Source organism: Grimontia marina (assembly GCF_900060185.1).
GTDB classification, from domain to species: Bacteria; Pseudomonadota; Gammaproteobacteria; order Enterobacterales; family Vibrionaceae; genus Enterovibrio; species Enterovibrio marinus.
The window spans coordinates 1-54,942 of the sequence record NZ_FIZY01000021.1 but is presented as its reverse complement, the minus strand read 5'-3'; the positions used below and the strand labels follow the sequence as shown (position 1 = coordinate 54,942).

The following is a 54,942-nucleotide window of genomic DNA, read 5'->3' as shown; positions in this document are numbered from 1 at the left end:
TTGACGCGGGCCGCGTGCAGTGGGATGCCGAACACAAAGACATTGCCATGGCCTTTATGGCTATCAAACGTGTGGCGAGTAACAGCGGCAACATGATGACCTTCAAAGCCGAACGCAGTGACACCACCGGGCATGCTGATGCGTTCTGGGCGATAGCGCATGCCCTGATTAATGAGCCGCTGAATACGGCGGACGCTGAACGAACTTCCACTTATGCATTTGGGCGATAACGATGACTGCACCTTTCCCAGTAACCAAAGAACACGCCGCCCCGGCCAGTGTGTACAGCCTGGATACCGGTTTTGAAACCGTGGACGCCAGCAGCTGGCTGACCGATTACAGTGAACTCTTTTACAACGACACCGAAGATTACTGGGAGCCCCCCATCAACCCCGAAGGGCTGGCACAACTGGCCCACGCCAACGCCTATCACGGCAGCTTGTTGATCGCCCGCTCGAATTACGTGGCGAGCCGATTTACAGGCGGTGGGAATGTCCGCCGTCATCTGTTCCAGCGGTTCACGCGGGACTACACCCAATTCGGCCACGGTGCTTTGCTGAAACTTCGTGATTTCTTTGGGCGTGTTAACGGTCTTTTCCCGTTGCCATCCATGTATGTGCGAAAACGCCGCAATGGTGATGTGTGGGTATTGGAGCGTGACGACAATAAACGCCTGTACAAAGCCAAGGACGTGATTTGGCTGGCGCAGTATGACCCGAAACAGCAAGTGTATGGGGTGCCGGATTACGTGGGCGGTTTGCAATCTTCCCTTTTAAACAAAGACGCGACCCTGTTCCGCCGCCGCTACTACAAAAACGGCGCCCATATGGGGTTTATCTTCTACTCCACCGACCCCCGTCTCAGCAGTAAAGACGAGGAGATGCTCAAAGAGAAAATTGCCAGCTCAAAAGGCGTGGGCAACTTTCGGTCGATGTTTATCAATATCCCGAACGGGCATGAAAAAGGCATACAACTTATCCCGGTTGGGGATATCGCCACCCGCGATGAATTCGACCGGATTAAGAACATCACCGCACAGGACATCCTGGTAAGTCACCGCTTCCCACCGGGAAAAGGGGGCATTGTGCCGGTGAATACCGCAGGCTTTGGTGACCCCGAAAAAGTCGGCCGTGAATACCTGCGTGATGAAATCATTCCGGTCTGTGAACTGATGATGGATGAAATCAACCATGACCCGGAAATCCTGAACCGCCCTGATTTGCAGGTGCGGTTTGACTTGGTCCTTCCCACTCTCAGCTAAAGGAGATGATCAGTGTCTGTTGTACTGATGCATGGCGATTGCCTGGAGAAAATGAAAAACCTTCCTGATGGCGCTATCGATTTAATTCTTACCGATCCCCCCTATGGCACGATAAAGGGGATGACAGGTATTCGCGCTGATTGGGATACCCCCATCGACTTTAACAAGATGTTTGCTGAGTGCTTTCGTGTACTCAGGCCAAACGGCGTGCTTATTTTGTTTGGTCAGGAGCCGTTTACCAGCAAGCTGATTCTAGGGGCTCACGGCTCCTTACCTTTTTCACATCGTTTGAACTGGGTTAAAGAGCACTTTGCCACTGCGTTCAATGTCAGCAAGGTGCCCGCCAATTACACCGAAGACATTGTCGTGTATTACAAGAGGTGTGATGACTTTCGGGATCATCCGTTGAAACCGTGGTTTGATGCCGAACTCGTAAAATCCGGTTTTACCCGTTCACAAATGGTGAAAAAGTTGGGCTCTTCAGCGGGGCATTATTTCACCGATGGCCGTCAATTTTCGATCCCTTCTGAGAGCAAGCTGCAGCTTTTGCAATACGAGACCGGGTATTTCAAACGCAGCTATGCCGATTTAAAAGCGGTGGACATGGATTATCGAAACCGGCTTCGTCAACGTTGGCCGCGCGTCTTTAATCTGGCGCCAGGTAAAAAATTCAAAAGCAACATCTTGTATTACAAGCGTGATTTAACGGGGTTACACCCCACACAAAAGCCATTGGCCTTGATCAAAGATTTGCTTTTTACCTACAGCGCCCCCAACAGCAAGGTGCTGGACTTCACAATGGGGAGTGGCACCACTGGCGTGGGGTGCGTTGAAATGGGGCGGGACTTCTATGGCATAGAAAAAGATGACATGTTTTTCACTACGGCGGAAAACCGAATCAACACTGCCATGAGCGCATCGCGATAGAGCGTATTGACACTGTACAAATAACCAGCACTTAACTACCATCGAAGGGTCGGTCAGTCAGTTAGGGCAAGGTTTCATGCGTGTGGATTGTTCATGCGGTGCAGGTGCGGTAGTGAGCCGCACAGAAAGAGACAAGCAAAACCCCAATGCAGCAGATTTATACTGCTCATGCACAAAACCCGAGTGTGGCCACTCGTTTGTGGCTTCACTTGGGTTTAAACATTCCTTGAACCTTCCTGCCAGCTTTCCAGCAGGTGTGACGTTGGACGCCTCCGTACAAGGCACCCGTATTTTTTGTGGGTGTGGTGAAAGGGCGACCATCCAGAAAACTAACCGCCTTTCGATCAATGTGAGCGACATATACTGCCACTGCTCTGGTTGCGGCCACCGCTTTGTGATGTACCGGGCTTACGCATACACGCTTTCACCTTCCGCACTCACCACCAACGAATTGGCGGTGGCGCTTATCCGGTCAATCCCGCCGTCCGCGAGACGTGAGCTAAAACAGCAACTTTCGCTTTTCTAGCTTCACGTTGAGGCGCTAGACGTTTGTTTCCTCTGGCCCGTCAAAATCTTCACTGTTGATATTGAGAAAGTCGCTTTCTTTCTCATCAAAATCAATCAATAAAATCAAAAACGCCAACACAAGAACATCCTCATAGATAGGCACACCATCTGTGTGTTCAGAAAACCTTTCTTTAACCCACTGCTTTGCAAGTTCATGTACTAACGCCATAGTCAGTCACCTTCCATCTGATTCGTTGATTACTGTTTTTTATTTTTTAACCTATCGAAATGCACTTTGGTGCAGTTGTAATATTCTTCATTTTTTATGTCTCATTAATGGGATTTGGTGACTATATTGAGAATGAGAAGTTGAGCTGTCATATATGACCGATTAGCAGTATTTGTGAGTCAGATTAGTCTCTTTTTCTACATGAAAAATATAAATATTCTTAGGTATGAGATGGACCCAATTGTTGTATATTTGAAAGCAGTAAGACGTCAAATGGGGTATACGCAACAACAGGTGGCCGCGCTCTGTCCTGAATTGTCTTTGAAGACATTGGGCCGGATTGAATCGGGTGAAACCTCGATGACGATAAAGCATTTAAGACAGTTGATGGACTGTTACAAGTTGACGCTGGCGGATGTGGCGGACGGCGAACGACAACAACGGCGTTTGGTCACTGAAGATGTGCGGGCCGCTATCTGCAAATTGCCAGAAAGATATTATTCGACATTTATTTCCCTGATTGAACTGATCGCCAAAGAGAAAGCAGAGCGATAGAGACGGCTACCAGTTCCCTTAAATTTTAATATCTGACAATGTGCATTCGAGGACAAACTTAGTCGCGTTTTCAGTATCTTTACCTGGGTTCTTCGAATCATTATCCGCTCTGTCTCACCGACTGTTCGCCAATCTCTTCTTCATCAGCAGCTCTCGCTTTTTTAGCGTTCTCCCTGACCAAATGTAATAGAAAATACACTTCCGGCGGCCACTCAGGGTTGGCCGTATCTTCGTATGCGCGCGATTCAATCCACTGAACAGCGGCATGGCTTTTTTTATCCATTTTATTCTTCTCCCTACATGCGCGAAGATGCGGACACCCACACGAAATACTGTATAGATATACAGTATATTTTCAATCAAATGTCTGTCGAGGTTAAATATGTCGTTTTGCGTGCATAGCACGTGAGCGAAGATTAAATATTTTTTAATACAAATAGTTAAATGGCGGATATTTTTTTAGACCAACCACTGGACCCAAACTTCAATGGATATACCTATTTTCTATATCAACGGCCAATCTTCGTCATCCCAGTAAGTTGGCGGGATACGTGAGAGGTCAGGTTGGGTCGTTTTCGGCGTCTCTGGTGGTACTTTTTTCGGTTTTCCGTAGTTGAGGAAGTCGGCCACCGCGTTGTCGAACGCTTGCATGTCTTGTTGATGGCATCGGTCGTCAATTTCAATGAGCTGTGGGGGGCGCTCTATGGTGATGTAGTGACCTGTGTCATCTAACACCACTTCGGTACACTGGCGTATTTTGATACTGCTCCCCCCACCAACGCTGACGCGAGAGCCTTTAAGTAATGCGCTTAACGCATCTTCACCAATATCAAATGGCTTAGTAATACCTTCGCAGACGGAGTGCGTACAGTTATTGACAGAACTCGAACACCTATGTAATCAGCCCCTGACATTGTCGTATTTGGGCAACTTGGCGCTAGCTAGCTCTTCCAAACTTTTTGCCTTTTTTACTTCAGGAGCAGCTTGTCCTTTTGCTCGATTTGCCCGATATTCCCGTTCTAATGCTTCCACTCTGCGCTTTGTGGCTACTTCGACTTCTGTCATGAATGCTTCGCACCCCACTTCATGGTCTTGGTTAGCTCGGTATTCGCCATATCGTTGCTCTCTACTTTTTGGCATGTTTACGCCCTCATTCTCAGGTCTTCGGAGTGCATATCTGTGAGTAGCTGGTTCATACAAGATTGTTCTGGTGGTTCGTATCTGTTTAAGAAGCTAGCCCACCACTCAGTGCTGGTTCGCTGCTCAGTTTTGGTCATAGTATGTTTGCGCCAGTATGCACGTTGCTGGCGCAAGTTGTTGGCGAGCTGGATTCTTAATCGGCGTTGGTAGTCGATTTCTTGCTGCACGCTTTCAAGCTTTTTGTACAGATATTCTAGTTTTTGAATTTCGCTATCGCTGGGGTTTTTGGCGCTTTCTATAGCGCTGTATTCAAGCCGCATATTAATAATAGCTTCTTCTTTAGCCTGCTCTAATTCTTGTTTGATGTAGTCATTTCTGGCGTTGGCTTGCCAATGGCGATTGTTTACGGCCCAACCTAGGAAGTTATCTAGGTTGTGGGTCGCATTTGACCCGGTGAAGGTGATTTGCCAATGACCTGAGGCAAAAACCCCCCGCTCTCGCTTTGCTTGTTGAGCAGCGAGGATTTCCTCATCCAGCGTTGCCATTTTCACTTTAATTTCTGAGAGGCGCTTTTCGCGTTCTTCTTCTGTGAATTTTTTGCTCTTTTTGGTGATTTGATGGATTTTTTTCTGTTTCTTTAACTTCATTTGGGCGCGGCTAGCTGCGCCATCATGATGTGCATTAGTGCGTGCTAACTTTTCTTCACATTCAGCGATGATGGCGGCCATATTGTCTGCCTGCCAGCTCATGATGTCTTCGAACCCTTCTGCTCTCGCAGATTGGCTAATGCTGTAGCGGTTACCTCGAATGAGCCCTTGGTTTTCCTTACCACCTTTAGCTGTGTAACCGACGGCTTTGACGATGTAGTTTGCGCCTGCTTTAGCGTGTTTAATTCTTTCTAGCTTGGCGAATCCATTTCCCCACATTTTTTCTAACCTCCCAGCCCATGCATGGAAGTGGGTTCCAGGTACCTCCCAACGCATGAGCAAGTGAACGTGCGGGTTGGGCTCACCGTCTTCATTGGCAGGCATTTCGGCTACCCAGATGTAATCGAGAGGTACGGCGGTTTGCTTCCATTTGCCGTTGCTGTTTTTCCAGCGTGGGTTCTGTTTTATTTTGTCTTTTTGATCGCCTTTTCTAATGGGGGTGAAAGGGCCAGCCGCAATGTGTCGGCCGCACTTTTCTCCTGCTTGTTTTTCTTTGGCTTGGTGAGGTTTGGTGCGCCTTGGCATGTAGTTAGGTATCCAACCACGTTGATATGCTTTTTGGGCTAGGTCGATGAAGTGGCTGACTTCTTTACCTACAGTAGAATCCGGCGTGAATGCACGTACTTTGCTGTAAGGGCCGCAAGCTCTGATGCTCGGGGCGCCTATGTCAAATAATGGGGAGCCGCTGTCATCTTCTCCAACTTGTTTAATTTCTTCTGGGTTCACGGCAGCGAGATCCCCTTCCTTTCCCATGTCATCAAGCCAGGTAAATGCACCTTCTGCTTTAAGGCGCAAGGGCTCCCTACCTTGTGGTTTCATGACAACGATGGCGCCAAATATTCCCGGCTTGGTGCGGTTTTTTGATTGTGGTTTGGGTGTAAGCACACGCTCTCTTTGTTCCTGGCTGAATGTAAGTGTTGTGAAGGTGGTAAAACCTCCACGGAGCACTTGCACGTAAGCGCCGGAAGTAATGATTTTGGACACAGAACTTTGGGTAAGGTGTTTTGTCAACCTATCGCCAGCTTGTGTTGGCGGTGCTTCTGAGGGTCTTGATTGAGCAGTAACTCGTATTCGCCATTCGTTTGACCATTCCCGGTGCTGTAATTTTGCTATTACCGGCGCATTGACGACAAAACCATGTGCTTGCAGGCATTTAACCGGGTTCTTTTGCCAGTCAAGCGTAATGGGAGCGCAGGCTGCGACAGCGAATGGGGGAATGAGTTTTGCGTTTTCTCCCAACTTTGGCGTTCGTGCCAAAGCTGCCCATTTACGGATGCGTTCTCGCTTTGCTCTGATGCGATCTTTTTCTGGTTTGGCGGCCAGATCTGCCTTTTCAGCATGTAATAGCTGGTTTCTGGCATAGATTTGTTCCCTTGTCGGACTTTTGCGCCACTGGACAAGGCTATTACCCCCAGCCGCTTCGCGACTGCCCTGCGGGGCAAGCTCGGGTGGCATGTAAGGTTCTCTATAACCGATCGCTCGCTTTAATGCTTCATCGTTTGAGTGGTCATCAAGAAAGAATTCCGCCGAGCCGATTTTCTCAGGTCCGGCGTTGGTGAATTGTCGGATTTCTTGCGGGGTGAAAAAGCGGGATGTCATACTGTAGTGAACTCCTGCGCATCAACAATCAGATATCCGCCCTGTCCATCTCCTTTGGTTAGTACACCGTTGTGGTAATGGGTGCATTCAAGCTGGCTACACGCCTGCTTGATGGCGAGTTCTTTGGTTTCGAACTCGCCCAGCTGTAAGTTCATAACTTCGGAAGTATCTTCATTGCGGAGAATGCTGCCGTCGCCACACAAGTAAACAGCAAGGAAATTCATCATGCTGTCACCTCTTCGTTTAACCCGTTGGCCAGGGCTTCTTTCTTCACTGCGCTGTACTTGTCCACATGGCCGCAAGGGTTTGACCAACCATCACAATACAAACGGCAACTGCCATCGTATGAAGTAGTGCCGACCAACTCTCCACGTTCATCGCCACACTGTGGACAAACCCAATACAAGCGAACGTGAATAAGGTTAAAAGGGCTGCCAGCATGGGCAGCAATACGGGGAATCGATACGACTTTGATCATGCTGCTTGCTCCTCTTGTGCTTTCAGGTCGCCAAGTTTTTCAATCAAGCGGTCTTCCATTGCGTTAATGGTTTCAGTGTCAAAAGCGTTTCCATAGCTGGAGTCCATAAAGATGGGGGTGGCACCTTGGAGCAAGTCAACGATTTCCACTTTGATTTCTTGTCGGCTAGCCCATAGAGAGACATCGACAAAGAAGCGTGTACCTAAGGATTCGGCACTGAGCCAAAGCAAACCATCAAAGGCATTTTTTAGGTTTCTGGTTTGGTTTTTCATGTTGTTAACCTATTTCACTGACAAAAAAGCACCTCGAAAGTGACAAGCGTGCTGCTTATTGTTATCTGAAGTCGGTAGGTAGAGTTCTTTCGATATGGCCCACGGCGTTGTTAAAGCGGCGAATGACGATTGAAAACTCATTCAATCCACGGCGCACTTTTTCTCGCGTCAGACCGTCGAGGTCTTTGAAGTTCATATCTCGTAGGTTGTGGTCTGCACCACCTGCAGAGAGGAGTAGCGCCCGTTGTTTCGCTTGAAGGCCGTTATAAATCAGTGCAATCAAACTTTGTTTATGACCAATGGTAAAAAGGGCTTTTGCTGCTGCGATGCTGTCTTCTGCCGGGCGAACTGGTGCATTAGCCGCTTCTTCTAACATCGCATCAAACTGTTTCAGGCTCTGCGGGATACTTTTCAGGGATTGTGCGTTGCTCATGTAGTTATCTCCTTACGTTAGCCCTGGCATTGGCATACCGTTGCCGATCACTTCCATGGACATGGAAAGGAACGGCGCAACGCCAGCTGTGCGGTTTTCTAAATCGGCGATCAGCAAGACCATATTTCTGATGTTGCGTTGTGCTGCATCGCGAAGGGTTTCGCGCTCTGTGCGGGGTAGATGCTTTGCACCGGCGTTTTCAATTGCTACGGCAGATATTTCACCGGCGTGTTTTGACGAAAGCAGGGCACGCATTGCAAGCGTGGCTTCTTGGTTTTCTTTTGGAAGTTTTGCGCCAACCATGTCGCACGCAAGCAAAAGACCACTTATCAGGGTTTCATTACCTGTGTTGGTGATGTCGATAAGTTCACGCACCTTTAGTTCGTGCGGTTGGTCGGGGTTCATTTTGTTACGCATCATTTGCGGCGTAATGCCAATGAGTTTGGCCATCTTTGTCATATCAGTGCTATTTGCAAATGCATAACAAGAATCGTCCCAAGTCTTTTGTTTGCATTCACATGAAACGCACATTGAGTTATTGCTGGTCATATTGAAAACTCAATTGAAACGTAAGGAATGAGAAAAACTGCAATTGAAAAGCAGTGATACCAAAAAGGTAGCTTTTCAAATTGCAGGTTCGCTTTAGTGATTGGGTCGCTCATGAAGCATGCCCCAGTATTTCATTTGTTTCGCGGCTCGCCTTTTCTATCATTGCGATGACATTGACCAGCGGCTTCTCACCAGCGAGTACCTTAGGTGCAATGATTACTTTACCTAGGGCTGCCCAGTCTTCGACCAGACGCTTACTCATGCCCGTAAAGCGGGCATATTCTGCATAGGTCATGTATGGCGCAGGTATTGCTACTGTAAATGACAACATGGTGCTATCCTTTTGAGTTGGTTTTTGGTTGGTAGTGCTCGATATCGTCATAAACGGTCAAATATCGGCACCATTGGTTCATTTGAATAGATTTGATCTCAAATGACCCCATGTCAAGTTCATTAGAATAGATTTACAGTCTTAATGGACCAATTCCGGCTTTTTTCTCACTTTTGATACGAAATGGTTGGTTTTATGGCTCGATTAACAGCGAAGGTTCCTCCGTTTGAATATGTAGGAGGCAAGGAACTCGTCGATAAGCTCAAGGAGATATACGATGTTCATACAGATCAACAATTGGCAGATTGGACAGGAGTACCCGCCCCAACAATAGGGACGTGGAAGAAAAGAAATCTCACTCCGTGGGAGTTGATAATAAGAACTTGCATTGCAAAAAGTGTGAATCTCGAATATTTGGCGCTAGGTAAAGGCGAAGTTTTTCAAAATGACTCAGATAAATCTCTGAATGAGGTTCTCACGGCAAAAAGATTAGAAGGTGGGAAAATTGTTGATTTAGTGGCTCTTTCCATTGATAAGTCATTGCTTTCTGGCAATTTAGACAGATCTAACTGCATGGTTGTAGTTGAAAACGCATCCACTTATTTCGTCAAAACTTCAGACACAAATCCAACATCAGGTAGGTACTTGATTGATGTCGATGGCAGTTACTCAATAAACCAAGTCCAACGTTTACCAGGTAAAAAGCTGGCTGTTGATTTTAACGGTTCAACACTTAGTGTTAATGAAGAAGATATAAAAGTGGTAGGCCGCGTAGAGATCAGTATGGTCAGGGAGTAATACACCATCGGCGAGGAGGTAAACATATTCACAGGGTGTATCCCACACCAAGGCTAATTATGAGTATGGCATGAAGATTTGGGGCGAATTGGAGCTAGTTTTAAAACGTACTGATTGGACCATTTTCATTCTAGCTCAAAATATTTCTGCAACACTTACGTGGTATGTAAATGCTAGAATTTTCAAAGTTTATTTTATTAGTCGCCGGAAGTTCTGCGCTCACTGGCGGTCTAGCTTTTGTATTCAAAAACACTATATCCAAGTTGCTGACGTCATCTTTGAAGCATAGCTTCGATAAAAAACTGGAAGTTCTCAAAGATAGGCTAAGCGATGAATCCCAGCAACGTGAAGCGCTTAGAGATATTGTCATTTCAGGCTACTCCAACCGAAAATCAGTTTTGTTTAATAAGAAAGTTGAGTCTGCTGAAAAAATACTCAAGAAGCTCGAAGGTCTTACCCCTGCTCTCACAACTGTTGGGGCTATCGGATTGCTCCCCAAAAGCTACTTGATTGACCCAATGCAGAATAGTGAAGCTTTTGAATACATAAAAAGTTTCACTGATAAAGTGACAATGGAGAGTTTCTCTTTAAACGATATTCAAAGTGTGCGCTTATATCTTCCAGAAATATGCTGGACATACTTTTCTGCATATCAACAAGTGCTTGTTGGCTTTCATGCCATAGCACTCCAATTGAACTCCCCCAATACCGGCCTTCCTCAAACTATGTGGGCGGTGAACTCGAAAGTGTTAAAAACGGCAATGCCAGACTACAAAGTAAACGATGTTGAGATAGAAGGTGAGTTGCTCGTAAAGATGGTCAATGGTCTTAAAGAAATGGTCATCATCAGTCTCCAAAGCGCGCTGAACGGGGATCTAGATGATGCTGAAGCAATTTCAAAAGTGCAGGCATTGAACGAAGCTATCGTTCAAGCTAATCAGGAAACTATGACTAATCAGGGATCTATGAAGAACTTCACTTAATGACTGTTAGAAATCTAAAAGACGGCAGCAAAAAACCATGGCTTTGTGAGTGCTACCCAAGCGGGCGCGAGGGCAAACGTATTCGCAAACGTTTCACCACCAAAGCCGAAGCGAACCAATTCGAACATTTCACTATGCAGCAGGTGAAGGACTCACCTTGGCTGGGTGAAAAGGTCGATAATCGCCGCCTTTTAGATATGGTGGATATTTGGCACCGCGCCCACGGTTTCTCATTGGCGCAAGGCAAGTACACACTGAACCGCTTGAACTTTATTGCAGAATCATTGGGCAACCCTTTGGCCGCCCAATTTTCCGCAAAGATGTGGACAACCTACCGTGAACAACGCATCGCGGGGTTGGTGAAAAACGCAAAAGGGAAATTCGTTGCGGTGAAAACCTCCACGGTTAACCATGACCAGGCGGTTTTCAATGCGATGATTGAGGAATTGATTCGAACAGGTGAATGGCGCTGGGATAACCCACTGGGCAAGGTGCGTTCATTCAAGCAACACGAAACGGAAATGGCGTTCCTAACAGATGAACAGATCACCGCTGTGTTGGCGGCGGCCAAAGTTCACACTAATACCTCGCTTTATCCGATCATCAAAGTGTGTTTGGCAACCGGCGCACGCTTTAAAGAAGCGGAACAGCTTCGCGGTTCTCAGTTGAGCCAGTACAAAATCACCTTCTCGAAAACCAAGGGCAAGAAAAACCGGACGGTTCCCATCAGCCCTGCCCTTTATGATGAAATCTACCAACCCACATCAGGCCGTTTATTCAAGAACTGCTACACCAGTATGTGGCAGATGATTGATGATTTAATTCCTGATTTACCCGAAGGCCAAGCCACCCACGTTTTTCGTCACACCTTCGCCAGCCACTTTATGATGAAGGGCGGCAACATCGTTGTGCTGCAAAGAATCTTGGGCCACACTGACATTAAGCACACCATGCGCTACGCCCATTTCGCACCCGATCACCTTGAGGATGCGATCACAAAAAACCCAATATCCCACCTTTTCTAGTGCCGCCAAAAGTGGCGGCAAAGTGGCGGCACTGTCTGTTTTCTACCGTGTTCTAACGTATCACGCCGGAATAAGATTCTAGTAATAGCGCGGTTTTCAACGGTTTATATGCATTTGGCGACAATAAGATATAACTAACGATTACTTTGCTTTCAGCCAAATCAGGATATTCTAAAACTCGTATATCCCCTGCAAACCGAAGGAACGAAGAAGATGGGTAAAATTTACGAAGATAATTCAACTACTATCGGCAACACGCCGCTTGTACGTCTTAACCGTGTATCAAACGGCAAAGTGCTGGTAAAAATTGAAGCTCGCAACCCTAGCTTTAGCGTTAAATGCCGTATCGGTGCAAACATGATTTGGGATGCTGAGAAAAGCGGCAAACTAAAGCCTGGTGTCGAGCTGGTTGAACCAACCAGTGGTAATACAGGTATCGCGCTGGCTTATGTTGCTGCAGCCCGTGGTTACAAACTGACTCTGACCATGCCTGAGTCAATGAGCCTTGAGCGCCGTAAGCTTCTGAAAGCACTGGGTGCAAACTTGGTTCTGACTGAAGCAGCGAAAGGCATGAAAGGTGCGATCGCTAAAGCAGAAGAAATTGTTGCTGCTGACCCAGCAAAGTTCCTGATGCTGCAACAGTTCAACAACCCTGCTAACCCAGAGATCCATGAGAAGACCACAGGTCCTGAAATTTGGGAAGATACTGATGGCGAAATCGACGTATTTGTATCTGGTGTAGGTACGGGTGGTACGTTGACTGGTGTTAGCCGTTACATAAAAAACACCAAGGGCAAGGCTATCACCACTGTTGCAGTAGAGCCTGCTGAGTCTCCTGTTATCACTCAAACTGTGAATGGCGACGACGTACAACCAGCACCTCACAAAATCCAAGGTATCGGTGCTGGCTTCGTACCTGGCAACCTGGATTTGTCTCTTGTCGACAAAACTGTACTGGTTACCTCTGACGAAGCGATTGCCATGGCACGCCGTCTAATGGAAGAAGAGGGTATTCTTGCGGGTATCTCTTCAGGTGCTGCTGTTGTTGCTGCCAACAAAATTGCAGAATTGCCTGAGTTTGCGGGCAAAAACATCGTGACGATTCTGCCTAGTTCTGGTGAACGCTACCTAAGTTCTGCGCTGTTCGCTGGTATCTTTACAGAGCTTGAGAACCAGCAATAACAGGTATTGAGCTCCCAAATCCAATCGCATGATTGGCAACAAAAAAGCCCCGACGGGGCTTTTTTGTTTGATTTTTTCAGTCTGCTCTAGTAAAAATTCCCCGCCATTTATTTTCCACTTCGAAATTAATCAGCGCCTCGACTGTGAGTCAGGTGTTGTTTTGAGCGAAAATGTCACAAAAGTTTGACTTGGATTAAGCTAGGGCACTCAAATCTTGGTTAGTTTACCGTGCATCGATAGCCAAAACTGGTCAATCAGTTTAAGCTAACCGAAGATTTAATACATAAACCTAAATAAATAATGTATCGGGGTAAAACATGTATCAAAAGCAAGTAGAAATCACTGCTGAAAATGGTCTGCACACTCGTCCAGCGGCTCAGTTCGTAAAAGAAGCAAAAGGCTTCGATGCAAAAATTACTGTAGAATCTGGCGGTAAAGAAGCAAGCGCAACTAGCCTGTTCAAGCTGCAAACTCTGGGTCTGACCAAAGGTACTGTTGTAACTATCAAAGCTGACGGTGCACAAGCTCAAGAAGCAGTTGATCACCTGGTTAAGCTGATGGACGAGCTGGAATAATCCAGCTCTTTTTCTGTCCATTAGTATTTCAATTTGATCAATGTAGGGTAAAGCTATGATTTCAGGTATCCTGGCATCTCCTGGTATTGCTTTTGGTAAAGCGCTGCTACTCCAAGAAGACGACATCGTCATCAACAAAAATCCAGTTCCAGCTGACCAGCTAGACGCAGAAATCGCTCGTCTTTACGACGCACGCGAAAAATCTAAACAGCAACTTGAAGTGATTAAAGACAAGGCTCGCGTAACTTTCGGTGAAGAGAAAGAAGCGATCTTTGAAGGTCACATCATGCTGCTTGAAGATGAAGAGCTAGAAGAAGAAATCATAGCTTTCATTAAGGACAACAATGCTTCAGCTGAATACGCGATTTACAGCGTTATCGAAGAGCAAGCAGTCACCCTCGAATCTCTGGATGACGAGTACCTGAAAGAGCGTGCAACTGACATTCGTGACATCGGCTCACGTTTTGTTAAGAACGCACTGGGTATCAACATCGTGTCCCTTAGCGCAATCAATGAAGAAGTGATCCTGGTAGCTAACGACCTGACTCCTTCTGAAACTGCGCAAATCAACCTAGACTACGTGCTGGGTTTCATCACCGACATCGGTGGCCGTACGTCTCACACCTCTATCATGGCGCGTTCTCTGGAATTGCCTGCGATCGTTGGTACCAACGACATCACCAAGCGTGTGAACAACGGCGATATGCTGGTTCTTGATGCAATCAACAATATGATTGTTATCAACCCAAGCGAAGAAGAACTAACCAAATTCAAAGCGATCCGTGATGAGTTCATCGCAGAGAAAGAAGAGCTGGCAAAACTGAAAGACCTGCCTGCTGTCACTCTGGATGGCCACCAAGTGGAAGTGTGCGGCAACATCGGTACAGTGAAAGACTGTGACGGCGTTAACCGCAATGGCGGTGAAGGTGTTGGCCTTTACCGCACCGAATTCCTGTTCATGGACCGCGATGCGCTGCCAACTGAAGAAGTTCAGTACAAAGCGTACAAAGAAGTTGCAGAAGCGATGCACGGCCACCCAGTGATCATCCGTACTATGGATATCGGTGGTGACAAAGATCTGCCCTACATGGATCTGCCAAAAGAAATGAACCCTTTCCTGGGTTGGCGTGCAGTTCGTATCAGTCTGGACCGTCGTGAAATCCTTCGTGACCAGCTGCGTGCTATCCTGCGTGCCTCTGCACACGGTAAACTTCGCGTGATGTTCCCAATGATCATCTCTGTTGAAGAAATCCGTGAGCTGAAAAAAGCAATTGAAGAATACAAAGCGGAACTCCGTGCTGAAGGTCTGGCATTCGACGAGAACATCGAGATCGGTGTTATGGTTGAAACCCCTGCTGCAGCTGCAATCGCTCACCATCTTGCAAAAGAAGTTGAGTTCTTTAGCATTGGTACAAACGACTTAACCCAGTATACTCTTGCGGTTGACCGTGGTAACGAGCTGATCTCTCACCTGTACAACCCACTGTCTCCAGCAGTACTGACCGTCATCAAGCAGGTTATCGATGCTTCTCATAAAGAAGGTAAGTGGACCGGCATGTGTGGTGAGTTAGCGGGTGACGAGCGTGCAACGTTGCTTCTGATGGGTATGGGTCTGGACGAGTTCAGCATGAGTGGTATCTCTATCCCACGCATCAAGAAGATCATCCGTAATGCTAACTTTGCTGATGTTAAGGCAATGGCGGAAGAAGCACTGGCAATGCCTACTGCTGCAGAAATTACTGCACACGTAGATAAATTCATTGCAGAGAAAACTGTCTGCTAAGATACGGCAGCAAAGTATTGATAACGCTTAGGAGCAAACACTATGGGTCTGTTTGACAAACTGAAGAAGCTGGTTTCTGACGACAGCAACGACGCTGGCGCGATCGAAATCATCGCACCACTGTCTGGTGAAATCGTAAATATCGAAGACGTGCCAGACGTTGTTTTCGCTGAGAAAATCGTGGGCGACGGCATCGCGATCAAACCAGCTGGCGACAAAATGGTTGCACCAGTAAACGGTACCATTGGTAAGATTTTCGAAACTAACCACGCGTTCTCTATCGAATCTGAAGACGGCATCGAGCTGTTCGTTCACTTCGGTATTGATACCGTTGAACTGAAAGGTGAAGGCTTCAAGCGTATCGCTGAAGAAGGTCAGACTGTTAAAGTTGGCGACCCAATCATCGAATTCGATCTGGCTATGCTGGAAGAGAAAGCGAAGTCTACCTTGACTCCTGTTGTTATCTCTAACATGGACGAAATCAAAGAGCTGAACAAGCTGTCTGGTGCCGTTTCTGTTGGTGAAACGCCAGTACTGCGCATCAAGAAGTAATTCTGGAATCGCAAGAAAAAGCGCAGCTTAGGCTGCGCTTTTTTGTGTCTGTTAAAAAGTGAAAGAGAGGCAATCACCTCCCTTTTTGTTTAAAACGTCTCTGACAGTTGGTAAACACAAAGCCCTGCTTTCATTGCCTCCGCATCAGCAGAGCCTTCGAAGTTTACTGTAACCGGAGAACATGGCATTAGCGTGAAACTGCTGTCACTGAAGCGTCCCTCGCCTTCAAACTCAAGATGAACAAAGAATGCTGGCAGATCTGACGTCAATACCAGCCGCAAGCCATCCCCTCCTTCTATGATTTCAACATCCACAGAAGCCTTAGGTAGTGGTAGGCGTTTATAAACATCATCAAACCAGGTATTGGTGATCTCCCTGCCTTCACATTCCATGACGACATGGAAGAAGCCCTTATGCTTACGCTCATCAATCACTTGTCTGTCGCATTGCCAAACTGTTTGATTGTCATCTTCGCCCAACTTGGTTTCAAACGGCCAGGTATCAATCACTTCGCCTTGCCAATCGTACCAAGTTACCCGTCCTTTCACATCCACATTACGGTGTTCATCATTGATCAGACGAAGTGCCAACGCATCTTGCTCTTCCACAAATACCGCCGCCTGAGCGTCAAAGAAGCGCTTGGCATGATAGTGGAGTTGCTTCCAGCGCCCCGTATACTCAATACTTGACCACGAGCTCACCGGCCAACAGTCGTTAAGTTGCCAATAGAGAATCCCGCGGCACTGTGGTTTGTTGGCGCGCCAGTATTCACTCGCCGTTTTAATCGCAAGTGCCTGCTGAACTTGGCTGAGATATAACATCTGTGCGAAATCTTTTGGGAAGCGGAAGTAGCGGGTGAACATCTCTGTCATGATGCTGTTGCCACGCCCGTTCTTCTGGTGTTGCTCGAAGGTCGGTGATGTGACGTTCCAGTCATCTTCCGATGCGAAAGTTTTCACTGTCGGCAGAGACGGCCAGGACTGATAACCGAACTCACTACAAAAACGTGGTTTCACTGTGTGGTAGGCATCAAATGACTTTCCCGAGTGCCACACTTCCCAGAAGTGCATGTCACCCTTGTTGTCATCATGCCAGGCATCGCCAAAGTCCAACTCACCATTACAAGGTGAACTCGCCCAGAAGCGGCGATAAGGGTCCTCACGCTCAACCACTTCCTGCAGCACCCGGTTAAGACGGTCATAATTCACCACGTACTTTTCGCGGTTGGTTCGCGACTCTGGATACCAGCCGATCGCCCCAATGACTTCGTTGTCGCCACACCACAAAGCGATGGATGAGTGATCGCTAAGACGGCGAACCTGATATGCCACTTCCAACTCTACATCTTTCAGAAATTCTGGCGTTGAAGGATATAGCGCGCAGGCGAACATGAGATCTTGCCACACCATCAGACCTAGCTTATCGCACAATTCGTAGAAGCAGTCACGCTCATACATGCCGCCGCCCCAGACACGAATCATATTCATGTTCGCCGCTTTCGCATCTTCTAAAAGTTGGTGGTAGCGGTCTGGTGTTTGCAATCCTGGCATGGCATCCAACGGAATCCAATTGGCCCCTTTAGACATGATCGCTTTGCCATTGACGACAAAAGTCATTGCCGACCCAGCTTCGTCTGGCGTGGTATCCAAATCGAGTTCTCGCAAACCAATGCGTTTGGTGACCTGTTGACCATCAACCGATACGGTCAGTGAGTAGAGTGGTTGACTGCCGTACCCTGCTGGCCACCAACGCTCTGGGTGAGTTATCGTGAATCCACAAACCAAAGACTCAGCATCCGCTGAAATGGCAGTGCTTTGCGACTCACCACATGGAGATGTCAGCACGCATTCAATCGACACAGACTCAGTACCAACGATTTCTGCATCGATAGAAACTGTCAGGTCGCATTGACCATTACTTTGCCACTGCTGGGCAGTACGAACACCTTTGAGCGCCACACTGTGGATTGGCTGCAGCTTCACGCTGTCATAGATACCGCTAGCGAGCAGACAAATCCCCCAGTCCCAGCCAGCGTGGCACTGGGTTTTACGAAGGGTATTCATGTGAGGGATTTGATTATTACCCACCGCCCAAGGCACGGGAAATGGCAAACGTTCAGCACGTGCTTTCGCTTCAATATCGGCACGCTTCAAGGTGACAGTCAGAATGTTCTCACCTTGCTTGAGGTAAGGACGCACATCAACTCGATATTCTCGGAACATATTGGCGCACAGCAAGACTACCTCGCCATTCACTGCCACATATGCCACGGTATCGACCATGCTAAGCATTAGGTCAACACGAGGTGCTTCCAGCGTTGATGAATCTACCTCGAACGATTTCGTCAGGAGCCAATCATGTTCACTGACCCATTGAACGTCAGTTTCGTTGCAGCCGTAATAAGGGTCAGGGATTTTATCAGCGACCAATAAGGCACTGTGAACATCACCAGGGATTTGGATCGGTGCGACAATGCTGTCATCAGTTAAGGATGCCAGTGTCCATTCACCGTCGAGTATTAATTGGGTCACGCCATTTCTCCAAATAGAACGAGATGCCGCGAACCGCTAGTTCCTTGATTCTGCAAAGCGTCCCTGTTACCACGCCCATTCAACGACTCTCAAAACATAAAAACTGGGCTGAGAACACCACAGATAATAAATGTCGTCGAGAAGAATAAAGGTGCACACGCCCGCCAATTGTCATTTCCAAAATCTGGCTCAAAAAACCAGAAATGCCCTTTTAACCGCGCTCACAAATTGACATAAAAAAAGCACCGGGCGAAGGTGCTTTTAATGTTATCAATAGAATTCAAAGTATTGATAAGTCAGATTCTTTTAAGTACATCCATTGAAGGTGCGTAGAAGTAAGCACCTGTGACTGGCGTGGTAAAGCGAAGCAGCATGTCGGTTTTACCATCTCGCTCACCGAACATACTTTCCAACATGGTTTTGTGAACATGCTGAGTATGGCAATAAGCCAAGAACAGCAGGCCGTGATCACCTGACACAGAGCCATATGGCAGGCTGTGGCGAACCATTTTCAGGCCTTTACCGTCTTCTTTGATATCTACTCGACCAACGTGAGAAGTTGGGGGCACATCTTCAAGCTCAATCGAGTCAGGCTTGGTACGGCCAATCACTTTCTCTTGCTGCTTGATGGTCAGTGGTTCCCATGCTGCCAGTTTGTGTACGTAACGCTGCATCATAACGACACTGCCACCAGCACATTCACCATCAGCGATAATCGCCACATCGCGACGCGCTTCTTCGCCTTCCGGGTTTTCAGTGCCGTCGATAAACTCTGTCATGTCTCGGGAGTCGAGGTAACGATAACCGTAGGTTTCATCAACGACTTCAACTTCTGAAGCAATAGGTGACAAGAACTTGCGTAGCAGGAAGAAGTTCAGATCATGACGGGTTGAGTGAGCGTGAAGGAAAATATCACACTTCGTTGCGGGCGCATGGGCATCACCTTCGCCCAGAGGGCGGAAAGCAGAGAACTCAGTCGGTGTCGCAATACCGTTTTCCGCGCAGAAAGCTGAGGAAAAAGACACAGCTGCTTTCAGATCAGCATCGGGTTGCAGGGCATTAATATCATCAACAAGAGAGTGAAGTGCGCGACACTGAGCAAGAACGTCTGAAGCAGAACCATTGACTTTCAGAACTGTGTACAGTGCGAAAGGACCTGCATCTGCAACGATTGCCGGTTGAGAAACCGCCATGTATTACCTCCAAGTAAAACTGCTAGTTTTCATTTTAGTTTTAAGAAAACTAGCATATTACCTGTGAAGCGCCGAGACTTTGTCTCAGATCTGTAAAGTGGGCTTTCTGGCACTTATACCGACGTAATTTCCACTTTTAAAGATGCAAATTCATCCAGTTGCTCGTTGCTCTGCTTAACAGAAGCCGGAGCATTCAGTCCCGCACTGACAACGGGTGACATGATGGTTCGCCAGCCGCCATCGTCGCACTGTTCTTGAACCAGAAGAGAAATTTTCACCTCATCAGCCGTCACTTCCAAAAGCTCAGCTTTGCCAATGAGTGCACCTGTCGCTTCACCGTTATCAAACAGAACAGTTTCTTCTCCGGGCACCAATGATACGGAGGTTTGTGCGCGGTGTTGCTTGCCGGCACGATCCATTTCGAAATTCACATCAACCTGCCAGTCAGCCATGGCCAAGGGGCTTAACATTGCGCTGAACAGAACAAGCCCTTTTTTCCACTCATTCATTTTTTTCTTCTCTTGTAATGGGGGCTTCAAATAAAAACTGAATGCGGCGGCTTCTTAACAGGTATAACACTAGCCAAATCGCCATCAGTAACATTAATGCCCCACTCCAGTGGAACTCCCAACGCTGAGCCATCAGGTGTTTGACTTGCAGTATCAAATCACCACTCAACGCCGCTAGGAGGGTGTACTTACCAAACCGCCAAACACGCTGAAAAAATGCTGGGAAACGATGAAGACTGCCAGCCATCAGCATCAAAGCCACAGCGGGCAATCCCAACGCCAGTCCAATATAAAGCGCATCATGACTCGGGTAAAACAGCGAGAGCAGGTCTTTGCCTTGCTCCCGGCTGACGCCTGCAACCACAAACACTATCCAGGAACGCGCCAGAAAGAGGCCTGTCAGCCAGAACATCAGGTTTGGCTTCGCGTTTCCGTGTTTGTCGTAATAGTCAGGAGATTGGTACAAAAGCGAATTCATCTATCTTGTTTCTTCAGGATTATGCGCAGCCACCAGCAAAGGGAAGCATGCAAAAAAACATTGTTCATAACCCTCCTTAGCACTTTGTCAGTATTGATGGTGAGCACAAAGCACGGGCGCATCATTTTGCGGTGTAGCGCAGTAAATTTCAGCCCAAGCTTTTAGCTCGCTCACATTTATCCGACAGTGACTGCTGTTCCGCTAACACTCACCATCAACATTCCACCATTGGGGCCGACCACTTCATAATCAAGGTCGATACCCACTACTGCGTTTCCGCCTGCAGCGCGTGCACGCTCTCTGAGCTCCTCGAATGCAATTTCACGCGCTTTAGCGAGTTCTTGCTCGTAAGCGGCAGAACGCCCACCAACAATATCGCGAATACTCGCAAAGATATCTTTAAAAATATTCGCACCTAAGATTGCCTCTCCTACTACTACACCGTGGTAATGCGTGATTTCGCGCCCTTGAATAGTTGGGGTTGTAGTTAAGATCATTTGTCTTTTCTCCCTTTTTTGTCATTAGAGGTCTGACACGATTCTCAGAATTTGGTTTCGTGACATCCAGTTATCATCGTTATAATCGCTCACTAGATTAGACCGTTAAAGATGAAAAAAGATGAGCCACACCACGCCCTCGCCTGAAACCCAGCAAGAAGCCATGAAAATTGCCAAGGCGACCCAAAAGCCAGGGCAAACCAAAGAGCAGACAAAACTTATTGCTCAAGGCATCGAGAAAGGCATTGCGCTGTATAAGAAGCAGCAGAAATCAAAAGCGCGGGATCGCGATAAAGAACGGAAAAAGCAACTCAAGCAAAAACAAGTCGATACCGTATCAGCAAACGATGTGACAGAAACCGTTGAATCAGTGTCTACGTCTAGCAATCTTCTACCTTGGGGACTCCTTGTCGCGAGTTGGGTGGGGTTTGCAGCCTATATACTGAGCAACCAATAACAGGGAACATACAATGAAAAAGACGCTCTCTTTCGCCGCTGCAGGCGTAGCTATGATAGTCACACTCGGATGCGCACAAGGAGAAGACACCGTGACAGATAAATCTCTTACCCCATGTGGCGATAAACCCAACTGTGTCTCTACACAGGACTCGCGTGAAGATTTCAACGTTGCCCCCTTCGAGTTGGCAGAAGGTGTTTCTATGGCGCCTATTCTGGAAGTCGCGCTCAGCATGCCGGGCACCCGCCTTGGCGATCAGGAGCCTGGCTATGTGCGTGTAGAGAACGTCAGTAAAATCATGCGATTTGTGGATGACCTGGAACTTCGTGTCGATGGTGACCAGCTGATAGTCCGTTCTGAATCGCGCGTTGGGTACTCAGACTTTGGCGTAAACCGTAAACGCGTTGAAGCATTAAGAGCAGCACTTCAGGAGAAAGGGCTCATCAAGTAAATGGACATCCCGGCACTCAAGGCACACTGCGCGTCACTAGTGGGTATCCGTCATGATGTAAAGTGGGGCGGCGTTAATGTATACAGCGTGCATCAGACCAAGATGGTCTGTATTTTCTACGATGGCGAGAAAATGGCCTGCAAAGTGCCGGAAGATTTGTTCGTTATGATGGCGGAGATCCCGGATTGCCGTCCGGCACCGCACCTGGCTAGGGCTGGGTGGATAGAATTTGGCAAAAACTGCCCTCTGCCAACGGCGGAAATAGAGAATATCATTTCCCATTCCTGGCACCTGGTGGTAGATAAACTGCCCAAATACGTTCAGAAATCGCTAAGGCCAGTTCACGCCGAAGCTTGAAAACAAAAAACGCAGACTCTTTAGCTGCGTTTTTTGTTTTATACCGTAAGCGTTCCCATAATGTCCTGTTTACGGTCTTCAACCCACTCACGTTTGAACGGGCCCCAGTCAGTCAGGCGATAATATCCGTCATTATGGCGGCGTCCATCCTGAATGAATGCCAATTCAATACCAAGACCTGCCAGTGATTTGATCACGTCCTGAATCGTGCGACGTGGCCAGCCCGTGGCTTCAATTAAACGTGGAACATTCGGACGTTCCATTTCTTCAACCAAAAAAGCGAGATACAGTCTTCTTGCAAAAACCGGATTCAGTTCCATTGAGACCTCCTAATATGACTGCTTTCCATTATTCAATGAATTGCAAAGGAGGTATTGCGCTTGATCAAATTGAACGCCTATTCACCAGCATGTCGTTTGCTCTTTAGCGCTCTCCACACCATGCGCCTTGAATTGCATTGATCAGGTTTTCCACTTTGCCACCTGCAATTCGGTAAAACACTGACTGCGACTCCTTGCGTGTCTCGACTAATCCCGCTTGTCGCAACACAGTGAGGTGTTGGGAAAAAGCAGACTGACTCAAGGCACTGTTCTCAAGAAGGCTCGAGACATTTTTCTCCCCTTCTCGTAACTGACAGAGCACCATTAACCTTTCCGGGTGCGCGAGAATTCTCAGCACTTTGGCCGCCTCATTGGCTTGTTGTTGTAGTTCTTTACCCATTGCTGGCAAACACCCTTTAAATTAGATTCATCTAATTAATTTACATCAGAATTCACTAATGTAGAAATTTTGAATGAAATTGATTTATGAAGCTATTCGAATAGAAGTTAACTCAATGATAGGTGAAGTCGCTTCACGCCTTGCTTTCAGCACTTTGCGATGTCAATCTAGCACCCTCGACGTAGCACTATGAGGAAACAGTGAATGACCACAATGGTTTACGGGATTAAGAATTGCGACACCATCAAGAAAGCGCTGAAGTGGCTTGATGCGGAAGGCAAACCGTACACGTTTCATGATTACCGTAAAGACGGTATCGATCAGGAAATGTTAAAGCAATTTGTGGAAAAGCTGGGCTGGGAAGCTCTGGTTAACAAGCGCGGTACCACCTTCCGAGGACTTTCCGAAGAACAAAAGAACAACCTAGATGAATCCAATGCCGTCTCTTTGATGCTGGTTCACCCTGCTATGATTAAGCGCCCTCTTTTGATTCACAACGACACGTATCACCTCGGCTTTAAAGCTGCAGAGTACGAAACAATTTTTAGCGAATAACACCGTTTTAAGAACAAGGACACACAACCCCATGACAGACAGTGCGGTATTGTCTCTGGCCAAGGAATTAATAGGCCGTCCATCCGTGACTCCAGAAGATGAAGGATGTCAGGAATTGATGATCGAGCGCCTCGAAGCGCTGGGATTCAACATTGAACGTATGGTGTTTGAAGACACCACTAACCTATGGGCTCGTCGCGGTACCGAAGGCCCACTGTTTGCCTTTGCTGGTCACACCGATGTGGTACCAGCAGGCCCTTTAGAGAAGTGGAAAACTCCTCCTTTTGAACCGACGATCGTAGACGGTTACCTGCTTGGCCGTGGCGCGGCAGACATGAAAGGCTCACTGGCGGCGATGGTCGTAGCAACTGAACGCTTTATCGCAGAAAACCCAGATCACAACGGTTCACTGGCATTCCTTATCACCTCAGATGAAGAAGGCCCATTTATCAACGGAACGACCCGTGTTGTCGATACCCTGATGGCACGTGATGAAATCATCGACATGTGCATTGTGGGTGAACCAAGCAGCACCGACGCGGTGGGTGATGTGGTCAAGAACGGTCGTCGCGGCTCACTGACTGGTGATGTCACCTTCAAAGGTATTCAGGGCCACGTTGCCTACCCACACCTTGCGAAAAACCCGGTTCATCTGGCGCTGCCAGCACTCGCAGAACTGACCAGCGTGCAGTGGGATGAAGGTAACGCCTACTTCCCGCCAACCAGCCTGCAAATTCCAAATGTCGCCGCAGGTACAGGCGCAAGCAATGTGGTTCCAGGTGAGTTCCATGTCCAGTTCAACTTGCGCTACAGCACCGAATTGACCGCGCAGGACATAGAAACCCGCACTCACGCCATCTTCGATGCGCATGGCCTGGACTACGATATCAAATGGACCTACAACGGCTTGCCGTTCCTGACAGATGCAGGTTCTTTACTTGATGCTGTCGTTGAAGCCGTGGACGAAGTGAACAGCGAGAAGCCTCAACTTCTTACTACGGGCGGAACTTCCGACGGTCGCTTTATCGCGCAAATGGGTGGTCAGGTGATTGAACTGGGTCCAGTCAACGCCACCATCCACAAAGTGAATGAGTGTGTGAAGATTGATGATCTCGAGAAACTGACTGACATGTACCAGAAGGTGCTGGAGAAAGTGCTGGCAAAATGAGTTGGACCCTTTCATCACTGACAGGACAATCACAAGACCATCTGTGTACTCTCGCAGAGGGTCTGATGCTGCATAAAGAAGTTCAGGCGGATTTCTTGGCCCTGCAAAGTTCGGCAGAAAAAGCCGGCTTTGAACTCACCATTGCCAGCAGCTTTCGTGATTTCAGCCGTCAGCAGATGATATGGGACAACAAGTTCAATGGCCTACGCCCCATGCTTGATGGCAACGGAACCCCTTTGGATGCCAGCCAGCTCAGTGATGACGACAAAGTCCGGGCTATTTTGCGCTGGTCGGCCTTGCCGGGGGCAAGCCGTCATCACTGGGGCACCGATATCGACATCTATGCCAGAAACCTCCTGCCTGAAGGTATCTCCATCCAGCTTGAACCTTGGGAATACCTTACCGGACACCAAAAGCCTTTCTTTGATTGGCTTTTGGCCAACATGAAAACGCACGGCTTTTACCTTCCTTATCGTGAAGATAGAGGCGGTGTGGCATTTGAGCCCTGGCATATCAGCCACATCCCAACCACGCAAGGGGCGCTGGATATCCTCACGCCTGATGCACTCCGCACCGCGATCGCATCTTCTAACATCGCTGGACGGGAAACTGTGCTAAACCAGCTGGATTGGATATATTCTCAATACGTCTCGAACGTTTGTGAGGTCTGAGCATGGATATACTCACCAACCCCTACGTGATCATTTTCATTGTGGTCGCCGTTGTGGTCAGCAACATCATGGCACTGAAATACACGGCCAATGCCAAATTCGGTATGAAGCAAAAGCCCAAGCCAAAAGATGAAGACCAAAGCAACGAGCAAAAGAAAGAGCGAAAACCTTACGATGATGAGGATGACAACGACAAATCGTCTTTCTGGTGATCGATAGCGGCGACCATAGGGTCGCCTTTTTTCTGTCTGAAACTTTTTGCGCAAACGTTTGCGTTTTCAGTAACAGCCCCTGTTCAGTTCTGGTATCATGCAAGGCGTTTGGAGGGTGAGAGTCAGGAAGTCGCCGCTCTCACCGCATAGAATGTTGTCTTGCCAGTGACGAAGCCTCGTCCGGCCACTTTTAGATAGGAATGTCTCAATGAGCCTTGCGGATCAAGTTCTCGCCGTTAACGACGATCTTCCCATTCGTACCCACCAACCTGTTCACAGCGGTAAAGTCCGCTCTGTCTACTGGCTGACAGAAGAAGACAGCAAACGTCTTATTCAGGAAAAAGGCTATGACGTTGCCCCTGATGCGCCACTGGCCATCATGGTGATCAGTGACCGTATCTCCGCGTTCGATTGCATCTGGCATGCCGAAGGCGGCCTGAAAGGCGTACCGGGCAAAGGTGCTGCATTGAATGCCATTTCCAACCACTGGTTTCGCCTGTTCAAGGAAAATGGCCTGGCTGACAGCCATATTCTTGATATTCCCCACCCGTTCGTCTGGATTGTTCAAAAAGCCAAACCCGTGATGATTGAAGCGATTTGCCGCAAATACATCACTGGCTCCATGTGGCGTGCCTATGCAAAAGGCGAACGTGAGTTCTGCGGCATTGAATTGCCTGAAGGGCTGGAGAAAGATAAAGCCTTGCCAGAACTCCTTATCACGCCGTCAACCAAAGGTATTTTGCGCGGCATTCCAGGTGTGCCTGAAGCGGATGACGTCAACATTACCCGCAAAAATATCGAAGACAACTTTGCTGCATTTAATTTCTCATCGGCTGCTGACATTGCGCGATACGAAACCCTGCTCAAAGAAGGTTTCGGTGTGATCAGCAATGCATTGGAAGCAATTGACCAAACCTTTGTCGACACCAAGTTTGAGTTTGGTTATGTCACTGATGCGGCAGGTAAAGAAAAGCTCATCTACATGGATGAAGTGGGTACCCCAGATTCTTCACGTATTTGGGATACTAAGGAATACGAGGCTGGCAATATCGTGGAAAACTCCAAAGAAGGCTTCCGCCAGTTTCTGCTGAACTACTTCCCAGATCCAGACATTCTGCTCAACAAAGAACGTATGCCAGAGCGTGAAGCTTTAGCTCGCGATAACGACCTGCCCGTTGAAGCGCTGATGGACATTTCACGTACCTACATTGGTATTGCCGAGAAAATCACTGGCGCACCGATTCATCTGAGTGACAACCCGAAACAGGAACTCATTGATATCCTGAAAGAAGAGTACGATTTGATCGACTGATTCATAACAAAGCGATAGACAAAAAAAGAGGACGCCTAGGCGTCCTCTTTCTCGTTCTGTACAGACTTATTGGTTGTTCAAACGCTCTACGGCGGCAGTGAATGCCGGCGCGATACCTGCCAGCACATCTTCGCCTACAGGCTTGCCTGAACTGTCCGTCACGTTGATTGACGTACGGTTACCCAAATCACCCAACAGGATGTTGTAGTTCTTCTTGCTAAGTTGCAGTGGCAATACACCAATTTCTTCCCAGAACTCGTCGTCCGGAGACTTGTATTCCACACTCAGCGTACCTTGTGAACGGTTTCGGTCTTCGATAGTGAAGCCAAGCTCACTCAGCATGTTCGGGAAGCGCTCCCAGAACACTTCGTAAGGCGCACGGGCAATAATCACCGGTGAACCACCACGGTCTTTACCCAGACTGATTGGGATGTTCTTCACCAACTCCAATGCACGCAGGCGCGCTTCTTCACGCAGGTCAGCATCATAGCGGGCAGTGATCATGTTGGTCATCTGCGCGTTGTAGCGGTCACGTGATGCCTGAGTCAGGTTATCTGGCGAGCCGTTACGTTTCCATTCCACCATTTCGATGTGGAAACCTTTACGGCCACGATCTTGAGCAGGCGTCACTACGTAACGGCTTTCGATAACTTCTTCGTCTTCATCAATGGTCCAGACTAACCAGTCAGTTTCAATGCCATCTGGCGAGGAGGTACGAACCGGGATCTGAGAGTTAGCGACCATATCTTCGATGGTTGACCAAAGACGCAGGGCTTGATCTTCACGAGGCATCCATACGGTGACGCCTTGTCGGTTACGCTCATAGCGCGCACCAGGGATCAATTCGAGAATTTGCTGAGGGGGACGGATATCAATATCACGACCCACCGGGCCTTGGAAATCATTAGCTGGAATGCGGTAGGCACCGGAAAACTCAGGCTGCTGATCGGGAAGGTTTTTCCAATCTGACAGCGGTGGTGTTTCAAGGTATTTAAAATCATCCGACGCCTGACGACGCGAATCAGCGCTTGAGCAGGCCGCCAGCATAGCGACCATCACAGCACTCAAGCCGAACTTAAAAACAGGTTTCATTAAAACTCCAAAGAAGCGTTACAGCACGCCTGCATCTACAAGAGCCTGCTTCACTTTAGGCTGCAGCTTTGCATCCAAAGTGGTCAGCGGCAGACGCAGTGTTCCGTCCGCAATCAAGCCCATTTCATGCAATGCCCACTTCACTGGAATAGGGTTCGCTTCAACGAAAAGATCTTTGTGCAGAGGCATTATCTTCTCATTGATTGAACGGGCTTCGTCCATTTCTCCTGCCAGCGCCAGTTTGATCATTTTTGCCATTTGCGCAGCAGCAATGTTGTTGGTTACTGAAATCACGCCATGGCCACCAGCGGCAACAAAGTCCAGACCAGTGAAATCATCACCACTCAGTAAGATAAAATCTTCGCCACAAAGTTCACGGTGGATGCGAACACGGTCCAAATCGCCGGTCGCATCTTTGATGCCAACAATGTTTTCAAACTCAGAAAGACGCGCAACAGTCTCAGGCAACATGTCAGCGACAGTACGACCTGGTACGTTGTACAGAATCTGTGGAAGTTCGCTCGACTCAGAGATAGCTTTGAAATGCTGGTACAGACCTTCCTGAGATGGTTTGTTGTAGTAAGGCACCACGCTCAGACAGCCTGCGATACCAGAACCTGCAAACATTTTACTGAAGGTAATGGCTTCATGAGTTGCATTTGCACCAGTACCTGCGATGACAGGAATGCGTCCATCGGCGAATTCGAGTGTCTTCAGAACAATCTTGATATGCTCTTCTACGGTGACAGTGGCAGATTCACCTGTCGTCCCGACAGAGACGATGGCGTCAGCGCCTGCATCAACATGAAAATCAACGAGATTTTTCAAACTGGCGTAATCGACTTCACCAGAGCTATCCATAGGCGTGACAAGTGCCACGATACTTCCTGAAAACATTTCCATCTCCAAAAACGCGTTTTGACCCATGGTACTTTTGGCGACAGGCAAAAACAAGCACGCAGAGGTGCCTTATACCCTGTGTTTGCGCGGTTGATCACCGAGAAAATGAACGATATTGTGCGCTTGGACGTATTGCCACTCGCGACAATGATTTATCCGCGTATTTTAACGAGACGTGTGCTCACTCGTTGCGACATGAAAATTAAGAAGGAAGAAACATGCAAACGCTCGAAGCCGGTGCAGCAGCACCAGAATTCTCGCTGCAAGACCAAAACGGAAACACTGTCTCTTTGAGTCAGTTCAAAGGCAAAAACAAGGTGTTGGTTTACTTCTACCCGAAGGCAATGACACCGGGTTGCACAACTCAAGCCTGCTCACTGCGTGACAGCAAAGCAGAACTGGATGCACTGAACACCGTCGTTCTCGGCCTAAGCCCAGATCCAGTGAAAAAGCTGAAAGGCTTTGAAGAAAAGAAAGAGCTGAACTTCACCCTGCTGAGTGATGAAGACCACGCTGTTGCCGACGCTTTCGGTGTCTGGGGCCCGAAAAAGTTCATGGGCAAAGAGTACGATGGTATTCACCGTCTAAGCTTCTTGGTCGATGAAAACGGCGTTATCGAACGTGTGTTCAACAAGTTCAAAACCAAAGACCACCACGATGTGGTGATCAATTACCTGAAAGGCGAGTAATCGCCACAAGAACGCGAAAGGCCGTCATGTGACGGCCTTTGATGTTTAGGCATTTGAAATAAGCAGGTTATTTTTCTGGAAATGGAATTGCCAATGCTTCCGGGTAACCTCTGAGTGCCGTTAACGCTTTCGCTTTCTCTACTACCTGTGCTTCAGTGAATGACTCAGTCAGCGGCAGTGGTGGAGTATTCCAACCAGCAGGCAATTTCACACCGTGATGACATTCCAACTGCTCAAGGATGCGATCAGCTGCTTGCAGTGCGGATGAGGCTTTTACCAGTTCGACACGTGCGTAGCGTTCACTTTCAAAGGACGCGTCAGCCGCGCGCAAACTCGGGTCGTCTCCTGGAATTTGCTGAGCGCCACAAAGCGGCTTTCCACCCACCTCAGCTTGCTCGAATGCTGGTAGCCAATTGGCGAAGTGGGAAATGGCACGGGAAGTACGCTCGCGGATTTCAGACCATTCCCAGCCACCATCAGCTTTCACCACCATGCTTTCAGGCAGCGGCGGATAAGCGGTTTCTCCATCACTTTTCACCAAACCACCTTCAAACAAAGTGATTTCCTGCGTCATACCATGAAGCTGAATGAAGCCTTGAGGATATGGTGTAAGTTGCGCCATCCCCTGAGGCGTGCCGCGTTCTCCGTGAATAATCACTTCCGGCCATTGGCCGGGTTTTGATGGCCAATGAGCCACATATGCCGCCTTGTACTCGACCCAGCGCTTTCTTGGGGCGGAAACCATATCGTCCAGTTTACCTGTCCGGAAACCGGCAGCATTGATGAGGTAATCGACACGTTGCGATATCACTTCGCCATCCACGTTCTGCGCGTGAATGGTCCAGCCTTCATGCTCTTTGACCAAATCAATGACCTTATGGCCAAGTTTCATCTCGCAATGAGATGACTTTTCTAGCCCTAGGGCAGCAGTGGCCGCTAAACGGAAAACACTCAGTCCATATTCCTGAACCACAACTATCGGGTATTTGAAACTGTCATGCGGCATGTGGTGCGCCACAGGAATCATCCATTCCTGTGGCGTTTTAGGTGATTCAGGCAGTGGGAGCTGAGCCAATGCGGCCATGTCTTCACGGGAAAACAGCGTGTAGTAATCCTCAGGGGGGCCTAATACGGCATTATTCCGGTCTTGATCAACCAGTGCTTTGTAATGCGCAGTAAGTGCGTCGAGACGATTCAAAATCGCTTCAGGTTCTCCCGGGTCTGATGTCGGAATAGCAATAACCGTCGGACGCCGGTTAACAGAGTGCGGATAGGCTCGAACGGTAGCAATAGATTGCTCCAGCAGTGTTACACACTGCTGTTCAGAAATCTCGCGGTACAGGTTTCCCCCTGCGTGCAGGTGACAAATCGGTGGCCCACTGACGAGGCTTTCCCCTGCTTCAAACAGCACGGTATTGATGCCCAAACCCGACAGTTTCAACGCTGCAGTCGAACCGGCAACACCGCCCCCCACTATGCCAACAATAAACGGTTTGTTTAACGTCAACGCACTACCCTCAACACACAATTCGGTCTTTTATTTCATTCTAATCGCAGCCAGCCCTTGAGCCTGGCAAAAATAAAGAGAGACCCAAATTCAGGTCCCTACTTTTTGATTACTCACTTTATCACGGTGAAGATCATTTTAGTTGTTAGTTTCTGCTATTGCTTCTTCCGGTTCATTGGAAGGCAGCGCGTTCCATACCGCTTTCACCAGAGTTGCCAGTGGGATAGCAAAGAAAACGCCCCAGAACCCCCAAAGCCCTCCGAACACCAGCACGGCAACGATAATCGCCACAGGGTGCAGATTCACGGCTTCGGAGAACAAAACCGGCACCAACACATTACCGTCAAGCGCCTGAATAATGCCGTATGCCAGCATCAGGTAACCCAACTCTGGACTGATTCCCCATTGGAACAGTGCGACCATAAAGATTGGCAGGGTAACCGCTGCCGCACCGATATAAGGGATCAGCACCGACAAGCCGGTAGCTACACTCAAAAGCGCAGCATAACGAAGATCTAACACAGCAAAGGTAATGTAGCTGGTGACTCCCACGATGATAATTTCCGTCACTTTGCCACGGATATAGTTTGAGATTTGCTCGTTCATCTCCATCCCAACTTTGTTGGTCAACTTACGATTGCGCGGCAACAAGGAAGTGAACGAACGCATCATCTCTTCTTTGTCTTTTAGGAGGAAGAAGACCAGCAGCGGCACCAGTATCAGGTAAACAGCCAATGCGGCCAAACTCACTAGTGACGACAGTGAACTTTTCACCACAGTTTCCCCCATACCAAGCACTCGGCTTTGCAGAGTATCGATAAACGCATTCACCATATGTGGCTGAATAAGATCAGGATATTCATCGGGCAAGTGAGACAGGTAACTTTGGAAGTCGTTGAACATTTTCGGAATGTCAGCGATGAGGTTGATGATCTGGTTCCAGATCGTTGGCATCAACCCAAAAAAAGCGAGGATCATAAAGCCCACAAAAAGCAAGAGGACCAGAATAACCGACAAGGTACGGTTCAGACCCAATTTCACCATTTTGGCAACAGGCCATTCCAACAGATAGGCCAATACGATAGCGACAAGAAGTGGGGCAATCAGGTTGCCGAAAAAGTAAATGACCACAAAGCCCATGATGAGCAACGCAATCAAGCTGACTGCGTGCGGGTCTGAGAACCGTCGCTGATACCAACGGTTAAGCATTTCTAGCATGTAGTTTCCTGTTTATAGTTTGGTGACGTTAACCACCGTCGCTCCCTGAACAGGTTGGCACTCAAATTCAAAACCACTCTTTTCCAAGTAGCGGGGAATATCCTTCAAGGCGCCACTGTCCGTAATGTATAGCGCTATTTGCTGTCCTTGCCTCAGTGATGCACAGGCTCTTTTCGCCAAAAGCAGCGCCATAGGGCAACGCTGCTCACGCAAATCAAGGGATTGAATTTCCATTCTTTCTCGCTGACCGCTATTATCGTCGGCATTGTATACTCAAACAACGCGGATAAGTAGTTTGGGTATTCTGACAACCTCGCCGCGAAAGCCAGAACCTCTCGCCCGCCTCGTTGTCTATCTATATCAACACCCAAAAGATTTCGCGTGCTGGAGGCACCAACGTCAGTCATGCAGCTTTTCAAAAAAGCCACAACGAGCCTTCTAATTGCTTCTCTTGTCCTCACATCGCCAGTGATGGCTACATCGTACAGCGATCTCCCTGAAATCGGTACAGCCGCAGCAGGCACGCTGACCGTAGAGAAAGAAATCGAATATGGCGACGCTTACATGCGCATGCTTCGTGGCAGCCAGCCTATTGTTAATGACCCAGTATTGTCGGAGTATATTTCCTCTCTGGGTGCATCTCTGGTTGCCAACGCCAATGATGTTAAAACACCTTTTGAGTTTTTTCTGATACGGAATCGTGACATTAATGCCTTTGCTTTCTTTGGTGGTCACGTTGCCTTACACACAGGTCTGTTTCTCCATGCACAGAGTGAAAGTGAGCTCGCTTCTGTGGTCGCCCACGAAATTGCACACTTAACGCAACGCCACCTAGCCAGAGCAATGGAAGATCAGGCGCGTAAAACGCCGCTGACTATGGCTGCATTAGTGGGTTCCCTGATGCTGGCAATTGCAGCTCCCCAAGCAGGGATTGCCGCAGCGCAGGCAACGACGGCGGCTTCTATCCAAAGCCAAATCAACTACACACGAAGTAACGAGAAAGAAGCCGACCGCATTGGGCTGGAAACCCTTTCACGCTCTGGGTTTGACGTAAATGCGATGCCCGTGTTCTTCACGCGCATGGCAGACCAATACCGCTTTGCATCGAAACCGCCACAGTTCTTGTTGACTCACCCATTGCCAGACTCGCGTATCACCGATTCACGCTCCCGCGCGCAGCAATATCCGCAACACACTGTTCCTTTGTCACCGGAGTACCATCTTGCCCGTGCCCGTGTGGTTGCTCGTTTTACCGGCATCGACAGTACTGCCGCCTTAGACTGGTTTAACCGACAACTTAATAAAGCTTCCCCTGCTCGCGCCCAATCACTGAATTACGGAAAAGCGCTGGTGTATATCGACAGCAGACAATTCGATAAAGCCGGGGAGTTGCTCACACCACTTTACAAGGCCCAGCCAAATAACCGCTTCTATCTTGATGCGATGACAGATCTAGACGTTGCTCAAAAACAGTATGATGCAGCTCTGAAACGCCTTGATAAAGCGCTAGCAAGTCAACCGAACAATGCCGTATTGCTGTTAAACCGTGATTACGTTTTGGTAAAAGCAGGACGTTATGAAGAGGCGATTAAAGGTCTAGTAAAAGTAACACACCGTTTTCCAACCAACACTAACGGTTGGTCGTTACTTCAGGAGGCTTACGACAGCAAGGGGGTCCGCCACGGCGCGCTTGCAGCGCAAGCAGAGCTATATGCCCTTCAGGGGCGCTGGCACAAGGCCATTAATAATTACACACAAGCCAGCCAGCTTGTGGAACTTGGCAGCCTTGATCAGGCTCGCTACGATGCACGTATAGATCAGCTCAGGGCGCAGGAAGCGCGCTTCGCGGAAATGCAGCGCTGAGCGACAAGCTAAAACGAAAAAGGAACTGTCATGTCAGTCACTATCTATCACAACTCTCGTTGCTCTAAGAGCCGTCAAACCCTAGCGCTGCTCGAAGAAAAGGGCATCCAGCCAGACGTCGTAGCCTATCTGGAAACACCGCCATCTGCAGACACTTTAAAAAACCTACTGGAGCAATTGGGCTTCGACTCACCACGCCAAATGATGCGCACTAAAGAAGCGCTCTACAAAGAGCTACAACTGGCTGATGCGACGGATGAGCAACTCATTCATGCCATGGTTGAAAATCCAAAGCTGATTGAACGCCCGATCGTTGTCGCGAATGGTAAGGCTGCAATGGGTCGTCCGCCAGAAAACGTACTGGCCATTTTGTAATGACTGAGATTCTGGTTCTCTATTACAGTCGACATGGTGGGACAAGAAATATTGCCCGCATGATTGCCCGTGGTATTGAAGCATCAGGCGCAGTGGCAAGATTGCGCACCGTGCCTGACGTTTCCTTTATTGGAGAAACACCATCAACAGAGGTTCCGGAAGACCCATATGTGTCGATTGAGGATTTGAAAGCGTGCCATGGTTTAGCACTTGGTAGCCCAGTTCGCTTTGGCAACATGGCGGCACCGCTCAAACATTTTATCGACAGCACAGCCAAGGACTGGCTGGCTGGCACCCTGATTGGAAAGCCTGCGGTGGTATTTACATCAGGCTCCATGTTGCATGGTGGTCAGGAAACGACCCTCAACACCATGATGCTGCCGCTACTTCATCATGGCATGGTGATTGTTGGTTTACCTCACTCAGAGCCCGCCCTTCACACCACCCAAGGTGGCGGATCACCCTATGGCCCATCACACATTACAGGTGAAGGTCGACGCCAACCAGATGCCGAAGAGAAAAGTCTCGCCATTGCTGGCGGTAAGCGGCTGGCAGAGATAGCCGCACGCCTCAAAGATTGATAAAAAGGAGTTATCCCGTTGTTTTCTTCCAGTTCAGCACTGAGGCCTCTGGCTCTCAGTGCATATTTAGCACTCATTAGCTGGGTCGCTTTGTGGCATGGTGTGATTTCACCGCACCCACATGTTAACCCTATCGGTGTAGCTATCGCTTGGATGCTTCCTCTGCTCTTGCCACTTATTGGTATTTTGAAGGGTAAAGCCTATACCCACGCTTGGGCCAATTTCATTTTGATGTTCTATTTCCTTCATGCGTTGACCATTCTATGGGTCGATGTAGGAGAGCGTCGGCTGGCTTCCATTGAGTTAGTGCTGACTTCCTTATCTTTTGTCTGCAACGTTTATTATGCCAAGCGCAAGGGACAGGAAGAAGGGCTGGGACTGAAGAAACTTTCCCAAGTTGAGAAAGAAGAAAAAGCACGTTTCGAGCAATAAGCATCAAATCGTTACCAATAAAAAAGCAGGTTTATCAACCTGCTTTTTTGGATTCCAGCGAATGATACTTAGATGCTGCTTAGCCAATCCACTCATACTGAATCGCCGCTTCTACTGGCTCTGCAACAGGTGTCGGTTCAACTGGCACAATCACACCATCAACGCTTTCTGTCACCAACGGGGATGTAGTCTCTTCAATGACGGGTTCAGGCAGGGCTTCAACGCGACGTAGGCGACGGTCTACCATCATTTCATTGTGGAAGATGTCTTCAGAAGCCAACAGGCTAACCCGAAACGTTGCAGTGCCCTCAATAATCGATTCAAGACGCAAGGACGCTACTGAATTCAAGCCTTTCAATGTACGTTCAATGACAAAGAAATCTTCGGCATCATCAAGACCCGATACCTCCAGCACTTTTGCATCACTGTCTGCCACACCAAGGTTCACCGCCAAGCGGGCAGAATAGAAGTCAGCCATCTCATCAATCATGGTAGCGAATGCTTGTTCTGGCACACCGGACGCACGACCTTCTACAGGTGCATCTTTACCGATACTTGCTGCATTGGGGAACAACTGCCAACTGATACCGTTATTGCGCACCTTTACCACGGCAACACCTGCGGGGTTGTATCTCGCACTTGCCTGAGCGATAGGTCCTGCGAATCCTCCCCAAAGATCGGGAATAGACACAGCAACCACATCGTCAAAGTCACCCACAGGCATCAAAACAGGTAAACCACGGCGTTCACCTTCCGCTTTCAGCTCATTGATGAGTGGAGATACAGATTGCTCCCACACCACATTGCGCTGAGAAGCATTATCTTCCACCAACCAGAATAGGATTTCCGGGCGCGGAGTACCCCAATAAGTCGCTTGGGACTGGGTAAGAAGTGTACGTATCTTGCGGTCGTCAAAACCAAGTACCAGTGAACGTTGACCGTCAACATCACCGTAACCAAGCTGGGTGATGTATTGATTCACCGTTGGCAGGGTTTTCTGAATAACCGGATTGTTACCCACTTCAGACTGGCCAGACGCTCGGATAAGCACATCAACAAATGCCGCCTCTTTTGCAGCCTGTTCCGTTGCTGCATCACTGTCATCCAATACCACTTCTGCACTGAACAGTGAGGTCGCCATTGCACTGGTTTGTCCTAGTACGAGTGCCAAAACGAAAATGAAGATTCGTAACATATATTTGCCAGATAACTCGATTTTTAAACGTTGATCATAAAGTGAAGCCCTATTGTCAGCAATGGCTAAACACCGAAATTGAGTGTTATACCAACCGTGTACCATTCAATAGGCACGCTTGCTGTTAACTCATTGACAATTTTTCTGACAGAAAGTTTGTCTCTGGCCGCTTAGTATTTCGACAGTATGCAATAGCTCACTTAAATGCCACATAAATCATGGTAGTATCCCACGATTTTTTAAATTTCAGGAAGGTGCGTCATGATGCAAGTTTTACAAGGGGCACAAATGCTATTTGTTGCCTTTGGCGCTTTGGTGCTGGTTCCACTCCTTACGGGACTTGACCCTAACGTCGCTCTTTTCGGTGCCGGTATTGGTACCCTTCTATTCCAAATCATCACCAAACGTTCTGTCCCCATTTTCCTCGCCTCCTCTTTTGCCTTTATTGCACCGATCTTATTCGGCGTCCAGACTTGGGGCATCCCTGCAACCATGGGTGGCCTGATGGCGGCAGGCTTGGTGTACGTCTGTATGGGCGGGTTTATCAAAGTGCGTGGTGTTGGCTTCATCCACAAACTGCTGCCGCCTGTGGTGGTTGGTCCAGTGATCATGGTGATTGGTCTGGGTCTGGCACCTGCAGCCGTTAACATGGCGGTGGGTAAATCTGGCGACGGCGCCATTCAGCTGGTTGATGGCTCAGTAGCGCTTTGGGTTTCAGCAGTTTCACTCATCACGACCATCGCAGTGTCAGTGTTTGCCAAAGGCTTTTTTAAGTTGGTACCGATTCTCGCTGGTATCGTCTCAGGCTATGTGGTTGCCCTTTTCTTTGGCGTGGTTGATTTTTCCCCGGTTCAAAACGCTGCTTGGCTGGCTATGCCAAACTTCACTGCACCGGAATTCAACATCAACGCAATTCTGTTCATGATCCCAGTCGCCATTGCGCCTGCCGTTGAGCACGTGGGTGACATGCTGGCGATTTCAAATGTGACCAACAAAGACTACCTGAAAAAGCCAGGTCTTCACCGCACTATGGCAGGCGATGGCGTTGCGACCATGGCTGCTTCGATGTTTGGTGCACCACCAAACACCACTTACAGTGAAGTGACAGGCGCCGTGATGCTGACACGAGCATTCAACCCAGCCATCATGACCTGGGGTGCCATCACGGCGATTGTTCTGGCATTTGTTGGTAAACTGGGAGCAATTTTGCAGACCATTCCCGTTCCTGTGATGGGCGGCATCATGATCCTGCTGTTCGGTTCTATCGCAACCGTTGGTCTGAATACCTTGATCAAAAATCAGGTCGACCTACACAAAGCGCGCAATTTGGCGATTGTAGCGGTCACTCTGGTATTCGGTATCGGCGGTATGGCCTTTGGTATTGGCGAGTTCAGCCTGCAAGGTATCAGCCTTTGCGGTATCGTTGCGATTTTGCTGAACCTCATCCTGCCGCACGACATGGGTGAAACCCACGTTGTTGACAACGCGCAGATGGAAGATTAATTCTCCGGACCAAACGAAAAGAGGCTTCCAAATGGAAGCCTCTTTCATATTTCGGTTTCGTGCTATTTATTTGGTGCCGAAAATCTTATCGCCTGCATCGCCCAGACCTGGCACGATGTATCCTTTGTCGTTCAGTTTCTGGTCGATTGCTGCAGTGTAAAGCTCTACATCCGGGTGCGCTTTTTCCAGTGCATCAATACCTTCAGGTGCGGCTACCAAAACCAGCACTTTGATGTTGTCACAACCGTGCTCTTTCAGCAGGTCGATGGTTGCGATCATAGAACCACCAGTTGCCAGCATTGGGTCAACCACCAGCGCCATACGCTCGTTGATATTGCTCGCAAGCTTGTGGAAATAAGGAACCGGCTCCAGCGTTTCTTCATCACGGTAAATACCGACCACACTGATACGTGCGCTTGGAATGTGCTCCAATACACCGTCCATCATGCCCAAGCCTGCACGCAGAATTGGAACAACAGTCACTTTCTTACCCTTGATGCGGTCGATTTCAACCGGGCCATTCCAGCCTTCAATGGTCACTTTTTCAGTTTCGAAATCTGAAGTCGCTTCATAGGTCAGCAGGCTGCCTACTTCTGTCGCCAACTCACGGAAACGCTTGGTGCTGATATCACCCTCACGCATAAGACCGATTTTGTGTTTTACCAGCGGGTGCTTAACTTCGACGACTTTCATGACAGACTCCTGCAAAAAACAAATTCCACGAATTATACACAAGAAAATTCGGTGGAATAGTTACATACAACTGGTTGCGCTTTTTTAAGCCAAATTCGCTGCATTGAACCTGACGCAAACGTTTTCCTTTTTGAAATACCGCTGTTAAAATGGCGCCGCTTTTTAGTCCATAACTCGGTAAGGATCCCCAGTGAGCGATAATAAGTCTTCTCTAAGCTACAAAGATGCAGGTGTAGATATCGATGCAGGTAACGCCCTGGTCGACAGAATTAAAGGCGTTGTTAAGCGCACTCGCCGTCCTGAAGTCATGGGTGGCATCGGTGGTTTCGGTGCACTTTGTGAACTGCCTACAAGATACAAACAGCCAGTCCTGGTTTCAGGTACTGACGGTGTAGGTACCAAACTTCGCCTGGCGATGGATCTGAAAAAACACGACACTATTGGTATCGACCTGGTGGCAATGTGCGTGAATGACCTGATTGTTCAGGGCGCTGAGCCACTGTTCTTCCTTGATTACTATGCAACAGGTAAGCTGGACGTTGATACAGCTGCTGACGTGGTAACCGGTATTGGTGAAGGCTGTTTGCAAGCTGGCTGTGCACTTATCGGCGGTGAAACCGCTGAAATGCCAGGCATGTACCACGGTGAAGATTATGACGTAGCAGGCTTCTGCGTTGGTGTAGTTGAGAAAGAAGAAGTTATCGATGGCACTAAAGTCGCGCAGGGCGACGCGATCATTGCTATCGCCTCATCAGGCCCTCACTCTAACGGCTACAGCCTTGTACGTAAAATCATTGAAGTTTCAGGTGCAGACGTTAACGCGGAGCTTGACGGAAAAACACTGGCTGACCACCTGCTGGAACCTACACGCATTTATGTAAAACCTGCCCTTAAGATGCTGGAAAGCTGTGATGTTCACGCTATCTCACACATCACAGGTGGTGGTTTCTGGGAAAACATCCCACGCGTTCTACCAGAAGGCACCAAAGCCGTTATCGATGGCAACAGCTGGGAATGGCCAGCAATCTTCAACTGGCTTCAGGAAAACGGTAACGTGACCGAGCACGAAATGTACCGTACCTTCAACTGTGGCGTAGGCCTCGTAGTTGCTCTGCCTGCTGAGCAAGCTCAGAAAGCGATCGACATCCTGAATCAGGAAGGCGAAACCGCATGGCTGCTGGGCACCATCGAGAACGCTGCGGCTGGCGAAGAGCAGGTTGAGATCGAGGGGTAACCATGAAAAAGCTGGTTGTTCTGGTTTCTGGAAACGGCTCAAATCTTCAGGCGATCATCGATCGCTGCCATGGCAATAACGGTATTGAAATTTCGGCTGTCATTGCAAACAAAGAAGACGCATACGGCCTCACCCGTGCAAAAGGCGCCGGGATTGAAGCGATTGTGGTTGCCAGCAAAGGGATTTCAGACCGAAGCCAATATGACAGTCAGCTCATGGCTACCATCGATGAATACTCGCCTGATCTGATTGTGTTGGCGGGTTTCATGCGTATCCTGACGCCAGAGTTTGTCCGTCACTATCAGGGCAAAATGCTGAACATTCATCCTTCCCTATTGCCGAAATACACTGGCCTCAACACCCACCAGCGTGCGATTGACGCAGGAGATGATGAGCATGGCACTTCTGTACATTTCGTGACGGAAGAACTCGACGGTGGCCCCGTCATCCTTCAGGCTAGAGTGCCAATTTTTGAAGATGACGACGCAGACAGTGTCTTCGCCCGTGTTCAGGAGCAAGAGCACCGTATCTACCCATTAGTGGTGGAATGGTTCTGTCAGGGCAGACTTAACATGGCAGATGAGAACGCCGTCATGGATGGTGAAGTGCTGGGGCTGTCTGGCTACGCTGCCGACTAATTCCTTTTACCAGATACAAAAACGCGCCATCGTGGCGCGTTTTTTCATTGTCTGAAAGTCAGCGTTACGAGCCAGATTCGTTTGCTTCCTCCACTGACTTCGCTGCAATCTCGGCGCGGTTACAGGTAATCACCTCACCCAAATGGAACACACAATACTCACCCGGCTGCATCTTGTGCCATGTCTCGTTGTTCGTCAGAGGCTGAGTTGCAATGACTGTCACCACGTCGTTCGGTGTGGTTTCTTCATGGAAGTCGACCGTCACTTCTTCATCTATGAGGCTAGCCTTGCCAAATGGTGCACGACGGGTAATCCAGTGAAGATTATTGGTGCAATACGCCATCACATAGTCACCATCACTGAACAGCATGTTAAACACGCCCAGTTCACGAAGCTTGTCGCAGCGGCTGGCGATAAAGCGGAACACTTCCGTCATATCGTCCGGCTTGTCTGGGTAATGCTTTTCAATTTCGTGCAGCAAATAGCAGAAGGCTTTTTCACTATCTGTTTCACCCACAGGTTTAAAGTGTCCTGTCGGTAAATTTTCATAGTCTGACAATTGCCCATTGTGGGCATAGGTCCAGTACCGTCCCCAGTTCTCACGGGTAAACGGATGGGTATTCACAAGACTCACTTCACCGCGATTAGCCTGACGAATATGACTGATCACGGCGCAGCTTTTGATCGGATAACTCTGAACAAGCTCAGCAATTTTAGAGTCGCAGCTTGGGTTCGGGTCTTTAAAAGTTCTAAACCCTTTGCCTTCATAAAAGACGATACCCCAGCCATCACGGTGAGGCCCAGTATTGCCCCCACGCTGGATTAAGCCAGTAAAGCTAAAACAAATGTCCGTTGGTACATTGGCACTCATGCCAAGCAGTTCACACATTCCTTTACGTTATCCTTATTTTTCCATTTCTTTTTCAACAAGCTGGATCAGAATGTGAATAATCTTGATATGCACTTCCTGGATGCGATCCGCATAACCAAAGTGTGGAACACGAATTTCGATGTCCGCCAGACCTGCCATCTTGCCACCGTCTTTACCGGTTAGCATGATGCTTTTCATGCCTTTCTCTTTTGCTGCATCGATTGCTTTCAACACGTTACCAGAATTGCCAGAGGTCGATAGACCAAACAGCACATCACCTTTTACGCCCACCGCCTGAACATAGCGAGAGAAAACGTACTCGTAGCCAAAGTCGTTCGACACACAAGAAAGGTGGCTTGGGTCAGAAATTGCAATTGCGGGATAGCCTGGGCGGTTTTCACGGTAACGACCGGTCAGCTCTTCAGCAAAGTGCATCGCATCACAGTGCGAACCACCATTGCCGCAAGACAGCACTTTACCACCGGCTTTAAACGAGTCTGCCAGCAGTTTTGCTGCGGCTTCAATGTCTGCAATGTTTTTCTCGTCACTTAGAAAAGCGTTAAGCACCTGAGCCGCTTCATTGAGCTCTGAACGAATAAGATCTTGGTACATGGGCAATTCTCTATTTTTTGTTGAGTCGTCCATTCCCAACCGCACCACTTATGACGATCAGGAGGATTTAGTAACAGGGCAAGCGCCCAAAAATAATAGGAGCAGTGTACCCGCAAAAAGATGAAGCTGTCGATAATCTGCCTCACCTTATGATTACCCTGCAAAAACAATCGACTGAAAAATGAACACTGTTTCATTCAAATTCTCTGTGAAGTTGTGCGCACATTTTTACCGGTCACTGTTTTACATTCTCTTAAAAACCTGCTTACAATTAAGTGGTATGACCTCTTACCATTACAAGATTGGGTTGAAGGATAAGGAGAACCGAAAATGGCAACAACCCTATACCTAATAACGTTTCTTGCCCTATTAGCAATACTCGCGTATCACCGCGCCGGCTTGAAACTCTTCACCGCCGCTGCCGCGGTAATGTTAATTGTTGGCTCCGTGATGGGCATTGTTGGCCAAATCAGCTGGCTGGTGTTCATTGCGATTGCCATTCCTTTGAACGTTCGCTCATTCCGTGAATCTTGGCTGAGTAAACCTGCACTGAAGATGTTTAAAGGCGTGATGCCGGAAATGTCCCAGACCGAAAAAGAAGCGATCGACGCAGGTACGGTCTGGTGGGAAGCTGATCTTTTCCGCGGCGCACCGGATTGGAACAAATTGCATGATATCCCAGCGCCGCGCCTCAGTGCAGAAGAACGTGCTTTTTTGGACGGCCCAGTCAATGAAGTGTGCCGTATGGTCAATGACTACCAAGTCACCCATGAACTGGCGGATCTACCACCAGAAGTCTGGCAATACCTCAAGGACAATAAGTTCTTCGCCATGATCATTAAAAAGGAATATGGTGGTCTGGAATTTTCTGCTTATGCGCAATCACTGGTTCTGCAAAAACTGACCGGTGTGTCTGGTGTGCTCTCGTCAACTGTCGGCGTACCGAATAGCCTGGGGCCAGGTGAATTGTTGCAGCACTATGGCACCACAGATCAAAAAGATTACTACCTGCCACGTCTGGCAAGCGGTCTTGAAATTCCATGTTTCGCACTGACTAGCCCTGAAGCAGGCTCTGATGCAGGTTCTATCCCGGATGAAGGTGTGGTCACTAAAGGCATTTGGCAAGGCAAAGAAGTACTGGGTATGTCAATCACCTGGAACAAGCGCTATATCACGCTGGCACCGGTGGCAACAGTGCTCGGTCTTGCATTTAAACTGAAAGATCCAGAAAGCCTGCTAGGCGATCAGGAAGATATGGGTATCACCTGTGCGCTAATCCCTACTGATATTGAAGGCGTCGACATTGGTCGCCGTCATTTCCCATTGAACCTGCCTTTCCAAAATGGCCCTACCCGCGGAGAGGACATCTTCGTTCCACTGGATTTCATCATTGGCGGTCCGGAAATGGCAGGTCAGGGTTGGCGTATGCTGGTTGAATGTCTGTCGGTTGGCCGCGGCATTACGCTACCTTCAAACTCTACGGGCGGTGTCAAAACTGCTGCGCTGGCAACTGGCGCATATGCACGTATCCGCCGTCAGTTCAAACTGCCTATTGGTAAAATGGAAGGCATTGAAGAGCCTTTGGCGCGCATCGGTGGTAATGCTTATGTCATGGATGCTGCAAGTGCACTGACTGTGGCTGGTATCGACTTGGGCGAGAAACCGTCGGTGATTTCTGCCATTGTAAAATACCACTGTACCCACCGAGGCCAGCGTAGTGTGATTGACGCTATGGACGTGGTTGGTGGTAAGGGTATCTGTATGGGCTCGAAAAACTTCTTGGCCCGTGGCTATCAAAGTGCCCCTATTGCCATCACCGTAGAAGGTGCGAACATTCTTACCCGTTCGATGATCATCTTCGGTCAGGGCGCTATCCGCTGCCATCCATTCGTTCTGGAAGAAATGAATGCTGCCTACAAAGAAGACGAGCGTGAAGCTTTGGCTGGTTTTGACCAGGCATTGTTTGGCCATGTTGGCTTTGTGATCAGCAATCTGGTTCGCTCTGTCTGGCTGGGTCTGACTGATGGCCGCACTTCCAGTGTGCCTCGCAAAGACGAAACGGCACGTTACTACCAACAAATGAACCGCTTAGCGTCTAATCTGGCTTTGTTGTCTGATATTTCAATGGCAGTGCTGGGCGGCAACCTGAAACGCAAAGAACGTCTTTCTGCGCGTCTGGGTGATGTATTGAGCCAACTGTATCTCGCTTCGGCAACCATGAAGCGTTATTCGGATGAAGGTTACCAGAAATCCGATTTACCTCTGGTTCACTGGGGCATGCAAGACGCCTTATATCAGGCGGAGGAAGCGCTGGATGATTTCCTGGCAAACTTCCCTGCCCGCTGGGTAGCAACTCCGTTGCGTGTTCTGCTGTTCCCATTTGGCACCCGCCGCACCAAACCAAGCGATATACTGGATGGCAAAGTCGCTGCGATTTTGCAAACACCTGGGGAAACCCGAAGTCGCATTGGCCGTGGTCAATTCCTGGAAGCGTCTGAACACAATGCGGTAGGTAAGATTGAGAAAGCCTTACTGGATATTCTTGCAGCAGAGCCTATCTACCAGAAAGTGTGCGATTCGACTGGTCAGAAACTGCCATTCATGTTCCTAGATAAAGTGGCTGAAATGGGTCTTCGAGAAGGTGCCATCTCAGAAAAAGAAGCGGAAACCCTGCGCATTGCGGAGGAAGGACGTCTCGAAACCATCAATGTTGATGACTTTGACCCTACAGAGTTAGCTGCAGCAAGCAAAACGTTGGATAAAGTGGTGCACGCCGCTTAATAACACCCCAATAACGACAAAAGGAGAAGTCTGGCTTCTCCTTTTCTTTTTACGTGAATTCCCGTTAAGCCGCTTTATCCGGCTCTTCCGGTGGAGGCGCTTCCAACTCTTCTTCCGTCTCTGCTGCCAACTTCTTACGCTTGATGATGCGTACTACAAACCAGCCGCCAACAGCCAGAATAAGCAACAAAATATTGCCACCGATGATCGTAGTCATCGCCGTCTTTCTGTCTGCTTCGCGCTTCTCGGCCGCAATGCGCTCATCTTCAATACGTTGGCGCTCAGCCTCTCGTTCTTCACGCTCACGTTTCGCTTGCTCGATAGCTTCGTAATCCGCTACCGCAAAAGTCTGCTCAGGCAATTGGAACATCAGTGGACGACCAGAGAGCTTGTCCGTTCCATAGAGCCAAGCATGCCACTTGTGGCGACCCGGCTCTTCGAAGTTATCAATATCTACTGTCAGTGCCGTATAGTCTCCCTCAGCAACACCTTGATAGACAGATGGCTTACCATTAGGGTCAATAAATTCGGAATGCGCAGCGATTGAACCAGGTTCAATACTTGCCGTGTCCGACTCTACCAGCAAGTGGTGCGGTAAGGCTTTTTTGCGGCTTTGTTTGAAGGTTGCCATCAAAGGAGTCGGATACACCAACACTTCCTGCTCTAAGGTTCGGAAAAACACGCCATTACCAGAGGTGACCCGCGCACGATACTTGCCAGGGTGGACGTTGATAGGCAATTCAACGGTAAATACACCATCACCTGCGTATTCATCCAATCCTGCCCCATCATCTTTGAAGCGTCCAAGCGACATAGCCTGTGGTCGTTGATCGACGGGAATATCATCCACACTTACCAGAAATTCAGTGAAGGTGACGGTCAGCTCAACCCGATCAAGAAAATCCCTCAGGTTCAAAGGTACATCGCCTTGCATCAAACGGGCGGTAAACTTAAGGGTTTCACCTTGGTATAGCCGATCAGGGAAGGTATCCACCTTCATACTGAGCTCAGAAAGAATGCGAATTTTGTTTTCGGGAGTCACCTTACCAATGGCCTGCCAAGGACCTGGCATCGGGTTTTGAATCGAGATAATGTCCATATCCGGCTCTTTGTGCCAGGAGACATTATCGGGATGGCGAAACTCGTAAAGCTTGGAACCATCCGGCTGCACAAGCACAACCGGACGACTTGGATTTTGGCGATAGATAACAAAAGCAACCTGAGTGATGGTGGAATCGATACGAAAGCGGTTATTAAGCAACCGTATATCACGATCCGATGTCTGCTCCGCTGCGACATTGAACGCCATCAGCAGAGTGAGCAGCAATCCAGCCCACCTTGTTTTCATACACTCTCCTGTTGCCTCCACAAACAGCTGCCATTCTTTTCGATGATATCCAGCTGTTTTTCATGTTCACTTAGTTCATCGGCAGAGGCGCTGATAATCTTTAGCTTTTTCGTACCCGCCTCGACACGTCGGATGGCTTCACCACCACCGCCTTCTTCGTTTGAATCACTACCACTGAACTTGAGCGTCGTCTGGCCACCTGTCATTAACAGGTAAACGTCAGCCAGAATCTCGGCATCGAGCAAAGCGCCGTGAAGGGTGCGGTGCGAGTTATCTATGCCGTAGCGTTCACAGAGAATGTCAAGGTTGTTTCGTTTGCCCGGGAAGATTTTCTTCGCCATGGCAAGCGTATCAGTCACCTTGCAGAAGTCGTCGGTTTTGCCAATCGACGGATCCAGCATATGGAATTCATAGTCCATGAAGCCGGTATCGAAGGACGCGTTATGGGCAACAAGCTCCGCGCCTTTAATGAACTCGATAAACTCAGCGTGAATGTCACCGTATTCCGGCTTATCATGCAAAAACTCATCAGTAATACCGTGTACGGAGATCGCTTCCGGATCGATGTCGCGATCAGGTTTGATGTACACATGGAAATGGCGACCGGTCAGCTTGCGGTTGATGATTTCCACTGCACCGATCTCAATGATGCGGTGTCCTTCATAATGCGGACCACCTTCACGGTTCATACCCGTGGTTTCGGTATCGAGAACGATAATTCTGTCGTAACTGGCTTTCATAGCGGCACTTGTGTCAGACTTGGCGATTAATTTCCTCAGATACTAACAAATATGGTCAAGCAGGTAGAAATTTTCACGGACGGTTCTTGTCTGGGTAATCCAGGACCAGGTGGTTATGGCGTGGTCATGCGCTATAAACAGCATGAAAAAGAGATGAGCGAGGGCTTCAATCTCACCACCAACAACCGCATGGAACTGCTGGCTGCCATTATTGGTCTGGCAAGCCTGAAAGAATCCTGCAGCGTAACACTGACGACAGACAGTCAATATGTGCGTCAAGGCATCACTCAGTGGATACATAACTGGAAGAAGCGCGGCTGGAAAACAGCAGACAAGAAGCCGGTAAAAAATGCTGATTTATGGAAGCGTCTTGATACCGAAACCCAACGCCACACAGTTGACTGGCAATGGGTGAAAGGTCATGCAGGGCACCCGGAAAACGAACGCTGTGATGAATTAGCAAGAACAGCGGCAGAAAACCCGACAGGGCCAGATGAAGGTTACATCCCTTCCGAGTAAATATCTCAACCGCCGGTGCGGTAATTCACACTCACCGGCGATAGCGACTTTTTGAGCTTCCATTTCGGTTTGATTGGCCTAAGGGGATAGGTTCGCTTGCGGGCAACAAAAAAATAGAGCGAGCCAATTGCTGGTAACAGTCCTGAGCAGGCATTCTCAAACCATACGCCACATGTACGGTGACGCGTCGCCGGAATCATCCCGAAACAAGACATCTCCACGATTTCGTAATTCAGCACTCCTAACCAGTCCCTCACCCTTAATGGCGTAAACATCCGTCCACTCCAAGGCAGTTGATTCTTACGCCAAGGAATTAATCGACCGATCCCCATCAAACTACTGGGATTTACTCCTGAGAGGATCAGGTAACCATCGTCTATCATGACACGGTCAATTTCGCGCAACAACCGGTGAGGGTCATCGGTGTAATCAAGCTGATTGGCCAGAATACAAACGTCGAAGGCTTTATCGAGGAAAGGCAGGTCGTAGCTCTCAGCCTCCATGTTTCTCAGTGGATTGAGCTTATCAATACAGACCTGATGCTGAATGTTACAATGCCCTGTCGCCATCTCGCAACTCAGGCCACCAAGCTTCAGCATGTGATAACCAAACAGTCTGGGTAACCACTCATCCAGCCGCGTTTGTACGTGCGTGCAAGCCCATTCGCCATGTGCGAATTGGTCCCAAGTATATGGGTATTCCAGTGGACGTTGGCTGCGTGCTGGTTTCATAGTGTTTTTGAGTTATAGCTGGAGAGATTCAATGCTATCTGTAACAAGCATACCCGCATTCACTGATAATTACATCTGGCTGCTAAAAAATGATGACAATCATTGCGTTGTCGTCGATCCAGGCGATGCTATTCCTGTGCTAGAAACCCTGAGAAATGAAGGGCTGATACTTGATGGAGTGCTGGTTACTCACCACCACAATGACCACATCGGCGGTATCCACACACTGCTCGAGCACTTTCCGGAGCTCACTGTTTATGGACCAGAGACAGAGCGCTTCCCCATGGTCAATCATCCACTCAGGCATGGCGATAGCTTCACACTATTCAACACTGACTTTACAGCTTTCCAAGTTCCAGGGCACACATTGGATCATATTGCCTATTATGCTGAGGGAATACTGTTTTGCGGGGATACGCTATTTTCTGCAGGCTGTGGCAGGTTATTTGAAGGCACTGCACAACAAATGCATCAATCTCTGACACATCTAGCGTCTTTACCGGACAACACACTGGTCTTTTGTGCGCATGAATACACGCTTTCAAATCTGAAATTTGCTCTCGCGGTTGAACCGAACAATACTGCGCTTAACGAATATGTTGTTGAAGCTAAGGCACTTCGGGAGGAAAACGTCCCCACGTTGCCGAGTTCGATTGGGCGGGAGAAGTGTATTAACCCCTTCCTCCGCGCCCACATGGACAGTGTTAAAGCCGCAGTGAGTCAAGGTGCGACTGACTCTACGGATACCGAAACTTTTGCGGCGCTCCGACGCTGGAAAGATGAATTTTGACACAAGTCACTTGTAAGCAGGAGTTCCGGCCGAGTATCATCAGCGGCCATTTTTTGAAAGGTCAGAGATTAATGAAGTTCCGTTATGTGCTAGTTGGATCGATGTTCCTCGCAGGATGCCAAATTACCGGCCAGAGTGATGTCGCAACCACGACTAACACGCCAGAGCAACAGGAAGAAGCCCTCGTAAACACTGACGTCGCTCAGACGGCAGTCGAAACTGAAAAGGTCGGGGAGCGAGAGCCTGTCATCACGCCACAAACGCAGGATGATGTCTGGGAACGAATTGCCATGCAGCTAGAGATGCCTGTACCGGAAAATAAGCGTGTTAACTATTATCGCAACTGGTACCTAAAGCATCCGCAGCATCTAAAAACCGTAGCTGAACGCGCTGAACCTTTCCTTTACCTCATTACTGAAAAAGTAGAAGAGCGCGGTATTCCTCTTGAAATCGCGCTTCTGCCTGTTGTAGAAAGCTCATTTGATCAATTTGCATACTCTCATGGTCGCGCAGCAGGCCTTTGGCAGTTTGTGCCGGACACAGGCCGCCGTTTTGGCCTTGAGCAAAACTGGTGGTATGACGGCCGTCGAGATGTGATTGCATCAACAGATGCTGCATTGGATTTGTTGGAGTACCTACACAATAAATTTGATGGTGACTGGCTGCATGCGCTTGCTGCTTATAACACCGGTGAAGGTCGCGTATTCAGGGCGATCAAAAAGAACAAGGCCAAGGGTTTGCCAACTGACTTCTGGCATCTCTCTTTGCCAAAGGAAACCAGCGGCTATGTGCCTAAGTTGATTGCCGTCGCAGATGTGGTGAAAAACAAAGAGCGTTATGGTTTGAAACTGCCTGTCATCGCTAACAAGCCTGTGGTAGAACAAGTTGAACCAGGTGTACAAATGGATCTGGCTTTGGCTGCCAATTACGCTGGCTTGTCATTGTCAGAGCTTCAGAGCCTAAACCCTGCATACAACCATTGGGCAACAGCGCCAGACGGTGCAAATCATCTACTACTGCCAAAAGAAAACGTAGCACGTTTTAATAATAATCTGGATGAAAACAACAATCAGGGCATCAAAGTTACTCGCTACAAAGTGAAAAGCGGGGACTCTCTGGGCCTGATTGCAAAACGTCACAATACAACAGTAAAAGTGATACAACGTACCAATAGTTTAAAAGGTACCAATATCCGCGTTGGCGAGCACCTACTGATTCCTGTGTCTCTAAAAGATGAAGGTCAGTACACGCTGAGTGCTCCACAGCGTCTAGCCAAGCTAACCAGTAAGAAACGTGGTGATATCAAACTCACCCATACCGTTCAAAAAGGTGATAGTTTCTGGACTATCGCACGCAAGCATGGTGTATCACACACCTCGCTGGCGCGGTGGAATGGCTTGGCTCCTAAAGATCCGCTGCGCATTGGCCAGGACTTGGTGATTTGGAAAAAAGCCGATGAAGGCGCACGTATCCGTACTATCTTCTACCAAATCCGTGAAGGCGATTCCCTGAGTGGTATTGCTGCGCGCTACAAGGTATCGGTGTCGGACTTGGTGAAATGGAACTCGCTGAAAAAGAACGCGTATATACAGCCAGGACAAAAACTGAAGCTTTACATCGATGTCACTAAAGTTAGTGCCTAGTTCCCGATGAAATTACAAAGCGCGCTGTATTTTTACTGCGCGCTTTTTTATATCAACAGAATTGATTACATCACCATAGGGTGTCGCTTCATCATGCGAATGCCTTCCCTTTTGAAACAATCCACAACCGGGTTTTCTGCCATATCAGCCCGCCACACAAAAGAAAGTGAACGGGAGATATCCAACTCTGGCACGTTCAGCGCTACCAATTTCCCATCTTCAATGTATCTCTCTACATCGAGATACGGCAGGCAAGTCACGTACTGTCCGTTGGCGACAAGGCTGCGTATGACCGGGATATGCTCGTATTCACGCCACACATCAAGATCGGCAATATGACCCGAAATGGCGCTCTCAAAAGCCATCCTTGTACCCGAACCATGTTCACGCAAAATCCACTGCGCCTGCTCTAACTGCGCTATACTCACGCGTTCGCGCTTGGCAAAGGGATGATGAGCAGCTGCCACAATCGTTAGATGATCAGTACACCAAGGTTCTTGATGCAGCCGATTATCATCGACCCGCCCTTCAATTATCCCAAGATCATATCGGTAATTCAGGACCCCCTGAATAATAGAACTGGTACTGTGAACGCCTAAGGAAATTCGAATTTCTGGAAAGTCATTATCAATATTACTGATAAGGTCTGGAACCAAGTGCTCTGCAGGGGTTTGACTCGCTCCCAAGCGAATTTCTCCGCTCAAGAGGTGCTGGTCATAGAAGCCCATTTCAATCTGTTTGGCGTCTCTCAATAGCCGTTTGGCTTTGGGGCGAAGCCAAGAACCCCAATGCGTCAGGATTAGACGCTTCCCTTTTCGCTCAAAAAGCGGCCTGCCCAACATTTTCTCGAGCTGAGACAGCGACATACTGGTCGCAGACTGGGTCAAAGCCAGTAAATCTGCTGCCTGACTGACGCTGCCGCAATCCGCAACGGCATCGAAAACTGCCAGTTGTTTAAGTGAATAGCGCATAACTTCCCTCCCCAGAAAAGCAGTGAACGTTAAACCTATTTATTATTATGGAGTTATTGTACTTACCCTAAAAAAATCATCAATAAAAATGAATACAAAACAAAAGATTATCAATTGTACTTGACCACTCAATCACACTTAGTCTGAAAGGGAAGTCAGGTACACCGCCCGACTCGAAGAAAAAGGAAAACACTATGAAACAACACAGGAGGGGAAGAAATGACAACTGCGTATTCTGATCACGACTTCGTCTCAGTGAAAGGCTTCTCTGCGGCTGAAATGATGTCCGAGGCAGAGCGCTATGCACTGAAAAAAATCAGCAAAAGAAGCGGAGCAACTATCAGCCTTGCTGTACTGGCTGGCGCCTTTATAGGCCTCGCGTTTCTTTTCTACATCACAGTCACCACAGGCAATGACAGTGCAAGCTGGGGGATGACTAGGCTGATTGGCGGACTTGCATTCAGTATGGGCCTGATCCTAATCGTCATATTTGAAGGAGAGCTCTTCACCAGCACTGTTCTCTCCAGTATCTCCTGGGCCAACAACCAGGTAGGTATCGGAAAGCTTTTTAGTACTTGGGTCAAGGTCTACCTGGGCAACTTTATCGGTGCAATGATTTTGTTAGCGCTGGTAACAGCAGCAGGGCTGTACCAATTAGATGGCGGTCAATGGGGGCTGAATGCACTCAATATCGCACAGCATAAGCTCCACCACACTTGGCTTGAAGCTTTCACACTCGGTGTGCTCTGTAACATTCTTGTCTGCACAGCGATTTGGCTAACCTTTTGCTCTGCAAATCCTGTTGTCAAAGCTGTGATGACCATACTGCCTGTCGCCATGTTCGTGTCCAGCGGTTTCGAACACAGCATCGCCAATATGTTTATGGTTCCGCTGGGTATCGTCATTTCTCATTTTTCACCGGACGCTTTCTGGACGCAATTAGGTGTATCAGCATCAAGTTACGCTGACTTAACTGTTTCCCATTTTATCGTTAATAACCTTGTTCCAGTGACGCTTGGCAACATTGTCGGTGGCGCTGTGCTGGTTGGCCTTGCCAACTGGGGGATTTATACAAAGCAAATGCAACAACCTGAAATGCTGGCCGTCAACTCGCCAGTGACACTCAATAAAGCCAGTAAGGATTCTGCCATGATGAACAAAATGAAAGTTAAAGATCTGATGAATACCAGCCCGATTGTATTGAAAGCCACTGACCGCACTGTTGAAGCTATCGACGCTCTGCTTTCGAACCATCTAACTGGTGCGCCGGTTTGCGACAATCAACTGCACGTAGTCGGTTTCTTCTCAGTGCACGATGTGATGGTCAACCTATGGTGTGAGGACTACCTTCCAGATACAGATCAATGCGTAGGTGACTTGATGAAAGACGATGTAACGGCTCTTAGCGCCAACGAAAGCCTGATTGATGTCGCTGAATTTTTAGTCGTCGACAAAGAAAAAGCGTTTCCTGTTTCTGACATGGGCATTGCGACCAGCTTAAGTTATAAACCGCTTAAAGACCGCGTTCGTGAAGTGAAAATGAGTAAACCTCATATCCTTCCAGTGCTGGAAAACAATCGTCTGGTTGGCGTTATCTCCCGCTCAGATGTATTGAAGGCGATGCGCCCACTCTACAATGCGAATGAAACAATCAGTCAAATGTCGCAGGCAGTCTGAAAAAGAAAGGCAGCGTTAATCGCTTAATGAATGTGAATTATGCTGAATGACGCTTTCTAGAAGGCCTAGTCGCATAGCGACTGGGCCTTTTCTTTACTGCTCTGGGATATGTCCTCTCCCGCCTCTCTGGAAGCACAAAGCTCTCTGCCATATCGAGGATATATCTGAGTACTTCTGGGTATCTGCCGGGCGCGACAGCCGGAAGCATCTGCAACTGACTCACCAAAAATATCGATGCCTGCTTAAAGCCTATTTGGTATGGCATCACCGTATTCAAGGAATACGCCATCTGGCACATCATAAAACGCAACAGGTTATAGGCGAGCAGCATTCCCCAAAGCTCCTGTTTCACTAACGCCGGCGTTTTACTTCTTAGCGTCAGGCTATTTTGAAGCATGTACTGCTTCATCTCTCGGTAGCCTAATTCGATTTCCCAGCGATGACTGTAGAGCTCTGCGATATCTGCACCTATATAACGCTTAGGGTCGGTCAGGGAAGTCAGCAGTTTGACTTCTTTCCCTTTTATCTTGGTGGTAATGAGTCTGGCTTCCAGTGTATCCGGCGCATCTGCCCACTTCTTTTTCGCTTGAGCCGTCAGGGAGAGCTCAACCAGCTCCTGACCACGTCCCAGTTTTCTTAACGTCTTATATTGCGCCCCTTTACGCAGGGGAATTAGCCAGTGTCTTTCCTCTCCTTGGCTTTGCCAACGATGGAGAAGTCCCAATGCATAGAAGCCTTTGTCAAACAGGGTAAGGCTATTGTCTTGGGCTTTGTCGATAAACTGAGCAGTGAGGTCAATCTCACTGACCGAGACGGAGTCAAAGGCGGCACTGTTGAGCAGATGGCTCGTCAATTCCATGTGGCAGACCATGCGAACTTGAGGATAGTCTGACGTCGTTTTTTTATTACCTGTTCGACTAAACGCCTTATCATTGTCAGTCGTATCAGGCGTTCGCCAAACCACGCCATCGACGGCATGCAAAGTGAGCCCGTACCAATCGGGATGCGGGGTTTTCTCATGCCACAATTGCTGAGTTTGGTTGAACACCGCTTCTACGGGTTCATGTCCTAAATAACTGATCCGAATAGTGCTACATTTTCGCCGTGCCGTGGCAACCTCCCGGGTACGGCGATACGTTATCCATAAAGTGCTTCACCTTCCTGAGCAATTGCCACATATGTTTACACCTGTGATTCCGAGTAATTGTCTCATGGAGAGCATTCCACAATCGTTCTATGACGTTGACCCAAGGGCAATAAACGGGCTGGAACAGCAGCCTGAACTTTGGGTTCTTCTTGAGCCAAGCCTTCGTTTTTTTACTTTTGTGGATGATGTAGTTAT

Annotated in this window: 65 protein-coding genes and 1 pseudogene (1 of these 66 only partly in view); 33 read left to right on the top strand and 33 right to left on the bottom strand. The window is 48.5% G+C overall.

Annotation, left to right across the window (positions count from 1 at the left end; all coding sequences use genetic code 11):
* From GMA8713_RS12450 to GMA8713_RS28750, 4 genes are all read left to right on the top strand, one after another.
* On the top strand, positions 1-230 hold the end of the coding sequence (locus GMA8713_RS12450) for a terminase large subunit domain-containing protein (protein WP_062710095.1). Its footprint begins 1,531 nt before the window's first position; 230 of the gene's 1,761 nt are visible here — the last part of the coding sequence; the start codon falls outside the window, past its left edge; it ends in the stop codon at positions 228-230.
* Positions 231-232: 2 nt separating this feature from the next.
* Positions 233-1,261, top strand: a complete 1,029-nt coding sequence (locus GMA8713_RS12445) for a phage portal protein (RefSeq protein WP_062710092.1) — start codon at positions 233-235, stop codon at positions 1,259-1,261.
* A 12-nt stretch (positions 1,262-1,273) separates the two neighbouring features.
* On the top strand, positions 1,274-2,188 hold the full coding sequence (locus GMA8713_RS12440; protein WP_062710089.1) for a DNA-methyltransferase: 915 nt from the start codon (positions 1,274-1,276) through the stop codon (positions 2,186-2,188).
* 82 nt (positions 2,189-2,270) lie between these two features.
* Positions 2,271-2,714 (top strand): ogr/Delta-like zinc finger family protein, encoded by a 444-nt coding sequence (locus GMA8713_RS28750; protein WP_198159500.1) that lies wholly within the window; start codon positions 2,271-2,273, stop codon positions 2,712-2,714.
* 15 nt (positions 2,715-2,729) lie between these two features.
* Here the strand turns inward: GMA8713_RS28750 and GMA8713_RS12430 are convergent, their stop codons facing one another.
* A complete protein-coding gene (locus tag GMA8713_RS12430; RefSeq protein WP_062710086.1) occupies positions 2,730-2,924 on the bottom strand; it encodes a hypothetical protein in 195 nt (64 codons plus the stop codon).
* Between the two features lie 174 nt (positions 2,925-3,098).
* Here GMA8713_RS12430 and GMA8713_RS12425 point away from each other — a divergent pair, with 174 nt between their 5' ends.
* Positions 3,099-3,479: a helix-turn-helix domain-containing protein gene (locus GMA8713_RS12425; RefSeq protein ID WP_157515599.1), complete on the top strand. Its 381-nt coding sequence runs from the start codon at positions 3,099-3,101 to the stop codon at positions 3,477-3,479.
* Positions 3,480-3,579: 100 nt separating this feature from the next.
* Here the strand turns inward: GMA8713_RS12425 and GMA8713_RS12420 are convergent, their stop codons facing one another.
* The 10 genes from GMA8713_RS12420 to GMA8713_RS12375 form a co-directional block, all read right to left on the bottom strand.
* Positions 3,580-3,762 carry a hypothetical protein gene (locus GMA8713_RS12420; RefSeq protein WP_062710080.1) on the bottom strand — a complete coding sequence of 61 codons (183 nt, stop codon included), beginning with the start codon at positions 3,760-3,762 and terminating at the stop codon, positions 3,580-3,582.
* Between the two features lie 221 nt (positions 3,763-3,983).
* Positions 3,984-4,214, bottom strand: coding sequence for a hypothetical protein (locus GMA8713_RS12415; RefSeq protein WP_157515598.1), 231 nt, complete (start codon positions 4,212-4,214; stop codon positions 3,984-3,986).
* A 165-nt stretch (positions 4,215-4,379) separates the two neighbouring features.
* The gene (locus GMA8713_RS12410) at positions 4,380-4,619 is read right to left on the bottom strand and encodes a hypothetical protein (RefSeq protein WP_062710074.1); all 240 of its coding nucleotides are present in this window, start codon (positions 4,617-4,619) and stop codon (positions 4,380-4,382) included.
* Positions 4,620-4,621: 2 nt separating this feature from the next.
* Positions 4,622-6,925, bottom strand: a complete 2,304-nt coding sequence (locus GMA8713_RS12405; protein WP_062710072.1) for a rolling circle replication-associated protein — start codon at positions 6,923-6,925, stop codon at positions 4,622-4,624.
* Positions 6,922-7,152, bottom strand: a complete 231-nt coding sequence (locus GMA8713_RS12400; protein ID WP_232314430.1) for a hypothetical protein — start codon at positions 7,150-7,152, stop codon at positions 6,922-6,924. The genes GMA8713_RS12405 and GMA8713_RS12400 overlap by 4 nt, the downstream gene beginning before the upstream one ends.
* Positions 7,149-7,403 (bottom strand): hypothetical protein, encoded by a 255-nt coding sequence (locus GMA8713_RS12395; protein ID WP_062710069.1) that lies wholly within the window; start codon positions 7,401-7,403, stop codon positions 7,149-7,151. The genes GMA8713_RS12400 and GMA8713_RS12395 overlap by 4 nt, the downstream gene beginning before the upstream one ends.
* Positions 7,400-7,675: a hypothetical protein gene (locus GMA8713_RS12390; protein ID WP_062710066.1), complete on the bottom strand. Its 276-nt coding sequence runs from the start codon at positions 7,673-7,675 to the stop codon at positions 7,400-7,402. The genes GMA8713_RS12395 and GMA8713_RS12390 overlap by 4 nt, the downstream gene beginning before the upstream one ends.
* Positions 7,676-7,736: 61 nt before the next feature.
* Positions 7,737-8,108 (bottom strand): hypothetical protein, encoded by a 372-nt coding sequence (locus tag GMA8713_RS12385; RefSeq protein ID WP_062710064.1) that lies wholly within the window; start codon positions 8,106-8,108, stop codon positions 7,737-7,739.
* Positions 8,109-8,120: 12 nt separating this feature from the next.
* On the bottom strand, positions 8,121-8,639 hold the full coding sequence (locus GMA8713_RS12380) for a phage regulatory CII family protein (protein ID WP_269747449.1): 519 nt from the start codon (positions 8,637-8,639) through the stop codon (positions 8,121-8,123).
* Between the two features lie 127 nt (positions 8,640-8,766).
* Positions 8,767-8,988, bottom strand: coding sequence for a hypothetical protein (locus GMA8713_RS12375; RefSeq protein ID WP_062710059.1), 222 nt, complete (start codon positions 8,986-8,988; stop codon positions 8,767-8,769).
* Between the two features lie 195 nt (positions 8,989-9,183).
* Here GMA8713_RS12375 and GMA8713_RS12370 point away from each other — a divergent pair, with 195 nt between their 5' ends.
* The 7 genes from GMA8713_RS12370 to crr all read left to right on the top strand — a co-directional run bounded on the left by GMA8713_RS12370 (position 9,184) and on the right by crr (position 15,886).
* Positions 9,184-9,786: a helix-turn-helix domain-containing protein gene (locus GMA8713_RS12370; protein WP_198159499.1), complete on the top strand. Its 603-nt coding sequence runs from the start codon at positions 9,184-9,186 to the stop codon at positions 9,784-9,786.
* A gap of 170 nt (positions 9,787-9,956) precedes the next feature.
* Positions 9,957-10,769, top strand: coding sequence for a hypothetical protein (locus GMA8713_RS12365; RefSeq protein ID WP_062710053.1), 813 nt, complete (start codon positions 9,957-9,959; stop codon positions 10,767-10,769).
* Positions 10,769-11,794, top strand: coding sequence for a phage integrase (locus GMA8713_RS12360; protein WP_062710050.1), 1,026 nt, complete (start codon positions 10,769-10,771; stop codon positions 11,792-11,794). Before GMA8713_RS12365 ends, GMA8713_RS12360 begins: the two co-directional genes overlap by 1 nt.
* 213 nt (positions 11,795-12,007) lie before the next feature.
* Entirely contained in the window at positions 12,008-12,976 is a 969-nt protein-coding gene (gene cysK, locus GMA8713_RS12355; RefSeq protein WP_062710047.1) for a cysteine synthase A, read from the top strand.
* 317 nt (positions 12,977-13,293) lie between these two features.
* Positions 13,294-13,551, top strand: a complete 258-nt coding sequence (locus tag GMA8713_RS12350) for an HPr family phosphocarrier protein (RefSeq protein ID WP_002537934.1) — start codon at positions 13,294-13,296, stop codon at positions 13,549-13,551.
* A gap of 55 nt (positions 13,552-13,606) precedes the next feature.
* Positions 13,607-15,334, top strand: a complete 1,728-nt coding sequence (gene ptsI / locus GMA8713_RS12345; protein WP_062710044.1) for a phosphoenolpyruvate-protein phosphotransferase PtsI — start codon at positions 13,607-13,609, stop codon at positions 15,332-15,334.
* A 42-nt stretch (positions 15,335-15,376) separates the two neighbouring features.
* Complete coding sequence (gene crr, locus GMA8713_RS12340; RefSeq protein WP_002537936.1) at positions 15,377-15,886, top strand: PTS glucose transporter subunit IIA; 510 nt, start codon at positions 15,377-15,379, stop codon at positions 15,884-15,886.
* An 89-nt stretch (positions 15,887-15,975) separates the two neighbouring features.
* On the opposite strand, the gene GMA8713_RS12335 is transcribed toward crr, so the two are convergent.
* From GMA8713_RS12335 to GMA8713_RS12315, 5 genes are all read right to left on the bottom strand, one after another.
* Entirely contained in the window at positions 15,976-18,417 is a 2,442-nt protein-coding gene (locus tag GMA8713_RS12335) for a beta-mannosidase (RefSeq protein WP_062710041.1), read from the bottom strand.
* A gap of 296 nt (positions 18,418-18,713) precedes the next feature.
* Complete coding sequence (locus tag GMA8713_RS12330) at positions 18,714-19,610, bottom strand: Dyp-type peroxidase (protein ID WP_062710038.1); 897 nt, start codon at positions 19,608-19,610, stop codon at positions 18,714-18,716.
* A gap of 113 nt (positions 19,611-19,723) precedes the next feature.
* Positions 19,724-20,119: a hypothetical protein gene (locus GMA8713_RS12325; protein WP_062710034.1), complete on the bottom strand. Its 396-nt coding sequence runs from the start codon at positions 20,117-20,119 to the stop codon at positions 19,724-19,726.
* A complete protein-coding gene (locus tag GMA8713_RS12320) occupies positions 20,112-20,597 on the bottom strand; it encodes a DUF2919 domain-containing protein (protein ID WP_062710031.1) in 486 nt (161 codons plus the stop codon). Before GMA8713_RS12320 ends, GMA8713_RS12325 begins: the two co-directional genes overlap by 8 nt.
* Positions 20,598-20,773: 176 nt before the next feature.
* Complete coding sequence (locus GMA8713_RS12315) at positions 20,774-21,094, bottom strand: heavy metal-binding domain-containing protein (RefSeq protein ID WP_002537941.1); 321 nt, start codon at positions 21,092-21,094, stop codon at positions 20,774-20,776.
* A 121-nt stretch (positions 21,095-21,215) separates the two neighbouring features.
* Between GMA8713_RS12315 and GMA8713_RS12310 the strand changes: the two genes are divergently transcribed.
* The 3 genes from GMA8713_RS12310 to GMA8713_RS12300 are packed head-to-tail and all read left to right on the top strand — an operon-like array spanning position 21,216 to position 22,359.
* Positions 21,216-21,551 (top strand): DUF2956 domain-containing protein, encoded by a 336-nt coding sequence (locus GMA8713_RS12310; protein WP_062710028.1) that lies wholly within the window; start codon positions 21,216-21,218, stop codon positions 21,549-21,551.
* A 13-nt stretch (positions 21,552-21,564) separates the two neighbouring features.
* Positions 21,565-22,002 (top strand): DUF1499 domain-containing protein, encoded by a 438-nt coding sequence (locus GMA8713_RS12305; protein ID WP_062710025.1) that lies wholly within the window; start codon positions 21,565-21,567, stop codon positions 22,000-22,002.
* On the top strand, positions 22,003-22,359 hold the full coding sequence (locus GMA8713_RS12300) for an MmcQ/YjbR family DNA-binding protein (RefSeq protein WP_062710020.1): 357 nt from the start codon (positions 22,003-22,005) through the stop codon (positions 22,357-22,359).
* A 38-nt stretch (positions 22,360-22,397) separates the two neighbouring features.
* Here GMA8713_RS12300 and GMA8713_RS12295 read toward each other — a convergent pair whose 3' ends face one another.
* Both GMA8713_RS12295 and GMA8713_RS12290 read right to left on the bottom strand, forming a co-directional pair.
* Positions 22,398-22,679, bottom strand: a complete 282-nt coding sequence (locus GMA8713_RS12295) for a winged helix-turn-helix domain-containing protein (RefSeq protein WP_062710017.1) — start codon at positions 22,677-22,679, stop codon at positions 22,398-22,400.
* A gap of 103 nt (positions 22,680-22,782) precedes the next feature.
* Positions 22,783-23,079 carry an ArsR/SmtB family transcription factor gene (locus tag GMA8713_RS12290; RefSeq protein WP_062710013.1) on the bottom strand — a complete coding sequence of 99 codons (297 nt, stop codon included), beginning with the start codon at positions 23,077-23,079 and terminating at the stop codon, positions 22,783-22,785.
* Positions 23,080-23,283: 204 nt separating this feature from the next.
* Here GMA8713_RS12290 and GMA8713_RS12285 point away from each other — a divergent pair, with 204 nt between their 5' ends.
* The 5 genes from GMA8713_RS12285 (at position 23,284) to GMA8713_RS12265 (ending at position 26,997) form a co-directional block, all read left to right on the top strand.
* A complete protein-coding gene (locus tag GMA8713_RS12285; protein ID WP_039849830.1) occupies positions 23,284-23,634 on the top strand; it encodes an ArsC family reductase in 351 nt (116 codons plus the stop codon).
* 31 nt (positions 23,635-23,665) lie between these two features.
* Entirely contained in the window at positions 23,666-24,802 is a 1,137-nt protein-coding gene (gene dapE, locus GMA8713_RS12280) for a succinyl-diaminopimelate desuccinylase (protein ID WP_062710010.1), read from the top strand.
* A complete protein-coding gene (locus GMA8713_RS12275; protein WP_062710007.1) occupies positions 24,799-25,473 on the top strand; it encodes a M15 family metallopeptidase in 675 nt (224 codons plus the stop codon). The genes dapE and GMA8713_RS12275 overlap by 4 nt, the downstream gene beginning before the upstream one ends.
* 2 nt (positions 25,474-25,475) lie before the next feature.
* The gene (locus GMA8713_RS12270; RefSeq protein ID WP_062710004.1) at positions 25,476-25,685 is read left to right on the top strand and encodes a DUF2897 family protein; all 210 of its coding nucleotides are present in this window, start codon (positions 25,476-25,478) and stop codon (positions 25,683-25,685) included.
* A 208-nt stretch (positions 25,686-25,893) separates the two neighbouring features.
* A complete protein-coding gene (locus GMA8713_RS12265) occupies positions 25,894-26,997 on the top strand; it encodes a phosphoribosylaminoimidazolesuccinocarboxamide synthase (RefSeq protein ID WP_062710001.1) in 1,104 nt (367 codons plus the stop codon).
* A gap of 66 nt (positions 26,998-27,063) precedes the next feature.
* Here GMA8713_RS12265 and bamC read toward each other — a convergent pair whose 3' ends face one another.
* On the bottom strand, positions 27,064-28,089 hold the full coding sequence (gene bamC, locus GMA8713_RS12260) for an NlpB/DapX family lipoprotein (protein WP_062709998.1): 1,026 nt from the start codon (positions 28,087-28,089) through the stop codon (positions 27,064-27,066).
* Between the two features lie 18 nt (positions 28,090-28,107).
* Positions 28,108-28,986 carry a 4-hydroxy-tetrahydrodipicolinate synthase gene (dapA, locus tag GMA8713_RS12255; protein ID WP_062710191.1) on the bottom strand — a complete coding sequence of 293 codons (879 nt, stop codon included), beginning with the start codon at positions 28,984-28,986 and terminating at the stop codon, positions 28,108-28,110.
* A gap of 221 nt (positions 28,987-29,207) precedes the next feature.
* On the opposite strand from dapA, the gene bcp reads away from it, so the two are divergent.
* Positions 29,208-29,678 (top strand): thioredoxin-dependent thiol peroxidase, encoded by a 471-nt coding sequence (bcp, locus tag GMA8713_RS12250; RefSeq protein WP_062709996.1) that lies wholly within the window; start codon positions 29,208-29,210, stop codon positions 29,676-29,678.
* Between the two features lie 67 nt (positions 29,679-29,745).
* On the opposite strand, the gene GMA8713_RS12245 is transcribed toward bcp, so the two are convergent.
* The 3 genes from GMA8713_RS12245 to GMA8713_RS12235 all read right to left on the bottom strand — a co-directional run bounded on the left by GMA8713_RS12245 (position 29,746) and on the right by GMA8713_RS12235 (position 32,637).
* On the bottom strand, positions 29,746-31,185 hold the full coding sequence (locus tag GMA8713_RS12245) for an FAD-dependent oxidoreductase (protein ID WP_232314428.1): 1,440 nt from the start codon (positions 31,183-31,185) through the stop codon (positions 29,746-29,748).
* A gap of 138 nt (positions 31,186-31,323) precedes the next feature.
* Positions 31,324-32,403, bottom strand: a complete 1,080-nt coding sequence (locus GMA8713_RS12240) for an AI-2E family transporter (RefSeq protein ID WP_062709991.1) — start codon at positions 32,401-32,403, stop codon at positions 31,324-31,326.
* Positions 32,404-32,415: 12 nt separating this feature from the next.
* Positions 32,416-32,637, bottom strand: coding sequence for a sulfurtransferase TusA family protein (locus tag GMA8713_RS12235; RefSeq protein ID WP_062709989.1), 222 nt, complete (start codon positions 32,635-32,637; stop codon positions 32,416-32,418).
* 171 nt (positions 32,638-32,808) lie between these two features.
* Here GMA8713_RS12235 and bepA point away from each other — a divergent pair, with 171 nt between their 5' ends.
* From bepA to GMA8713_RS12215, 4 genes are read left to right on the top strand one after another with little or no spacing between them, the layout of a single operon-like run.
* The gene (bepA, locus tag GMA8713_RS12230) at positions 32,809-34,266 is read left to right on the top strand and encodes a beta-barrel assembly-enhancing protease (protein ID WP_062709986.1); all 1,458 of its coding nucleotides are present in this window, start codon (positions 32,809-32,811) and stop codon (positions 34,264-34,266) included.
* 30 nt (positions 34,267-34,296) lie between these two features.
* Entirely contained in the window at positions 34,297-34,641 is a 345-nt protein-coding gene (gene arsC / locus GMA8713_RS12225; RefSeq protein WP_062709983.1) for an arsenate reductase (glutaredoxin), read from the top strand.
* Positions 34,641-35,222: an NAD(P)H:quinone oxidoreductase gene (wrbA, locus tag GMA8713_RS12220; RefSeq protein WP_062709980.1), complete on the top strand. Its 582-nt coding sequence runs from the start codon at positions 34,641-34,643 to the stop codon at positions 35,220-35,222. Before arsC ends, wrbA begins: the two co-directional genes overlap by 1 nt.
* 18 nt (positions 35,223-35,240) lie before the next feature.
* The gene (locus GMA8713_RS12215) at positions 35,241-35,654 is read left to right on the top strand and encodes a DUF2069 domain-containing protein (protein WP_062709977.1); all 414 of its coding nucleotides are present in this window, start codon (positions 35,241-35,243) and stop codon (positions 35,652-35,654) included.
* 79 nt (positions 35,655-35,733) lie between these two features.
* On the opposite strand, the gene GMA8713_RS12210 is transcribed toward GMA8713_RS12215, so the two are convergent.
* A complete protein-coding gene (locus tag GMA8713_RS12210; protein ID WP_198159498.1) occupies positions 35,734-36,849 on the bottom strand; it encodes a DUF2066 domain-containing protein in 1,116 nt (371 codons plus the stop codon).
* A 261-nt stretch (positions 36,850-37,110) separates the two neighbouring features.
* On the opposite strand from GMA8713_RS12210, the gene GMA8713_RS12205 reads away from it, so the two are divergent.
* Positions 37,111-38,352 carry a uracil-xanthine permease family protein gene (locus tag GMA8713_RS12205; RefSeq protein WP_062709971.1) on the top strand — a complete coding sequence of 414 codons (1,242 nt, stop codon included), beginning with the start codon at positions 37,111-37,113 and terminating at the stop codon, positions 38,350-38,352.
* Between the two features lie 66 nt (positions 38,353-38,418).
* On the opposite strand, the gene upp is transcribed toward GMA8713_RS12205, so the two are convergent.
* Positions 38,419-39,045: a uracil phosphoribosyltransferase gene (gene upp / locus GMA8713_RS12200; protein WP_062709968.1), complete on the bottom strand. Its 627-nt coding sequence runs from the start codon at positions 39,043-39,045 to the stop codon at positions 38,419-38,421.
* A 190-nt stretch (positions 39,046-39,235) separates the two neighbouring features.
* Here upp and purM point away from each other — a divergent pair, with 190 nt between their 5' ends.
* Positions 39,236-40,279 (top strand): phosphoribosylformylglycinamidine cyclo-ligase, encoded by a 1,044-nt coding sequence (purM, locus tag GMA8713_RS12195; protein WP_062709965.1) that lies wholly within the window; start codon positions 39,236-39,238, stop codon positions 40,277-40,279.
* Between the two features lie 2 nt (positions 40,280-40,281).
* Entirely contained in the window at positions 40,282-40,917 is a 636-nt protein-coding gene (gene purN / locus GMA8713_RS12190; RefSeq protein WP_062709962.1) for a phosphoribosylglycinamide formyltransferase, read from the top strand.
* Positions 40,918-40,981: 64 nt separating this feature from the next.
* Here the strand turns inward: purN and GMA8713_RS12185 are convergent, their stop codons facing one another.
* Together GMA8713_RS12185 and lpcA are read right to left on the bottom strand one after the other, a co-directional pair.
* Positions 40,982-41,806: a class II glutamine amidotransferase gene (locus tag GMA8713_RS12185; protein WP_062709959.1), complete on the bottom strand. Its 825-nt coding sequence runs from the start codon at positions 41,804-41,806 to the stop codon at positions 40,982-40,984.
* 15 nt (positions 41,807-41,821) lie between these two features.
* Positions 41,822-42,400 (bottom strand): D-sedoheptulose 7-phosphate isomerase, encoded by a 579-nt coding sequence (gene lpcA, locus GMA8713_RS12180; RefSeq protein WP_062709956.1) that lies wholly within the window; start codon positions 42,398-42,400, stop codon positions 41,822-41,824.
* Between the two features lie 330 nt (positions 42,401-42,730).
* Here lpcA and fadE point away from each other — a divergent pair, with 330 nt between their 5' ends.
* Entirely contained in the window at positions 42,731-45,181 is a 2,451-nt protein-coding gene (gene fadE / locus GMA8713_RS12175) for an acyl-CoA dehydrogenase FadE (protein ID WP_062709953.1), read from the top strand.
* A 64-nt stretch (positions 45,182-45,245) separates the two neighbouring features.
* On the opposite strand, the gene GMA8713_RS12170 is transcribed toward fadE, so the two are convergent.
* On the bottom strand, positions 45,246-46,529 hold the full coding sequence (locus tag GMA8713_RS12170) for a TIGR03503 family protein (protein ID WP_062709950.1): 1,284 nt from the start codon (positions 46,527-46,529) through the stop codon (positions 45,246-45,248).
* Positions 46,526-47,269, bottom strand: coding sequence for a DNA polymerase III subunit epsilon (gene dnaQ, locus GMA8713_RS12165; protein ID WP_062709947.1), 744 nt, complete (start codon positions 47,267-47,269; stop codon positions 46,526-46,528). The genes GMA8713_RS12170 and dnaQ overlap by 4 nt, the downstream gene beginning before the upstream one ends.
* Positions 47,270-47,320: 51 nt before the next feature.
* Here dnaQ and rnhA point away from each other — a divergent pair, with 51 nt between their 5' ends.
* Complete coding sequence (rnhA, locus tag GMA8713_RS12160) at positions 47,321-47,788, top strand: ribonuclease HI (protein WP_062709945.1); 468 nt, start codon at positions 47,321-47,323, stop codon at positions 47,786-47,788.
* 5 nt (positions 47,789-47,793) lie between these two features.
* Here rnhA and GMA8713_RS12155 read toward each other — a convergent pair whose 3' ends face one another.
* Positions 47,794-48,519, bottom strand: coding sequence for a methyltransferase domain-containing protein (locus GMA8713_RS12155; protein WP_062709942.1), 726 nt, complete (start codon positions 48,517-48,519; stop codon positions 47,794-47,796).
* A 31-nt stretch (positions 48,520-48,550) separates the two neighbouring features.
* On the opposite strand from GMA8713_RS12155, the gene gloB reads away from it, so the two are divergent.
* Positions 48,551-49,309 (top strand): hydroxyacylglutathione hydrolase, encoded by a 759-nt coding sequence (gene gloB, locus GMA8713_RS12150; protein ID WP_062709938.1) that lies wholly within the window; start codon positions 48,551-48,553, stop codon positions 49,307-49,309.
* Positions 49,310-49,380: 71 nt separating this feature from the next.
* On the top strand, positions 49,381-50,952 hold the full coding sequence (locus tag GMA8713_RS12145) for a LysM peptidoglycan-binding domain-containing protein (RefSeq protein WP_198159497.1): 1,572 nt from the start codon (positions 49,381-49,383) through the stop codon (positions 50,950-50,952).
* 65 nt (positions 50,953-51,017) lie between these two features.
* Here GMA8713_RS12145 and GMA8713_RS12140 read toward each other — a convergent pair whose 3' ends face one another.
* A complete protein-coding gene (locus GMA8713_RS12140; protein WP_062709935.1) occupies positions 51,018-51,923 on the bottom strand; it encodes a LysR family transcriptional regulator in 906 nt (301 codons plus the stop codon).
* A 219-nt stretch (positions 51,924-52,142) separates the two neighbouring features.
* Here GMA8713_RS12140 and focA point away from each other — a divergent pair, with 219 nt between their 5' ends.
* Positions 52,143-53,600, top strand: coding sequence for a formate transporter FocA (focA, locus tag GMA8713_RS12135; RefSeq protein ID WP_062709932.1), 1,458 nt, complete (start codon positions 52,143-52,145; stop codon positions 53,598-53,600).
* Positions 53,601-53,637: 37 nt separating this feature from the next.
* Here the strand turns inward: focA and GMA8713_RS12130 are convergent.
* A pseudogene (locus tag GMA8713_RS12130) lies at positions 53,638-54,672 on the bottom strand (IS4 family transposase); the annotation flags it as partial.
* 19 nt (positions 54,673-54,691) lie between these two features.
* On the bottom strand, positions 54,692-54,942 hold a 251-nt coding region (locus GMA8713_RS12125), incomplete at its 5' end, for a transposase (protein ID WP_198159496.1).

What these genes read in the sequence shown, in the direction of transcription:
- dapE (WP_062710010.1), top strand. Translation starts at nt 23,666, where the DNA reads ATGACAGACAGTGCGGTATTGTCTCTGGCCAAGGAATTAATAGGCCGT.
- GMA8713_RS12350 (WP_002537934.1), top strand. Translation starts at nt 13,294, where the DNA reads ATGTATCAAAAGCAAGTAGAAATCACTGCTGAAAATGGTCTGCACACT.
- GMA8713_RS12420 (WP_062710080.1), bottom strand. Translation starts at nt 3,762, where the DNA reads ATGGATAAAAAAAGCCATGCCGCTGTTCAGTGGATTGAATCGCGCGCA.
- arsC (WP_062709983.1), top strand. Translation starts at nt 34,297, where the DNA reads ATGTCAGTCACTATCTATCACAACTCTCGTTGCTCTAAGAGCCGTCAA.
- bamC (WP_062709998.1), bottom strand. Translation starts at nt 28,089, where the DNA reads ATGAAACCTGTTTTTAAGTTCGGCTTGAGTGCTGTGATGGTCGCTATG.
- GMA8713_RS12270 (WP_062710004.1), top strand. Translation starts at nt 25,476, where the DNA reads ATGGATATACTCACCAACCCCTACGTGATCATTTTCATTGTGGTCGCC.
- GMA8713_RS12325 (WP_062710034.1), bottom strand. Translation starts at nt 20,119, where the DNA reads ATGAATGAGTGGAAAAAAGGGCTTGTTCTGTTCAGCGCAATGTTAAGC.
- GMA8713_RS12210 (WP_198159498.1), bottom strand. Translation starts at nt 36,849, where the DNA reads ATGTTACGAATCTTCATTTTCGTTTTGGCACTCGTACTAGGACAAACC.
- GMA8713_RS12375 (WP_062710059.1), bottom strand. Translation starts at nt 8,988, where the DNA reads ATGTTGTCATTTACAGTAGCAATACCTGCGCCATACATGACCTATGCA.
- GMA8713_RS12275 (WP_062710007.1), top strand. Translation starts at nt 24,799, where the DNA reads ATGAGTTGGACCCTTTCATCACTGACAGGACAATCACAAGACCATCTG.
- lpcA (WP_062709956.1), bottom strand. Translation starts at nt 42,400, where the DNA reads ATGTACCAAGATCTTATTCGTTCAGAGCTCAATGAAGCGGCTCAGGTG.
- dapA (WP_062710191.1), bottom strand. Translation starts at nt 28,986, where the DNA reads ATGTTTTCAGGAAGTATCGTGGCACTTGTCACGCCTATGGATAGCTCT.
- GMA8713_RS12365 (WP_062710053.1), top strand. Translation starts at nt 9,957, where the DNA reads ATGCTAGAATTTTCAAAGTTTATTTTATTAGTCGCCGGAAGTTCTGCG.
- GMA8713_RS12430 (WP_062710086.1), bottom strand. Translation starts at nt 2,924, where the DNA reads ATGGCGTTAGTACATGAACTTGCAAAGCAGTGGGTTAAAGAAAGGTTT.
- GMA8713_RS12265 (WP_062710001.1), top strand. Translation starts at nt 25,894, where the DNA reads ATGAGCCTTGCGGATCAAGTTCTCGCCGTTAACGACGATCTTCCCATT.
- GMA8713_RS12390 (WP_062710066.1), bottom strand. Translation starts at nt 7,675, where the DNA reads ATGAAAAACCAAACCAGAAACCTAAAAAATGCCTTTGATGGTTTGCTT.
- GMA8713_RS12320 (WP_062710031.1), bottom strand. Translation starts at nt 20,597, where the DNA reads ATGAATTCGCTTTTGTACCAATCTCCTGACTATTACGACAAACACGGA.
- GMA8713_RS12370 (WP_198159499.1), top strand. Translation starts at nt 9,184, where the DNA reads ATGGCTCGATTAACAGCGAAGGTTCCTCCGTTTGAATATGTAGGAGGC.
- gloB (WP_062709938.1), top strand. Translation starts at nt 48,551, where the DNA reads ATGCTATCTGTAACAAGCATACCCGCATTCACTGATAATTACATCTGG.
- GMA8713_RS12395 (WP_062710069.1), bottom strand. Translation starts at nt 7,403, where the DNA reads ATGATCAAAGTCGTATCGATTCCCCGTATTGCTGCCCATGCTGGCAGC.
- GMA8713_RS12285 (WP_039849830.1), top strand. Translation starts at nt 23,284, where the DNA reads ATGACCACAATGGTTTACGGGATTAAGAATTGCGACACCATCAAGAAA.
- upp (WP_062709968.1), bottom strand. Translation starts at nt 39,045, where the DNA reads ATGAAAGTCGTCGAAGTTAAGCACCCGCTGGTAAAACACAAAATCGGT.
- GMA8713_RS12185 (WP_062709959.1), bottom strand. Translation starts at nt 41,806, where the DNA reads ATGTGTGAACTGCTTGGCATGAGTGCCAATGTACCAACGGACATTTGT.
- GMA8713_RS12385 (WP_062710064.1), bottom strand. Translation starts at nt 8,108, where the DNA reads ATGAGCAACGCACAATCCCTGAAAAGTATCCCGCAGAGCCTGAAACAG.
- GMA8713_RS12305 (WP_062710025.1), top strand. Translation starts at nt 21,565, where the DNA reads ATGAAAAAGACGCTCTCTTTCGCCGCTGCAGGCGTAGCTATGATAGTC.
- GMA8713_RS12410 (WP_062710074.1), bottom strand. Translation starts at nt 4,619, where the DNA reads ATGCCAAAAAGTAGAGAGCAACGATATGGCGAATACCGAGCTAACCAA.
- cysK (WP_062710047.1), top strand. Translation starts at nt 12,008, where the DNA reads ATGGGTAAAATTTACGAAGATAATTCAACTACTATCGGCAACACGCCG.
- GMA8713_RS12300 (WP_062710020.1), top strand. Translation starts at nt 22,003, where the DNA reads ATGGACATCCCGGCACTCAAGGCACACTGCGCGTCACTAGTGGGTATC.
- GMA8713_RS12140 (WP_062709935.1), bottom strand. Translation starts at nt 51,923, where the DNA reads ATGCGCTATTCACTTAAACAACTGGCAGTTTTCGATGCCGTTGCGGAT.
- rnhA (WP_062709945.1), top strand. Translation starts at nt 47,321, where the DNA reads ATGGTCAAGCAGGTAGAAATTTTCACGGACGGTTCTTGTCTGGGTAAT.
- GMA8713_RS12405 (WP_062710072.1), bottom strand. Translation starts at nt 6,925, where the DNA reads ATGACATCCCGCTTTTTCACCCCGCAAGAAATCCGACAATTCACCAAC.
- GMA8713_RS12400 (WP_232314430.1), bottom strand. Translation starts at nt 7,152, where the DNA reads ATGATGAATTTCCTTGCTGTTTACTTGTGTGGCGACGGCAGCATTCTC.
- purN (WP_062709962.1), top strand. Translation starts at nt 40,282, where the DNA reads ATGAAAAAGCTGGTTGTTCTGGTTTCTGGAAACGGCTCAAATCTTCAG.
- GMA8713_RS12360 (WP_062710050.1), top strand. Translation starts at nt 10,769, where the DNA reads ATGACTGTTAGAAATCTAAAAGACGGCAGCAAAAAACCATGGCTTTGT.
- GMA8713_RS12145 (WP_198159497.1), top strand. Translation starts at nt 49,381, where the DNA reads ATGAAGTTCCGTTATGTGCTAGTTGGATCGATGTTCCTCGCAGGATGC.
- bepA (WP_062709986.1), top strand. Translation starts at nt 32,809, where the DNA reads ATGCAGCTTTTCAAAAAAGCCACAACGAGCCTTCTAATTGCTTCTCTT.
- GMA8713_RS12380 (WP_269747449.1), bottom strand. Translation starts at nt 8,639, where the DNA reads ATGTGCGTTTCATGTGAATGCAAACAAAAGACTTGGGACGATTCTTGT.
- GMA8713_RS12205 (WP_062709971.1), top strand. Translation starts at nt 37,111, where the DNA reads ATGATGCAAGTTTTACAAGGGGCACAAATGCTATTTGTTGCCTTTGGC.
- GMA8713_RS12310 (WP_062710028.1), top strand. Translation starts at nt 21,216, where the DNA reads ATGAGCCACACCACGCCCTCGCCTGAAACCCAGCAAGAAGCCATGAAA.
- dnaQ (WP_062709947.1), bottom strand. Translation starts at nt 47,269, where the DNA reads ATGAAAGCCAGTTACGACAGAATTATCGTTCTCGATACCGAAACCACG.
- GMA8713_RS12155 (WP_062709942.1), bottom strand. Translation starts at nt 48,519, where the DNA reads ATGAAACCAGCACGCAGCCAACGTCCACTGGAATACCCATATACTTGG.
- GMA8713_RS12445 (WP_062710092.1), top strand. Translation starts at nt 233, where the DNA reads ATGACTGCACCTTTCCCAGTAACCAAAGAACACGCCGCCCCGGCCAGT.
- GMA8713_RS12330 (WP_062710038.1), bottom strand. Translation starts at nt 19,610, where the DNA reads ATGGCGGTTTCTCAACCGGCAATCGTTGCAGATGCAGGTCCTTTCGCA.
- GMA8713_RS12240 (WP_062709991.1), bottom strand. Translation starts at nt 32,403, where the DNA reads ATGCTAGAAATGCTTAACCGTTGGTATCAGCGACGGTTCTCAGACCCG.
- crr (WP_002537936.1), top strand. Translation starts at nt 15,377, where the DNA reads ATGGGTCTGTTTGACAAACTGAAGAAGCTGGTTTCTGACGACAGCAAC.
- fadE (WP_062709953.1), top strand. Translation starts at nt 42,731, where the DNA reads ATGGCAACAACCCTATACCTAATAACGTTTCTTGCCCTATTAGCAATA.
- bcp (WP_062709996.1), top strand. Translation starts at nt 29,208, where the DNA reads ATGCAAACGCTCGAAGCCGGTGCAGCAGCACCAGAATTCTCGCTGCAA.
- focA (WP_062709932.1), top strand. Translation starts at nt 52,143, where the DNA reads ATGACAACTGCGTATTCTGATCACGACTTCGTCTCAGTGAAAGGCTTC.
- GMA8713_RS12315 (WP_002537941.1), bottom strand. Translation starts at nt 21,094, where the DNA reads ATGATCTTAACTACAACCCCAACTATTCAAGGGCGCGAAATCACGCAT.
- GMA8713_RS12235 (WP_062709989.1), bottom strand. Translation starts at nt 32,637, where the DNA reads ATGGAAATTCAATCCCTTGATTTGCGTGAGCAGCGTTGCCCTATGGCG.
- ptsI (WP_062710044.1), top strand. Translation starts at nt 13,607, where the DNA reads ATGATTTCAGGTATCCTGGCATCTCCTGGTATTGCTTTTGGTAAAGCG.
- wrbA (WP_062709980.1), top strand. Translation starts at nt 34,641, where the DNA reads ATGACTGAGATTCTGGTTCTCTATTACAGTCGACATGGTGGGACAAGA.
- GMA8713_RS12170 (WP_062709950.1), bottom strand. Translation starts at nt 46,529, where the DNA reads ATGAAAACAAGGTGGGCTGGATTGCTGCTCACTCTGCTGATGGCGTTC.
- GMA8713_RS12295 (WP_062710017.1), bottom strand. Translation starts at nt 22,679, where the DNA reads ATGGAACTGAATCCGGTTTTTGCAAGAAGACTGTATCTCGCTTTTTTG.
- GMA8713_RS12290 (WP_062710013.1), bottom strand. Translation starts at nt 23,079, where the DNA reads ATGGGTAAAGAACTACAACAACAAGCCAATGAGGCGGCCAAAGTGCTG.